This is a genomic window from Paenibacillus sp. FJAT-27812 (genome assembly GCF_001273905.1).
Classification (GTDB): domain Bacteria; phylum Bacillota; class Bacilli; order Paenibacillales; family Paenibacillaceae; genus Pristimantibacillus.
The window spans coordinates 33,553-91,223 of sequence record NZ_LIGH01000001.1 but is presented as its reverse complement, the minus strand read 5'-3'; the positions used below and the strand labels follow the sequence as shown (position 1 = coordinate 91,223).

At 49.4% G+C, this 57,671-nt stretch carries 45 protein-coding genes (1 of these 45 running past the window's edge); 36 read left to right on the top strand and 9 right to left on the bottom strand.

The annotated features are described in order from the left end of the window. Nucleotides 1-946 carry the 3' portion of a 6-phospho-beta-glucosidase gene (locus tag ADU23_RS00375; RefSeq protein WP_053371921.1) on the top strand. Its footprint begins 353 nt before the window's first position, so the window shows 946 of its 1,299 coding nt (coding positions 354-1,299); its start codon lies beyond the left edge, outside the window; the stop codon is at nucleotides 944-946. Between the two features lie 31 nt (nucleotides 947-977). Further along, nucleotides 978-2,192 carry a beta-glucanase gene (gene bglS / locus ADU23_RS31870; RefSeq protein ID WP_082310944.1) on the top strand — a complete coding sequence of 405 codons (1,215 nt, stop codon included), beginning with the start codon at nucleotides 978-980 and terminating at the stop codon, nucleotides 2,190-2,192. Nucleotides 2,193-2,789: 597 nt separating this feature from the next. On the opposite strand, the gene ADU23_RS00365 is transcribed toward bglS, so the two are convergent. Beyond that, the gene (locus ADU23_RS00365) at nucleotides 2,790-3,653 is read right to left on the bottom strand and encodes an AraC family transcriptional regulator (protein WP_053371920.1); all 864 of its coding nucleotides are present in this window, start codon (nucleotides 3,651-3,653) and stop codon (nucleotides 2,790-2,792) included. A gap of 255 nt (nucleotides 3,654-3,908) precedes the next feature. Between ADU23_RS00365 and ADU23_RS00360 the strand changes: the two genes are divergently transcribed. From ADU23_RS00360 to ADU23_RS00305, 12 genes are all read left to right on the top strand, one after another. Then, nucleotides 3,909-6,047: an alpha-L-fucosidase gene (locus tag ADU23_RS00360; RefSeq protein WP_053371919.1), complete on the top strand. Its 2,139-nt coding sequence runs from the start codon at nucleotides 3,909-3,911 to the stop codon at nucleotides 6,045-6,047. A 212-nt stretch (nucleotides 6,048-6,259) separates the two neighbouring features. After that, a complete protein-coding gene (locus ADU23_RS00355; RefSeq protein ID WP_053371918.1) occupies nucleotides 6,260-8,524 on the top strand; it encodes a helix-turn-helix domain-containing protein in 2,265 nt (754 codons plus the stop codon). A 221-nt stretch (nucleotides 8,525-8,745) separates the two neighbouring features. Then, nucleotides 8,746-10,374, top strand: coding sequence for an extracellular solute-binding protein (locus tag ADU23_RS00350; protein ID WP_053371917.1), 1,629 nt, complete (start codon nucleotides 8,746-8,748; stop codon nucleotides 10,372-10,374). A 90-nt stretch (nucleotides 10,375-10,464) separates the two neighbouring features. Next, complete coding sequence (locus tag ADU23_RS00345) at nucleotides 10,465-11,367, top strand: ABC transporter permease (RefSeq protein ID WP_053371916.1); 903 nt, start codon at nucleotides 10,465-10,467, stop codon at nucleotides 11,365-11,367. A gap of 57 nt (nucleotides 11,368-11,424) precedes the next feature. Further along, a complete protein-coding gene (locus ADU23_RS00340) occupies nucleotides 11,425-12,297 on the top strand; it encodes a carbohydrate ABC transporter permease (RefSeq protein WP_053371915.1) in 873 nt (290 codons plus the stop codon). A gap of 59 nt (nucleotides 12,298-12,356) precedes the next feature. After that, the gene (locus tag ADU23_RS00335) at nucleotides 12,357-14,123 is read left to right on the top strand and encodes a hypothetical protein (protein WP_053371914.1); all 1,767 of its coding nucleotides are present in this window, start codon (nucleotides 12,357-12,359) and stop codon (nucleotides 14,121-14,123) included. Between the two features lie 4 nt (nucleotides 14,124-14,127). Next, nucleotides 14,128-16,404, top strand: a complete 2,277-nt coding sequence (locus ADU23_RS00330) for a glycoside hydrolase family 88/105 protein (protein WP_053371913.1) — start codon at nucleotides 14,128-14,130, stop codon at nucleotides 16,402-16,404. A gap of 11 nt (nucleotides 16,405-16,415) precedes the next feature. After that, nucleotides 16,416-17,267, top strand: a complete 852-nt coding sequence (locus ADU23_RS00325; protein WP_053371912.1) for a glycoside hydrolase family 43 protein — start codon at nucleotides 16,416-16,418, stop codon at nucleotides 17,265-17,267. Between the two features lie 100 nt (nucleotides 17,268-17,367). Next, entirely contained in the window at nucleotides 17,368-18,381 is a 1,014-nt protein-coding gene (locus ADU23_RS00320) for a LacI family DNA-binding transcriptional regulator (protein ID WP_053371911.1), read from the top strand. A gap of 477 nt (nucleotides 18,382-18,858) precedes the next feature. Next, on the top strand, nucleotides 18,859-19,665 hold the full coding sequence (locus tag ADU23_RS00315; protein WP_053371910.1) for a phytanoyl-CoA dioxygenase family protein: 807 nt from the start codon (nucleotides 18,859-18,861) through the stop codon (nucleotides 19,663-19,665). Nucleotides 19,666-19,724: 59 nt separating this feature from the next. Next, on the top strand, nucleotides 19,725-20,723 hold the full coding sequence (locus ADU23_RS00310) for a Gfo/Idh/MocA family protein (RefSeq protein WP_053371909.1): 999 nt from the start codon (nucleotides 19,725-19,727) through the stop codon (nucleotides 20,721-20,723). A gap of 3 nt (nucleotides 20,724-20,726) precedes the next feature. Next, nucleotides 20,727-21,800 carry a Gfo/Idh/MocA family protein gene (locus tag ADU23_RS00305; RefSeq protein WP_053371908.1) on the top strand — a complete coding sequence of 358 codons (1,074 nt, stop codon included), beginning with the start codon at nucleotides 20,727-20,729 and terminating at the stop codon, nucleotides 21,798-21,800. 87 nt (nucleotides 21,801-21,887) lie between these two features. Here the strand turns inward: ADU23_RS00305 and ADU23_RS00300 are convergent, their stop codons facing one another. Both ADU23_RS00300 and ADU23_RS00295 read right to left on the bottom strand, forming a co-directional pair. Next, nucleotides 21,888-25,007 (bottom strand): hybrid sensor histidine kinase/response regulator, encoded by a 3,120-nt coding sequence (locus ADU23_RS00300; RefSeq protein WP_053371907.1) that lies wholly within the window; start codon nucleotides 25,005-25,007, stop codon nucleotides 21,888-21,890. A 51-nt stretch (nucleotides 25,008-25,058) separates the two neighbouring features. Beyond that, on the bottom strand, nucleotides 25,059-25,664 hold the full coding sequence (locus ADU23_RS00295) for a LysE/ArgO family amino acid transporter (RefSeq protein ID WP_053371906.1): 606 nt from the start codon (nucleotides 25,662-25,664) through the stop codon (nucleotides 25,059-25,061). A 108-nt stretch (nucleotides 25,665-25,772) separates the two neighbouring features. On the opposite strand from ADU23_RS00295, the gene ADU23_RS00290 reads away from it, so the two are divergent. The 8 genes from ADU23_RS00290 to ADU23_RS00255 all read left to right on the top strand — a co-directional run bounded on the left by ADU23_RS00290 (nucleotide 25,773) and on the right by ADU23_RS00255 (nucleotide 35,019). Beyond that, nucleotides 25,773-27,203 carry an aminotransferase-like domain-containing protein gene (locus tag ADU23_RS00290; RefSeq protein WP_053371905.1) on the top strand — a complete coding sequence of 477 codons (1,431 nt, stop codon included), beginning with the start codon at nucleotides 25,773-25,775 and terminating at the stop codon, nucleotides 27,201-27,203. A 109-nt stretch (nucleotides 27,204-27,312) separates the two neighbouring features. Then, the gene (locus ADU23_RS00285) at nucleotides 27,313-28,170 is read left to right on the top strand and encodes a sugar phosphate isomerase/epimerase family protein (RefSeq protein WP_053371904.1); all 858 of its coding nucleotides are present in this window, start codon (nucleotides 27,313-27,315) and stop codon (nucleotides 28,168-28,170) included. Nucleotides 28,171-28,235: 65 nt separating this feature from the next. Further along, nucleotides 28,236-29,177, top strand: a complete 942-nt coding sequence (locus tag ADU23_RS00280; protein ID WP_197286024.1) for an AraC family transcriptional regulator — start codon at nucleotides 28,236-28,238, stop codon at nucleotides 29,175-29,177. A 19-nt stretch (nucleotides 29,178-29,196) separates the two neighbouring features. Beyond that, nucleotides 29,197-30,204, top strand: a complete 1,008-nt coding sequence (locus ADU23_RS00275) for a zinc-dependent alcohol dehydrogenase (protein ID WP_053371902.1) — start codon at nucleotides 29,197-29,199, stop codon at nucleotides 30,202-30,204. A gap of 48 nt (nucleotides 30,205-30,252) precedes the next feature. After that, nucleotides 30,253-31,083: a sugar phosphate isomerase/epimerase family protein gene (locus tag ADU23_RS00270; RefSeq protein WP_053371901.1), complete on the top strand. Its 831-nt coding sequence runs from the start codon at nucleotides 30,253-30,255 to the stop codon at nucleotides 31,081-31,083. A gap of 203 nt (nucleotides 31,084-31,286) precedes the next feature. Then, a complete protein-coding gene (locus ADU23_RS00265; protein WP_053371900.1) occupies nucleotides 31,287-32,369 on the top strand; it encodes a GerAB/ArcD/ProY family transporter in 1,083 nt (360 codons plus the stop codon). Then, nucleotides 32,366-33,847: a spore germination protein gene (locus ADU23_RS00260; protein WP_231637279.1), complete on the top strand. Its 1,482-nt coding sequence runs from the start codon at nucleotides 32,366-32,368 to the stop codon at nucleotides 33,845-33,847. Before ADU23_RS00265 ends, ADU23_RS00260 begins: the two co-directional genes overlap by 4 nt. 5 nt (nucleotides 33,848-33,852) lie before the next feature. Beyond that, nucleotides 33,853-35,019, top strand: coding sequence for a Ger(x)C family spore germination protein (locus ADU23_RS00255; RefSeq protein WP_053371899.1), 1,167 nt, complete (start codon nucleotides 33,853-33,855; stop codon nucleotides 35,017-35,019). A gap of 357 nt (nucleotides 35,020-35,376) precedes the next feature. Here the strand turns inward: ADU23_RS00255 and ADU23_RS00250 are convergent, their stop codons facing one another. Further along, nucleotides 35,377-36,774 (bottom strand): glycosyltransferase family 4 protein, encoded by a 1,398-nt coding sequence (locus ADU23_RS00250; protein WP_053371898.1) that lies wholly within the window; start codon nucleotides 36,772-36,774, stop codon nucleotides 35,377-35,379. A gap of 289 nt (nucleotides 36,775-37,063) precedes the next feature. Between ADU23_RS00250 and ADU23_RS00245 the strand changes: the two genes are divergently transcribed. Genes ADU23_RS00245 through ADU23_RS00225 form a run of 5 tightly spaced genes read left to right on the top strand, consistent with a single transcriptional unit; the run spans nucleotide 37,064 to nucleotide 43,185 of the window. Further along, nucleotides 37,064-38,338 (top strand): nucleotide sugar dehydrogenase, encoded by a 1,275-nt coding sequence (locus tag ADU23_RS00245; RefSeq protein ID WP_053371897.1) that lies wholly within the window; start codon nucleotides 37,064-37,066, stop codon nucleotides 38,336-38,338. A 13-nt stretch (nucleotides 38,339-38,351) separates the two neighbouring features. Then, nucleotides 38,352-39,314 carry an NAD-dependent epimerase/dehydratase family protein gene (locus ADU23_RS00240; protein ID WP_053371896.1) on the top strand — a complete coding sequence of 321 codons (963 nt, stop codon included), beginning with the start codon at nucleotides 38,352-38,354 and terminating at the stop codon, nucleotides 39,312-39,314. 34 nt (nucleotides 39,315-39,348) lie between these two features. Next, entirely contained in the window at nucleotides 39,349-40,569 is a 1,221-nt protein-coding gene (locus ADU23_RS00235) for a glycosyltransferase family 4 protein (protein WP_053371895.1), read from the top strand. Beyond that, nucleotides 40,566-41,924 (top strand): glycosyltransferase family 4 protein, encoded by a 1,359-nt coding sequence (locus tag ADU23_RS00230; protein WP_053371894.1) that lies wholly within the window; start codon nucleotides 40,566-40,568, stop codon nucleotides 41,922-41,924. The genes ADU23_RS00235 and ADU23_RS00230 overlap by 4 nt, the downstream gene beginning before the upstream one ends. Nucleotides 41,925-41,949: 25 nt before the next feature. Continuing rightward, the gene (locus tag ADU23_RS00225) at nucleotides 41,950-43,185 is read left to right on the top strand and encodes a sialidase family protein (RefSeq protein ID WP_053371893.1); all 1,236 of its coding nucleotides are present in this window, start codon (nucleotides 41,950-41,952) and stop codon (nucleotides 43,183-43,185) included. Between the two features lie 53 nt (nucleotides 43,186-43,238). Here ADU23_RS00225 and ADU23_RS00220 read toward each other — a convergent pair whose 3' ends face one another. From ADU23_RS00220 to ADU23_RS00205, 4 genes are all read right to left on the bottom strand, one after another. Next, nucleotides 43,239-43,688, bottom strand: coding sequence for a hypothetical protein (locus tag ADU23_RS00220; RefSeq protein WP_157265531.1), 450 nt, complete (start codon nucleotides 43,686-43,688; stop codon nucleotides 43,239-43,241). 87 nt (nucleotides 43,689-43,775) lie between these two features. Then, a complete protein-coding gene (locus tag ADU23_RS00215; protein WP_053371891.1) occupies nucleotides 43,776-44,243 on the bottom strand; it encodes a hypothetical protein in 468 nt (155 codons plus the stop codon). Between the two features lie 35 nt (nucleotides 44,244-44,278). Beyond that, a complete protein-coding gene (locus ADU23_RS00210) occupies nucleotides 44,279-44,728 on the bottom strand; it encodes a hypothetical protein (protein ID WP_053371890.1) in 450 nt (149 codons plus the stop codon). A 25-nt stretch (nucleotides 44,729-44,753) separates the two neighbouring features. Continuing rightward, the gene (locus ADU23_RS00205) at nucleotides 44,754-45,212 is read right to left on the bottom strand and encodes a hypothetical protein (RefSeq protein WP_053371889.1); all 459 of its coding nucleotides are present in this window, start codon (nucleotides 45,210-45,212) and stop codon (nucleotides 44,754-44,756) included. Between the two features lie 157 nt (nucleotides 45,213-45,369). On the opposite strand from ADU23_RS00205, the gene ADU23_RS00200 reads away from it, so the two are divergent. Beyond that, complete coding sequence (locus tag ADU23_RS00200; protein ID WP_053371888.1) at nucleotides 45,370-46,008, top strand: class I SAM-dependent methyltransferase; 639 nt, start codon at nucleotides 45,370-45,372, stop codon at nucleotides 46,006-46,008. Between the two features lie 236 nt (nucleotides 46,009-46,244). On the opposite strand, the gene ADU23_RS00195 is transcribed toward ADU23_RS00200, so the two are convergent. Then, entirely contained in the window at nucleotides 46,245-47,159 is a 915-nt protein-coding gene (locus ADU23_RS00195; RefSeq protein WP_053371887.1) for an NAD-dependent epimerase/dehydratase family protein, read from the bottom strand. Nucleotides 47,160-47,462: 303 nt separating this feature from the next. Here ADU23_RS00195 and ADU23_RS00190 point away from each other — a divergent pair, with 303 nt between their 5' ends. From ADU23_RS00190 to ADU23_RS00155, 8 genes are all read left to right on the top strand, one after another. Next, entirely contained in the window at nucleotides 47,463-49,310 is a 1,848-nt protein-coding gene (locus ADU23_RS00190) for a cache domain-containing sensor histidine kinase (protein WP_053371886.1), read from the top strand. Beyond that, nucleotides 49,285-50,331, top strand: coding sequence for a response regulator transcription factor (locus ADU23_RS00185; protein WP_053371885.1), 1,047 nt, complete (start codon nucleotides 49,285-49,287; stop codon nucleotides 50,329-50,331). Before ADU23_RS00190 ends, ADU23_RS00185 begins: the two co-directional genes overlap by 26 nt. A 125-nt stretch (nucleotides 50,332-50,456) precedes the next feature. Then, nucleotides 50,457-52,139, top strand: a complete 1,683-nt coding sequence (locus tag ADU23_RS00180; protein ID WP_053371884.1) for an extracellular solute-binding protein — start codon at nucleotides 50,457-50,459, stop codon at nucleotides 52,137-52,139. A 27-nt stretch (nucleotides 52,140-52,166) separates the two neighbouring features. Further along, the gene (locus tag ADU23_RS00175; RefSeq protein ID WP_053371883.1) at nucleotides 52,167-53,069 is read left to right on the top strand and encodes an ABC transporter permease; all 903 of its coding nucleotides are present in this window, start codon (nucleotides 52,167-52,169) and stop codon (nucleotides 53,067-53,069) included. Between the two features lie 15 nt (nucleotides 53,070-53,084). Further along, the gene (locus tag ADU23_RS00170) at nucleotides 53,085-53,975 is read left to right on the top strand and encodes a carbohydrate ABC transporter permease (protein WP_053371882.1); all 891 of its coding nucleotides are present in this window, start codon (nucleotides 53,085-53,087) and stop codon (nucleotides 53,973-53,975) included. Between the two features lie 6 nt (nucleotides 53,976-53,981). Continuing rightward, the gene (locus ADU23_RS00165) at nucleotides 53,982-55,355 is read left to right on the top strand and encodes an MGH1-like glycoside hydrolase domain-containing protein (RefSeq protein WP_053371881.1); all 1,374 of its coding nucleotides are present in this window, start codon (nucleotides 53,982-53,984) and stop codon (nucleotides 55,353-55,355) included. A 262-nt stretch (nucleotides 55,356-55,617) separates the two neighbouring features. Further along, on the top strand, nucleotides 55,618-56,559 hold the full coding sequence (locus ADU23_RS00160; RefSeq protein ID WP_053371880.1) for an aldo/keto reductase family protein: 942 nt from the start codon (nucleotides 55,618-55,620) through the stop codon (nucleotides 56,557-56,559). Nucleotides 56,560-56,574: 15 nt separating this feature from the next. Next, nucleotides 56,575-57,432 carry an NAD-dependent epimerase/dehydratase family protein gene (locus ADU23_RS00155; RefSeq protein ID WP_053371879.1) on the top strand — a complete coding sequence of 286 codons (858 nt, stop codon included), beginning with the start codon at nucleotides 56,575-56,577 and terminating at the stop codon, nucleotides 57,430-57,432. The last annotated feature ends 239 nt before the right edge of the window (nucleotides 57,433-57,671 follow it).

Sequence of the window (57,671 nt, the reverse complement as noted above, 5' to 3'; positions counted from 1 at the left end):
CATGTTGAAGGGTCTTCGTACAATTCCTGTCCTTCTTGATATATGCCGAGATATGGAAGAGCTGTGCCCCGACGCTTGGCTGCTTAATTTCACCAATCCTGCCGGGATGGTGACGGAAGCCATTAATAAACATTCGAGCATCTGTTCGGTAGGTTTATGCAATTCGCCGATAGCAGCTTACAAATGGCTGTCTTCGTTGTATTCCGTCCCTGTTGATCGCATTCATTGTGATTTCGTCGGTCTTAATCATCTGCATTGGATCAATCATATTACAGTAAATGGCGAGCCTAAGCTATCCGAGCTGCTCGGCAACCGCGATGGCTATTCTGCTAAAAACGTCCCGCAATATGATTGGAATGCCACTCTGCTTCGCTCTCTCGGGGCTATTCCGTCTTATTATTTAAAATACTTCTATCTTCATCGCGAAATTCTCGCCGAGCAGCAGGCAGCCGCGCTTCGTGGCGAGACACGCGCCGAAACGGTGAAGCGGCTTGAGGATGAGTTGTTTGAAATTTATCTCAATCCGGAGCTCTCCGAGAAGCCGAAGCAGCTTGAGCAGCGCGGAGGCGCGTACTACTCGGAGGCGGCCGTGAAGCTAATGAATTCCCTTCATAATGATTCGGGGGATATTCAGACCTTGAATGTATCCAACCAAGGCATTCTTGATTTTCTGCCTGATGACGCCTGTATCGAAGTGAACTGCCGAGTAACGAAGCAAGGCCCCATTCCTCAGCCGGTATCCGCGGTACCTTCTTCTGTAAAGGGACTGATCCACGCGGTGAAAACATATGAACAGATGACGATCGAAGCGGCAATTACCGGCGACAGGGGGGTGGCCTTACTGGCACTTGCGCATCATCCGCTTGTTTCTTCCGCAAATGATGCGGAGCGGATGCTTGAGGAGATGCTGGAGAAAAACAAAACGTATTTACCACTGTTTTTTTAGTAATTCCACTCTGAGAAAGAGGTGTGTATTCATGAACATGGTAATTAGCGGCAAGAAACGAATGATAGCATTAATGGCGGCTTGTACGCTGCTTCTCACTATAATGCTGCCTAAACAAACTTTTGCAGCAGACGCAGCGTTTGATGAACCGCTAAATGCGCTGAATTCCAATTTATTCTACACTTCGGACGGCTGGGGCAACGGCGTGGATTTTGGCGTAGGCTGGCGGGCGGCTAACCAAGAATTTAATAATGGCATTATGGCTTTGCGATTGGATAATACAGGCTGCCCTGCGAGCTGTTCAGGCAAAAACTATGCTTCGGGCGAATATTCGACGAATGTAAGATACGGTTACGGGCGGGTTGAGGCGCGGATTAAAGCGGCTAAGGGCACGGGACTTGTTACTGGCCTCTTCACTTATTCGGGCCAAGCGGCAGGCACGTCAAACGATGAAATCGACATTGAAATATTGGGCAAAGACACAACGAAGCTTGAAGCCAACTACTTTACGAATGGTGTCGGCCAGCATAGCACGATTATCGATCTTGGATTCGACTCTTCCTTGGCTTTTCACAATTATGCTTTCGAATGGTCCCCAACTTACATCAAATGGTACGTAGACGGTAATTTGGTGCATACGGAGAACGGATCGCGGGGCGCGCTCCCTACAAGCCCCGGTTATATTATGGCGAACCTGTGGTCAGGTGCGGGACCGGCTGAAATATGGACTGGACCATTCGTATACTCGGGCACGCCAAGCCGGGCTTACTACGATTGGATCAAATTCACGCCAGCAAGCGACCTTCCTACAGGAGAAGTGGAAGGAACGGGGCTTACGGCGAACTACTACAACAACATGGATTTTACTTCGCTAAAAGCTACAAGGACCGATGCGACTGTAAACTTCGACTGGGGCCTTGGCGCTCCGATGCCATCTATGGATGCAGATACCTTCTCGGTAAGATGGACGGGCAAAGTGAAGCCTCAATATTCGGGGACGTACACCTTTTATACGAGCTCCGATGATGGCGTCAAGGTATGGGTGAATAATCAGCTCATCATCAATAAATGGGTGGATCAAGCCACGACGGAATGGTCCGGAACGATTCAACTGACAGCGGGGCAGAAGTACGATATTAAGGTTGAATATTACGATAATACGGAAGATGCAGTAGCTAAGCTATCTTGGTCTAGTGCGTCTCAAGCGAAACAAATCATTCCGCAAAATAGGCTTTATTTGAATTAACGATTGGATGATCCTCCGTAACAACAAGTGTTGCGGAGGATCATTTTTCGAAAATAACCCCTTAAATTCACATTTCAACATTTTTTAAGACGCTGGCCATCCTGGTTCTCCTTTTATGGAGCGCGGCTGTTCTTTATCCGCTTCTATGGACATTATTTGGCGCGCTTGAGGATAATCCGCAATTTCTAACGAACAAACCGTGGTCTCTGCCCGAAATGCCTCTGCACTGGAACCATTTTTCTTATGTGTGGAAAACCTACCATTTCGGCGATTATTTCTTGAATTCCGTGTACGTAACTTTAATTAGCTCCGTCATGTCCATTTTTTTATCCACAACAACCGCATATGTCATTGCCCGTTTTGACTTCCTTCCAAATACACGCTGCCAGTAGGGATTGCGATCATGCAAGGGGAGATGCAGTACAGGACCGAGTGGGGGCCTCTATTCGCCGGATTGTTAATTTCGATGGTGTCCGTTGTTCTCCTCTATCTGTTTTTTCAGCGATACATCGTGACAGGAATAACCGCGGGGGCGGTCAAATAATGGGGTCAAATGCACGGTTAGCTCATCGTTAAGCTGACCGTGCATTTTTTACTCTAATCCGCGTTGGTGCGTTTGCGCAGCTCGGACGGAGGGATACCGAAATACGACGAAAATTGCTTCGAGAAATAATGGATGCCCGAATAACCGAGCTGTTCGGCGATGGAGGTTATGGAGCTGTCGCTTTCATGGAGCATCGCGTAGGCCCTCTGCATTTTGATCCGCACAAAACATTCTTTTGGCGTGAGGCCGGTCATTTTTTTGAAAATGCTGTAAAACTGCGATTTTTTTAACTGGCATAAATCAAGCCATTGCTCATAGGGCGGGTTGGTACCGGGAAACTGTTCCATCAGGTCGATAATTTTTTGAATCCGGTAATCAGGGATGTTATCCGATATTTTCAGATTGAACAATTGGAGAATCCAGCTGTACAGCATACTGCTTACGATCTCTTCCTTAAAATGGATATCGAGCCGGCTCAGCCTAACCAGATGAATGAAAGTCTGAATCAGCTCCGGGTAGCGGGAAAGCTGGAGTGTGCCCGTTAATGGCTCGATGACCGCGCTATCTGGTATCACCGTCATCCATTCAGCGTTAAAATCCTCGGGAGGGTTAAAGCAAAGATGGATGCGGGTATCTTTTTTGGTATAAAAATCACAGTACAGATCATAGGAGGCTATAGGCTGTGATTCGGAAATATGAAAGGAATGGTTGGTTCCCGGCGGAATAAAGACGAGCGTCCCTTTCCTCAGAGGAAAAGTGCGGCCAGCCATAAGCACAGTGCCGATCCCTTTATCGATCAGGTGAAAGGCGCAGCAGTAGCCGCAGCGGTTTTTCTCCTTGAGCGTCCCGGAGTAGGCGTGATAATGGGCGGCTCTTATGGAAGGCTTAATGGAAACAATCGATGATTCTATACGCACAAGGCAACCACCTCACTCTTGATCATGGGAAGCTTCAATAGAAAGCGCTTTATTTAAGGGTAAACCTCCAATTAGAGGCTGTCAATGACCGTGATTCACGGCGGATGAACGACTTGCGCCTTCATTTTCATATTTTGCTGGAAATCTCTATAAAGCAGCGGAATTTCATCTAAATACTTTAGCAGCCCTAAGCCGGATAATGAGCAGCAGGATGAAAATACGGAGAACAGCCCGATCGAATTGGAGGTTATACAAATGAGCGATTATAACGAAGCATCTGCGGTCATTATTAGCAGTCAAGATATAAAGGCAGCGCTGTCGGTTGGCAACTATTCGCTATCCCGCTTGCAAGAGCTGGGCTTGAAAGAAGCTCCGCTAAGCTCAATTCAAGTGGCAAAAGGCTTTCAAGCTGTCATTTATGCCGAGGATCATTTCAAGGGTGACTCCCGGGTGCTGAACGGTGAGCCCGTTTTAGAAAACATAATGCTGAAGAAGGGCAATCCCCTTTTGAAAATAGCCTCTATGAGAGTACTGGCGCCTTCCGTGCTGGAGGCGGATGATCATGATAGTCAGGCGATTCAGCACGCGCTGGACGGATGGTGGCCGCAGTCGCTTGTAAATATGGAGAACCGGCTGGCTTGGTGGCGCGAGGCTCGGCTGGGCTGTTTCATTCATTGGGGAGTCTACTCGATTACGGGCGGGAGATGGAAAGGCGAGAAATCGCAAGGATATGCCGAGCATTTGATGCGGGCGAAAAAAATCGGCCATAAGGAATACAAGGAAGCCTTTATCGATAAGTTTAGCCCGGAGCATTTTGACGCGGAAGCGTGGGTTCGGCTGATTAAAGCCGCTGGCATGAAGTATGTGGTGATTACGGCTAAGCACCATGACGGATTCTCGATGTATCCATCGGATGCTTATCCGTTTGATATCCGCATGACGCCGTTTCAGCGCGATCCGTTGCTTGAGCTTAAAGAGGCTTGTGCCAGGCACGGCATGAAGTATGGCTTTTATTACTCCCACGCATTTGACTGGGAGCATCCCGATGCGCCGGGCAATGACTGGGAATATACGAATCCGGGCGGAGATCTTCGGCTATATGAAGGGGATGGGAAGCTGTGGCATTCGGAGCATCCGGAGCTTTTGCCGAGAACGGCTAATTATTATGTTGACCAAAAAGCCATTCCGCAGATTTTGGAGCTGATACGCGTCTATGAACCTGATATTTTATGGTTTGATACGCCGCATAAATTGCCGTTATCGGAAAATTTAAAGATTTTGGAGGCGATCAGGGAGGCTGATGACCGGGTTGTCGTGAATGGCCGCCTTGCGGCGGGCCGTGGATTTTATACGTTTGCGGATTATGTGAATACTGCGGATCGCGCGCTTGAAATTTTCCCATGCGAGGGTGATTGGGAGAGCATTCCGACGACTAATGAATCCTATGGTTATTCGATAGATGACCACAGCCATAAGCCGGCTTCGGCATTTATCGAGCTCTTAGCGAAATCCGCAGCGCGCGGCGGCAATATGCTGATGAATTTGGGGCCGAAGGGCAATGGGGAGATCGACGAACGGGATACGCCTATTTTGCAGGAAATTGGGGCGTGGCTCGCTGTTAACGGGGACAGTATTTACGGGACATCGAGAACGCCGCTGGAAGTGCAGCAATGGGGCGAATCGACGAAAAAAGCGAATAAGCTGTACCTTCACGTTTTTCAGTGGCCGAAGGACGGAGAGTTGGTGCTGGGTGGCCTGATGAATGTTATTCGCAAAGCATGGCTGCTATCCGATCAGGAGCAAAAGCCTCTGGAAACCAAAAGGCTGAATTACTACGATTGGCTCATTCATGTCCCTTTGATGGCTCCGGATTCCACCAACAGTGTTATAGCCGTGGAAGTAGATGGCGAGATCAGGACTCATGCGGGCCGCCTCCTTAGCGAAAAAGGGATTAATGTCTTAAGAAGCTTTGACGCGGAAGTCAGTCAGGGAATGAAATACGGAGACGGGAAGAAAGGAAATGATTATATTTGCAACTGGACGAGCTTGAATCAGCGGGTGATTTGGAAGGTTCGGTTAAATCATTCTATGAAAACAAGGCTATCGTTAACATACAGCACAGCAGAAGCGGTGGATGCGGGAGTTGTCCGGATTGCCTTGGGGGATGAGACTATGGAGAAACGCGTCAAACGAACGGAAAGTCCAAAGGAAACCGCAACGCTGGCATGCGAATTTGTGATTTCCGCCGGTGAGCATGACCTATCTATCACGCCTGTGCAAATGGAAGGGAAGGAGCTGATGAGGCTTTATTCGGTGACGCTTGCTCCGCTTGACTTGTATGATAATCTTGGAAAAAGCTTTGCGGAATGTGATGCAACGGATGTGGGAGACTGAGGAATAAGATACACGCAGCAATAAGCCCATAGATTTCGCCAACCCGGCGATGTCTATGGGCTTTTATTTTGGCTATTTACCAATAAACCGTTTAAATCGAACAAATGGCTGGGCTTGTCATTGAATACTCGTGTATAATCTCTTAAAATAAGCAAGGTAAGCGCTTTCTCTGAAGAATAGGCATTCGTGCTTTTATACAAGGAGTGATAGAGATGAAGAGGAACTGGTACCGCCGCATGCTGCTTTCCTATTTCCCGATTTTTTTGTTTACGGTGACGATTTTGATCTTTTTGTCCTTTATTGTTGTCAATGATATTTCGCACAAGGAAACGGTCAAGGCGGACCGGATAACGACCAGCTATATGGTGGACAGGCTGTCCCGTTCCCTCAAGGATATCGAGATGGACGTGCTTGAAGAGATAGGGAAAAACCACCGTTACCGCGATTTTCTGAATATTAGACTAACGGACGATAACAGCCAGGTGATCTTCGATGTCGTCGATAGCATGCGCACGCTCATCGCAAGCGACAGCTTGCTGGATTCGATTTATGTGTATCGCACGGAGGATAAGCAGGTGCTGACGCGCAGCGGGCAAGTGGGCTGGGAGTCGTTCGCAGACAAGGCGTTCATTGAGCAGGCGCTGGCGAACCCGGACAGCCATGGTTGGTCGATCGTGCGCCCCTACCATGAATTCAGCACGGAGAAGGATAAACGCGTAATTTCCATTTACAAAAGAGAGCCGCTGCCATTCGGAACCGAGGGTCTCGTCGTCATTAACGTCGATATGTATGCGGTCGAGCAAATGATCAGGTCGATGAATAACGGAGGCGTCTCCTTCGTAGATGTGCTTGACGCGGCCGGGACGCCGTTGTTTTCCACAAGGGGGGCAGGTCAATCCGGCAATGCGGAGGGCGGCAAAGTGCTGAACCGCTTATCCGTGGAGCTGACAGGCTGGTCATTCGAGAGCGGCATTGCCGCAGGACAGCTGTTCATGTGGGTGTCGGTCATCTCGTATGTGTGGGTTGTAATCGGCCTGCTCACCGTTGTATTTGCTATTTTTTACATCATTTATATAACAAGAAAAAACTATAAGCCGATCCGGGTCATGATGAACAGAATCGAATCGATACAGCTGCGGGAGGATGCGTTTGGACTGAAGATGGACGAATTGTCCATGATCGACCATACGCTGGAGAGCCTCATACAGCAAACGGCTGATTTCGAGAAGGAGCAGCGCGAAAATCTGCTCGTGAGCCGGCGGCAGCTGTTCCACGATATGATGCAGGGCAGCGGCCCAGAAAAGGTTACTGAACGTTTAGCGAAGCTGGGATTGCTTCCGGCAGGCGAGAAGCCGCAGCAATTGGCGTTCGTGGTCGTTGAGATCGGGCGCTATCGCGATTTTAGCAGCGATTTTTCAACGCGGGACCAGCATACGTTGAAGTTTGCTTTAACCAACGTGCTTCAGGAGCTGGCGCAAGCGGACGGCATGTACGGCTGGGCGGAGTGGATTGCGGAGAACCGGATGGGGATGATCGTCGGTTTAAGCGGCGGAAGTGTCCCCGCAAGAGAGAAAATTCGTGAATTCGCCGATAAAGGCAGGATTTGGGTGGCTGAGCATTTGCGGCTGTCGCTGCTTTTTGGCGTCGGACATGTGGAACGGGAATGGGAGAAGGTCGGGCTCTCTTATAAGGCGGCAATTGACGTGCTGCTGCATAAGATGTCCCTCGGCAAACAATCGGTCGTGATGAGCGAGGATCTGCCGGATGAAGCAGGCCGGAAATGGTATGCCTATCTGCAGCATGGCTCCGGGCTTGTCAAGGAATTCAGGCTTTTAACGGGCGAATGGCGTGCGCATTTGGAGAGATTGTTCGAGCATTTGGAGAAAGACTGCCTGAAGGATGAGGACATTAGGATGGTTTTGCTGACGATGATGGATATGCTCGGGAGCGAGCTGTCGGATATGTCCGACGAGCTGCACAGCCATTTCAAAGGTCCAGAGGCGAAGGCCAAGCAGGGTGAAGCCGACGATACCGCGACGCTAGACGAATTAAAAGCTTATTACTTTGAGCGGCTGACGGATATATACCGCACTTATGTCGCGCACAGCGAAACGAAAAACCATCGCGCAATGATAAACGAATTGAAGGCATATATCGAGGAGAATTTCGAGAACCCGGATTTATCGTTAAAGCACTTGAGCGACCGGTTCCATATATCGGGCAAATACGCCAGCTATTTATTCAAAGAAGAATTTAATATGAAGTTTGTTGATTTTATCGTTCAGCTTCGTATGGAGCGGGCGGAGGAGCTGCTCGCGACTACCGAGGAGTCGGTGCAAAATATTGCCCTTCAGGTGGGATATGCGAATTCGATTACGTTCGGCCGCGTGTTCAAGCGAATCGCCGGTGTAACGCCGGGAGACTATAGAAAGCTGAAGATTAAGCCCGGAAAAGCCCGTCATACCGAGGATATTTGAAAATTGTTTATTGCACGACTACGGTCATTGTATACAGATAATGGGAAAAGAAGCAGGAGTTTATCGATTGGAAACTAGTTTATTGCTGCCTCTTCGGATGCCATGCCATACTGTGGTCATTCCGAATCGGGCTGCAGCAGCATTTCTGAAAGCGTTATCCTGAAATGTCGAGCGGCCTGCCCGGTACAATGTTACATCATTCATAGAGGGGGCTTGGAACGATGATTGGAAGCAAAAAAGGAAGAGGAATGTTGGGTAAGAAGAAAGCGGTTTTGGCGATTGGCTTAGCTTGTTCCTTATTATTTACGGCATGCTCGGCAAACTCGGCAAACTCGAAAGAGGAAGCATCAGGCAATAAGAATGGGGGAACGTCAAAGGAGCGGGTAACGCTTAAGGTTGAGGTGTTCGATAGAGGCAACTCGCCGGCCGGCTCCACGATTACGGACAACTACATGACGAAATTTATTCAAAAGAATTTCGGAGATCCGAACAACATTAATATGGAGTTTGTACCGGTTCCGCGTTCGGAGGAGGTCGAGAAGCTGAATGTGCTGATGGCCAGCGGCAGCAACGTGCCGGACATCGTCTTTACTTATGATCCGAATACATTTAACCGTTACGCCAAACAGGGCGGCTTGACCGATATCGGACCGCTTCTTGAGCAGGCGCCGAATTTGAAAGCATTTCTGGGCGATGAAGTTCTCGGCTACGGCCAGTTCCAAGGCACACAGTTCGCGATTCCTGCAAAGCGGTCGAATGTAGGCAAATACGCGTCCTTCATCCGTCAAGACTGGCTGGATAAGCTGAATATGCCGGTTCCGCAAACGACAGAAGAGCTGTATGAAACGTTGAAAGCGTTTAAGGAGAAAGATCCGGGCGCAACGGGCGGACAGGTTATTCCACTCGGCATGACGATCGCGTCCGCTCAATACGAGCCGCTGGTTTGGTCTTTCATTAAGCCGGTGTCGGAGGAACAAAAATATACGCTGACGCAGCAGCTTGGTTCGAACGATTATCCGACGCTTCTGCCGGGCTTTAAAGATGCGCTGCAATTTATGAACAAGCTGTACAACGAAGGTTTGATGAGCAAGGATTTTGGCCTCGACAAGGATAAGAAAAAACTGGGTGAAGGCGTGTCCACGGGGAAGATCGGCTTCTTTAGCGAGGACGATATCAATCCATTTTACGAGAACGGCTCTAACGATACGCTGCTGAGCAACGTTCCTGACGCGAAGCTCGTTTCCGTTGACGTATTCACCAATGAAGAAGGCAAACATGCCAAGCCGATGTACGCGCCGAACGGTCTTTACATCATGATTCCAAAATCGAGCGAGCGTGCGGCCGAGGCCGTCAAATATTTGGAATGGATGACGAGCGGCGATAATTTGTTCAATTTGCAAAACGGCATTGAGGGCGAAAATTATACGATGGTCGACGAAATTCCGGTCGTTGTTGAAAATCCGACCGAGGAAGCGTTGAACCGTATGTACAATGTAGGCGACATGGTTATTATCTCAAACGGAAAGCAGCTGGGCAGCATGGAGAAAAACTTGAAGGCGAGAGCGCTTCAAATGCCGACGAAATTCCAGGAGCAGGTGGAAGCTGCGCAAAAGATAGCGAATTCCGATGTGATTCCGCCCGTGCTAATGGACAGACCGATCGAGGCGCAAACGAAATATGGCACCACTTTGCTCGACAAATTTAATGAGATGATCGTTAAGACAACGATGGCGAAGACGGAGCAGTTCGACAGCGTTTATGAAACGATGATGAAGGACTACATGGCAAGCGGAGGCCAGGCGATTCTGGACGAGAGAACGTCTGTTTACAAAGAGATGCAGGCGAAATAATGCGCTGAGCAAAATGGGCCGCGGCGACGGAACGAGGAAAAGCAACTTCCTCGTTCCTGCGCCAAACCGATGCATAAGGAGGAGACCGCTATGAGCAATACCGCCTATTTCCGCAGATACTGGCAGCTGTACGCACTGCTGGTTTTGCCGCTGTCTTATTTCATTATTTTCAAATACGGACCGATGTACGGAATCCAAATCGCATTTAAAGACTTTAACTTCTTTCAGGGCATAACGGGAAGTGAATGGATCGGCTTCGAGGCGTTCAAGGAAGTTTTCGGCATGCGCGATTTTTATTTGACGCTGCGCAATACGCTGATGCTTAATTTTCTGGATTTGCTCATGTCGTTCCCAGCGCCGCTTATTTTGGCCATCATGTTATACGAGATGAAAACGTTGTGGTTCAAGAAGCTGTCGCAAACGATACTCTACATTCCGCATTTTATTTCATGGGTCATTATCGGAGGAATCGTCTATCAGGTGTTCGGCACGGAATCAGGCATGATCAATAATTTGATTACGTCGATTGGTTTTGACGCTATACCGTTTCTAACAGACAAAAACGATTGGCTCATTACCTATTTGCTTGTCGGCGTGTGGCAAAGCGCCGGCTGGGGGACGATTATTTACTTGGCTGCCCTTACCGGCATCAACAAGGAGCTGTTCGAGGCTGCCGGCATTGACGGAGCAGGCAGGCTGAAGCGCATTTGGCATATTACGCTTCCAGGCCTTAAGCCGACGATCGTTGTGCTGCTCATCATTAATTTGGGCCATATGATTTCTATCGGCTTCGAACGCCCGTATGTCATCGGCAATTTGGCCGTACGCGAATATTCTGACGTGCTCAGTACGTTCGTGTACCGAATCGGACTCCAATCAGGCCAGTACACGCTGGCAACGGTTGTCGGTTTATTCCAAGCGGTCGTAGGTCTTGTCTTCGTGCTCGGAGCTAACTATACGTCGAAGAAGCTTACCGATGAAGGCATCATGTAGAAGCGATCGCAGCAAACGATCCATCCTGAATTCGATCATTTGAAAGGAGCGGACGCTATGAAAGAGCAAACCGCTAACCGCGTATTCGATACCGCCAACTTTATCATTCTACTCGTTTGCACGTTGATATGTCTGGCTCCATTTCTTCATATAGCAGCTATTTCACTGAGCTCGGCTGGTCCGATTCTCTCCGGTAAGGTGAGCCTCATTCCGGTTGATTTAAATCTTGAAGCTTATGTCAAAGTGTTTTCTGACGCGTCGATGATTCGCTCGCTTGGGTTTACGTTGCTATTGACCGGCTTGTTCACCGTGCTCAGCATGATTATGACGATTGCGATCGGTTATCCGCTGTCCAAAAAAAAGCTGAAGGGCCGCAAAGTATTTATGATCGTCGTCGTCGTTACGATGTTTTTCAGCGGCGGCATCATCCCCGAATATATTCTGATCCGGAATCTGCATCTGCTGGATACCATATGGGCGCTCGTGCTGCCCGGTTTGATCAACCCTTTTTATTTAATCATCTTGATTACGTTCTTTAATAACATTCCGGAAAGCTTGGAGGAGTCTGCGGAAATTGACGGCAGCAGCCACTTTCGGACCTTGCTGAGCATCATGCTGCCCTTGTCGCTTCCGGTCATTACGACGCTCAGCCTGTTTTATGCGGTGGGACGCTGGAACGGTTTTACGGACACGCTCATGTACATCAACAGTCCGGAGCTTTATCCGCTGCAGTTGAAGCTTTATCAGCTCATTCAAAACAACATGATTACCGATCTTCTGCAAATGGAAGGCGCGCAAATGGCGACCGTCGTCCCGGAAAGCTTGAAAGCGGCCAGCGTTATATTCGCGACCGTGCCGATTCTAATCGTTTACCCGTGGCTGCAGCGTTACTTCGTAAGCGGCGTAATGCTTGGCGCGGTGAAGGGTTAAGTGCTTCAGATATAGCTTGAAGGCGAAAAACGACTGACGAGGAAAGAGTGGGAGAACGAATGGACATTTACGACAAGCTGGTTTCTATCAATGACGGTTGTGTGCAAGACGGAATGGATCATCAGGTGCTCGATTGCGATAGCCGGTTTTACGGCGGGGTCATTGATCCCGCAAACGGCATCGCATGGCCGAGCCATGGCGGAACCCCGATGGTTATGGCTTTTTGGGCTTCCGCAATTACCAACGAGGATTCAAGGTTTTATCATGATCAAGAGCTGTTGCACCGGTTGGAGCTGAGCGCTCAGTACATGCTGCGGTTCCAGCATGCCGACGGCACGATATCACCGCCATGGACGAATATGCACTCGCCGCCGGATACCGCATTCGTCGTTAGCGGCCTTGCGCAAGTCCATGAGCTGCTTGCAGGCCATGCATGGGAGCCTTTGCGCCAAGCGGCGGAGGGAGTCCGGACATTTCTTGTGCGAACGATTCCTGCCTTGCTGACGGGAGGCTGCCACACCCCGAATCACCGCTGGGTCATTACGGCGGCGCTCGGGTTTATGTATCAAATGACTGGTCAGCCGGAGCTGAAGGCGAGAGCGGAGCAGTGGCTCGCGGAAGGAATCGACTGCACGGAGGACGGGGAGTGGACGGAGCGGAGCAACGGCATATACAATGCCGTGAGCGATATCGTCCTTATTTACGCGGCGGAGCTATTTGACCGGCCCGATCTGCTTGCGCCTGTGCGCCGTAATTTGCGGATGATGGCGTATATGATTCATCCGGACGGCGAAGTGGTGACGGATTATTCCGGCCGCCAAGATTTTGGCAGCACCTACAACATGGGCACTTATTTTCTTTCGGCCAAGCTGATGGCAAGCCTCGACAATGAGCCGCTGTTTGAAGCTATCGCCGCGCTTGCGGGCGAAGCGCTGACGCATCCGGGCGGCTTGCCCAATAACGCGCTGCTCGGCTTGTTGCGTTATCCGGAGCTTCGAGGCAGTTCGGTCGAGCGGGCAGAGCTGCCGGACAACTACCGGGTCGTCATCAACGGCAGCTTTCCGCGCGAGCGTTATTTGAGCGGGATGGAGGCGGCCGGACACGGAGGCAAAATCTATCACAGCCGGCTACATCCGGACTTTGGCGCTCCCGTAGCACGGCACAGAAGCGGGGCGACCAGCGCGACCGTCATAACCGAGACGAATTCTTTTTTTGCGCTGCGGCACGGCGCGGCGCGGCTGCTTGCGGTACAAATCGCCACATCCTTTGAGCCTGGCTTCGTCAAGCTGAAGCAGCTGGAAGAGCTGGAATCCGGTTACCGTTTAACGGCGACGGAGCGGAAGGGATACTACGGTCCCGTGGCGCAGAGCCAATTGCCGGAAACCGCCAGCGGGCCGGTCAGCCCTTGGTATTTGCTGCCGCATCATTTGAGGGAAGTCACGCACGAGCAGCAGCATGAGGTCGAGGTTGAGCTAACGGAGAGCGAGCATGGCTGGCGCATTCGCATCCGCTGCGAGCAGCCGGAAATTTTGATGACGCAAATCTCATTCGTATGCCATATGGAAGGTTCGCTATCGGGTGAGGGAATAGCGCCTGCAGCCGCTGGAACGTTGTTCTGGAAAGAGGGGACAGCCCGCTTAACTGCGGGTAAAGACTGGATTGAGCTGGACGGGGGCTCGCACGAGCACAGGGCCAAGGCTATTAACAATGCAAGCTATCCCGCGAATTGCCAAACACTGCTTGTAAATGTAATGACGCCATATGATAAGACGTTCGAAATCAGGCTGTCCGGCAAGGACATCAATGAGGGCAAACGGGAGGAGTGAGAACATGACCGCATATATGGAAGCGCGGGAAAGCGCGCGATACGGATACGGCGACGACGAGCGCCGCATACTGGAGGTGCTCGCAGGCCGGTACGCCGGCGCCAATCCTCCCGTCCCCTTCGCGCTGCGCGCTTTTGCCAAATCGGGTGTGCTGCAAACGCGGGAAGGACTGTACGAGATGGATTTCTCGCTCAAGCTCCCGGGAGCAGCTATCGGCGACTATGCTTACGCATTCGGGCTTGTATGGAGCGATGACGAGCGCTCGCTCGACGGCATCATGGAGCCGCTTGGCCCTGCTCGGCTGTACGTCAATGAAGAGGAGCTGTACCGATCGAATGCGGTAGAGGAGCTTAAGCCTGGCGCACGCGCCATCGTTCCGCTCTTACTGCGCAAAGGCTGGAACGCTTTCCTAGTAGAGGCGCGAAAGACGGCTGCCGGCTTCGGCTGCCGTTTTGGAGCGGACGAGGGTAAGGTTCGCATTATGCAGGTGCTTGCTCCCTTTGCAGGCAGGACGGGGAATGCGGGCTGGGTGTTCGCAGGAGCAGCGAAAAACCGGATATTCGGGACGGAAAATGGTTTTCCCGATTTCAAGCGGGCAGAAGAAGAAACCGGGCTTTGCTGGCAGCCTCGGCTGAAGTGGACGGAGGAGGAAGCAGCGCGGCCAAACGGCGAGCGATTGTTCGGCTTACCCGTTCAACCTGCGGCGGCTTACGGCTGGAGCAGGCTGCAGGTACCGGCTGAGGCGGAGTCCGTCGTGCTGGAAGGCCATGCTCTAGGGCCGACCTCCATATGGGTGGACGGAAGGAAAGCGGCGGAGCTTGCGTCTGCGGGCTCTTACCGCATCGAAGTATTCGTTGCCCCGGGGCTTCGCGAGCTGCTGGTGCACAATGTAAGCAGCCATGCTGGTTGGGGGTTTGCATGCAGCGCTTATGCCGGCGGGAAGCAGCTCCAATTGGAGCTGCCTGCTGCTATCCACGGAGGCGAAGGCGCATGGCTGTACGCCGGGCCGCTGGATCCGGCAGCCCAGCCTGACCCGCAGGCGGTATGCACAACGTCTGCGCTTTATGCTGCCGTCGATTCCGAAGGAGCGGCTGCCGGTTATACGTATTGGCTGCTCGATGCCCCGCAAACAAGGGTGCGGCCTTACTATGAGAACGCGATGCTGAGCAATAAATGGACGACGGGCAGCGCCACCAATTACGGGCGCTGGGATTACCCGCTCGGCGTTACGATGTATGGGCTGCTGCGGACCGCCCGTGAGCTTAATCGGAATGATTTGTCCGATTACGCGCTCAGCCATATCCGCAGCTGCACGGACATGTATGAGTATTCGTTATGGGATAGGGACGAATACGGTTTTCCTTCGGTGAACCACCAGCTCGTTTTGATTCGGATGCTGGACAATTGCGGCTCGTTCGGGTCGGCTATGCTTGAAGCATATTTGCAGACAGGGGACGAAAGCTTTGTGCGCATAGCGGATGTCATCGCGGAGTTCATGCTGGAGAAGCTGGAGCGGAGGCCTGACGGAGCGTTCTACCGGCTGTGCCCGGGCGAATATTCGGCCGATACGATGTGGGCGGACGATCTGTACATGAGCGCCCCATTCCTAATCCGTTACGCGGAGGCAACCGGCAAGCAGGAAGCGCTGGATGAAGCGGCGAAGCAGTTTTTGCTGTACAAGCGCTACTTGTTCATGGAGCCGGAAGGCATCATGTCGCATGTGTTCGATTTTAAATATGGCATGGCTACCCGTATGCCGTGGGGACGCGGCAACGGCTGGTGCCTGTTCTCCTTGTCCGAGCTGCTGGAAAAGCTGCCCGGCAACCACCCGGACCGGGAGGCGCTGCTCGTTATGTTCCGGGAGCTGTGCGCGGGAGTAGCGGCGCTGCAAGCGGAATCGGGCTTATGGCGACAGGTGCTTAACCAGCCTGAAGCCTACGAGGAGGCTTCCTGTACCGCGATGTTCGCTTATGCTTTTGCCAGGGGCGTACGGTTCGGCTGGCTGGAGGATAGGGACGGCTACGCCGCCGCTGCGCATAAAGCATGGCAGGGTCTAACCGGCGGGGCGATCGACAGGCAGGGCAATGTGCACGGCGTATGCAGCGGGTCGCGGTATGCTTTTTCCCCGGACTATTACATGTACGAGCTGCGCACGGTCGTTAATGATAACCATGGCATCGGCATTATGATGCTGGCGGGGGTGGAGATCAGCAGGCTGAATCAGATGGATGCGAGGCAAGTCCTCTCTAACGCTCAAGTCCCGCAGCAGCGGAATTCGTAGGGGGAGAGACGATGTATTTGTTCTCGTATTTCAAAACGGATGACGAATCGTTTTATCTCGCTGTCAGCGAAGACGGCTATGCGTGGAAGGAATGGAACGGCGGCAGCCCCGTGCTTCAAAGCATGGATACCGGCGGGAAAATAATACGCGATCCTTTTGTAATGGAGGATAAGGCCGGACGGTTTCATGCGGTTTGGACGGACGGCTGGGAAGGGAGCTCGATCGGATATGCGTGGTCGGACGACCTGCTTCGCTGGGAAGGCTACAAATCGCTGCCGGTAATGGCGAGCGTAGCCGGAACACGGAATTGCTGGGCGCCTGAAATGATGTTCGACGAGGCGGAGGGCGCTTATCGGATTTTTTGGTCCTCTACCGTTGCGGAGCCGGGGATCGGAAAGGTCCGCGATCATCGAATCTGGTCGGTGCTGACGGATGATTTCGAGCGGTTTACGGCGCCGCAGCTTTATTTTGACCCGGGATACAATGTCATAGACGCGACGGTAGCGGATTTGGGCGAGCAGTATTTGATGTTATTCAAGGATGAGCGCGGCGGCAATGATCCGGACACGGATTACAAGGCGATTCGCTCGTGCTCCTTCGGCAAACATGCAGCAGGCCGGCCTGAGCCGACTTGCGTTTCCGGGCTCATTACGCCCCCTCTTTCCGAAGGACCTACGCTGTATGAGGTTATGAACGGCAGCGGCGAGCGGGAGTGGATCATGCTTTACGATTTGTTCCACTTTCGGGAGTACGGGGCTATGCGTTCCAAAGACTTGGTTCACTGGGAAAACGTTACGCATCTTATGACTTTTCTGCCGGACAGGCGGCATGGGAGCGTCATTAAGGTAAAGCATCATCTCTGACATCGCGGACATGGATAGCCATGCGTGATTGTCATTGCCAATTGTACCCTCCTCCAAGCATAATAGGTATTAGGACGACTTGAGTGAGCGAGGAATGCACATGAAAGCGACAATTTACGATGTTGCCCGCGAAGCTGGCGTATCTATAGCGACCGTATCCAAGGTGATCAACGCGAAGGGGAAAATAAGCCAGGAGAGGCGGCGTGAAATACATGCCATCATGGAGCGGCTTCATTATCAGCCAAGCGTTATCGCTTCGGCTTTGACTGGCAAGCACACCTTTACGCTTGGCTTGCTTATCCCGGACATTGCGAATCCTTTTTACGGCGAAGTGGCGAGAGCGGTCGAGGACCGGGGGCATCAGCTCGGATACAGCGTTATTATTTGCAGTACGGATAATCAGGATGAACGGATTGAACAATATATTTCGGTGCTCAAGCAAAAGCGGATCGACGGCATTATGATCGGCACGGGAATGGGGAACGCGGATACTTTGCGCGAGCTCAGCGAGACCATGCCGGTCGTGGCCATCGGCCGCGAGCTGCCGGCCTACCCGGTTCATACGGTGGTGGCGGACGATTGGCAGGGTGGACGGTCAGCGGCCGAGCATTTGCTTCAGCTCGGACATCGCCGCATGGCTGTGCTGTCCGAGAGCATGACGCTCAGCAGCAGCCGGGACCGGCTTTTAGGCTTTAGGGAGCGGCTGCATGAAGACGGCATCAAGCTGCCGGAGCGTCTTGCACGGCACTGCAAGCACAAGATGGAGGACGGAAAACGCGAGGCTGCGGTCATGCTGGAAGGCAGCGATCGGCCGACCGCGATTTTTTGCTGCAACGATCTGCTTGCCGCAGGCGCTCTTCAGGCGGCCAAGGAGGCGGGAATCCGTGTTCCCTCCGAGCTGTCGGTCGTCAGCTTTGACAATACGATTCTCGCCTCGGTCACCGATCCCCCGCTCACCTCGATTGCCCAGCCGATGGAGCAGTTGGGCGCTGCCGCCGTCGATTTGCTGCTGGAGCAATTCGGCAAAGAGGCCTCGGCTGCGAAGAGCCGCGTCGCACTGCGGACGGAACTGGTAGTGCGGGCATCTACGGACCGTGCTCTGCTGGTTGAATGAAGATGGATCGCAGCTACAAACGTTTCTATGCGCACTTATATTAATCATCCCCTTATGGCAGACAGTGAAAAAACGTTCATGATCAGATGAGCGAACACGGCTGGCCGGCGGGGCTTTTTCTATTTTTAATGAATAACACGGCTTCTTGTCCCTTTGGATGAGGGGCTATTTGTTTTTCCTTGAGACGGCTCGGCAGCTCTGCTTAATAAACAGGATTGTTTAATATATATTTAATATATATGATTCTGAGAAGTGTACGGGCAGTACAAGCTTAATAATCTCGGAATCACTTTTTCAAAGGAATTCATCCTAAAAAAATGTCGCTCGGTCACTGTTTTTTTAACTTAACTTAAAAATTAACAGGAATAATTCTGTTTTTTTAGCATGTATTCAAGATGCTGTTCATATTTTACATATATGATATGCGGCTTGTATTAGGATGCTTTGCACCCACTTATTTAAACAGGAGGTTATCGCATGACTGCTGAGCTAAGCCAAGGGCTTAATGCAATATCCAGCCCCGGTGAATTCACGGAGCTTGACCGTTTTATGTTTGATTCATGGGGATATCTTATTATTCCGAACGTATTATCGGCTGAACAAGCGAAGGAATGTCTGGAGGCTTCTATCCGCCTCCACGAGAAAGCGGGGACGACGGGCTGGGCACAGGTTGGGCGAGGTTTTGAGACGGAGCAGGCGCTCGACAATTTGATTGACCATCCGGCTGTGCTTCCAAAGGTAAGGGGCCTTTATGGCGACCGTTTCATTCTTCAATCCGCTTGGTGTACGAAGCAGCCGGCATTTGGGGATGCGGGCGGGTGGCATCAAGACGGCTCAGGAGCCTATGATTTTAAGCATCTAGCTTATCCGATACCTCTTTTGCAGCTGCGCGCCTCCTATCTGCTCACCGATCAATCGCTGCCGAGGATGGGCAACATGGAAATGATACCGGGCAGCCACAGATCGCAGGTGCCGCTTCCGGAAAATATTCGCCGCGACAAATCCGATCTGCCGATCGGACATGTTATTTGTGCTCCGGCTGGCTCCGTGCTGCTGTTCCACAATGCCGTCTGGCATCGTACATACATGCATGACGGAGACTATGATCGTTATACCGCGCATTATATTTACAGTCCGCCTTGGGTGCGATTCTCGGACCGTTTTGCGAACGATAAGAACTATTTGGAGCATACCACGCCCGTACGCCGTTACTTGGCGGGAGAGTACGAACGGCCAGACGCTCCGTTCGGAGCCGGATACCCGGACACGGCCTTCAAGGATTAACAAGCTGACTCTTCACGCAATCAGGTTTGATTCGAATAATGATTTGGAGGGATACTCGAATGCTGAATGTCGCAATGATCAGTAAGTGGCATGTTCATGCCGAAGGATACGCTAGTCATTTGCAATCGCTTGGAAACGTAAACATTACGGCCGTATGGGATGAAGTCACAGACAGGGGGCGCGCTTGGGCGGCGCAGCTTGGAGCTGATTTCGAAGCTGATCTGGATGCGCTGCTGAAGCGGGAGGACGTGGATGCCGTCGTCATCGATGCGCCAACCAGCATGCACGCCGAAGTGATGATTGCGGCGGCAAATGCGGGCAAGCATATTTTCACGGAGAAATCGATGGCACTTACCGTGGCGGAATGCGATCAGATTACGGAGGCCGTCCAGAGAGCGGGCGTCAAGTTTTGTATTTCTTTTCCCGCCCGTACTAGGCCGCATCATTTGTTCGCGAAGCAGCTGCTGGATGATGGGCTGCTCGGCGCGGTAACATTGCTCCGCATTCGGAACGGCCATGACGGGGCATTAAATAATTGGCTGCCTGAATACTGGTACGACGAGAAACAGGCAGGCGGGGGAGCCATGATGGATCTCGGATGCCACCCCATGTATCTGGCAAGCTGGCTGCTCGGTCAACCGAAGCGGATTACATCCATGTTTGGTTATTTTACGGGCAGGGCCGTCGAAGATCATGCGCAATGCTCGATTGAGTTCGAAGGTAACGCAATCGCACTGCTGGAAACAAGCCTAGTCACCTACCTTACGCCGCCGGCATTCGAGCTGTACGGCACGGAAGGGACATTGATCATCTCTGGGGATGCCGTTAAACTCGCTTCCAAACATTTGGATTCGCGGTTGCAGGGCTGGATTGCTCCCCGCCAGCTGCCAAAGGAGCAGCCGCTTCCGTTGACAGCATGGGTGGATGGCATCTTGAACGACCGTCCGATGCCGTTCGGGCTGGAGGATGGAACGAAGCTGACGGAGCTGCTTGAAACGGCGTATATCGCCCACCGCGAGAGAAGAACGGTCGATTTCAAGCAGCCGGGAGGGAATTGATCGATGCGGACAGTCAAAGTAGCTATAATCGGATGCGGAATGATTGCTAACGGAAAGCATATGCCAAGCTTAGCTAAAATAGAAAATGTGGAAATGGTCGCCTTCTGCGATCTGATCGAGGAAAGGGCGCGCGAAGGCGCCGAGAAATATGGCGTGCCCGGCGCGAAAGTATTTACCGATTACAAACAGTTGCTCGCCATGGAAGATATTGAAGTGGTCCATGTGTTGACGCCTAATATTTCACACGCCGTCATTTCCATCGATGCGATGGAAGCCGGAAAGCACGTGATGTGCGAGAAACCGATGGCCAAGACGGGAGCCGAAGCGAAAGCGATGTACGAGGCTCATGTGAAGACCGGGAAAAAGCTGACGGTCGGCTACCAGAACCGCAGCAAAGCGCAGTCGCTGCTGCTAAAGAAGATGATCGAAAACGATGAGCTCGGCGAGATCTATTATGCCAAAGCGGTCGCAACCAGGCGCAGAGGCGTTCCCACATGGGGCGTGTTTTTGGACAAGGAAAAACAAGGCGGCGGTCCGATGATCGACATCGGCACCCATTCCCTCGATCTCATCCTCTGGCTGATGAACAATTATGAGCCGCAGAGCGTCGTGGGCAGCGTGTTTCATAAATTGAAGGATACGGAAAATGCGGCAAACGAATGGGGTTCATGGGACCCCAAGCAGTTTGAAGTGGAGGATTCCGCCTTCGGTTATGTGAAATTCAAAAATGGCGCCGTCGTTTCGATTGAAACCAGCTGGGCGCTTAATGTCGCCAAGACGGACGGCTCGCTTCTCTGTGGAACGAAGGGCGGTGCTGATTTTAACGACGGTCTGCGGATTAACGGCGAAAGAGACGGCAGCCTATTTATTAATACGATCGACGTAAATCCGAACGCCAGAGAGCAGTTCAGGGGAGAGAATCTAACGGATTTCGAGTATGAAGCGAAGCAGTGGATCGATAGTATCGTAAATAATACCGAGCCGCTCGTTAAACCCGAAGAAGCGATGGTTGTATCCGCTATTCTGGAAGCTGTATATATATCGGCAGAAACCGGAAAACCGGTCTACTTCGATTAATAGCAGGCATAGAGCGCTGGGATAGGGGCAGCCGAGCTGAGCAGGCAAAAAGGCAACGCGGATTCATGCAAATCCACGCTGCCTTTTTTATTTGTTCGGAATAGCAAAGGATACGGTTGTGCCTTCATTTGGCTTACTGGCAATCGTTAAGCCTTGGCCGTTCAATTGCGTCAAACGGCGATGCGTATTGGCAAGTCCGATACCGCTTTTCCCTCTCATGAGCGGGCTAAGCAATTGAATGATCTTTTCCTCGGCCATTCCGATTCCATTATCTTTCACTTCGATAAGCGTAACGTTTTCACTCCGAGCAATCCGAATATGAACGGTTCCGCCTTCGAACCGGCTAAGCAGGCCATGTCTAACTGCATTCTCGACCAGAGGCTGTATGGAGAGCGGAGGCAGCAGCAAGCTGATGCCGGGCTCAACTTCCCATATGATCGACAATCTGTCCTCGAACCTCTCTCTCTCAATGAACAAATAGGCTTCGACAAGCTCCAGTTCGTGGGCGAGCTCGACAAGTTCCTCCATGTTGAGAAAGTCAAAGCTTATCCTCAAAAAGGACGCAAAGGCATCGCCCATCTTTCGCATCTTATCCGAGTCGATCTCGCTTAGCGCCATAATCGAGTTAAGCGTATTGAATAAAAAGTGTGGATGAATCTGCGCCTGTAGATAGGCAGCTTCCATGCGCAGACGCTCATTTATGGATAGCTTCAGCGTAGTTAACGCCCTTATTCGATATTGGAGCTCTAATGCATCCACAGGTTTGGTTACATAATCGTTGGCGCCTGCCAAAAAACCGGTATAGATGTCAGCGGGCTGGCTGCGCGCGGTCAGCAGCAAAATCGGAAGCTCCGATACGGAATAATGCTCCCTGACTCTCTGCGTCAATTCATAACCTGACATATTCGGCATCATGACATCGGCAATCAATAAGTCCCATCGTCCTGTGGCGAGCAATTCCAACGCTGCGCGGGCTGAATGAGCGGTCGTAATGGCATACGAATCCGTTGATAGGATGCCAACGAGCACATTAAGGTTGACTGGGTCGTCGTCGACCGCAAGAATATTGATTTTCCTGTCTTGCAGGAGCGGATCATAAAGCTTGGCGGCTGCCAACTCGCGGCTCCCGTCATCTTGAAAAACGAGCCCAGCATGCAAATGTTTTATGTTGTCGGCCGTATCTTCAGCATTTATCTGCTTTAGAGCTTGTGGCAGACTTGACGAGTTGGCGAGCGGCAGATCAAAGCTGAATACAGAGCCCTTGCTCTCTGCGGATCGAACGGTTAATGTCCCGCCGTGCAGCTCTATTAATTGTTTGCATATGCTCAAACCAAGCCCGATTCCTCTGCCATCGCTTATTCCGGAAGCCCCTTGTTCATAGGGAAGAAAGATTCTAGCCAGCATGTCCTCGCTCATGCCGATGCCCGTGTCCGAAACATGGATGACCGCATGGCCATCTCTCGCCTCGGCGGATACGGTAATCGACCCTTTTTCAGTGAATTTCAAGGCGTTATGCACCAAGTTGTAAATGATTTGCACGAGTCTTTTCTCATCGGCCATTACCGGAAGCATGGATTCCGGGATATCGATTTGCAGCTTTATAGGCTTGCCATCGATCATAAATCTTAACATGCCGAATACGCCGGGAACGATCGCTTGCATGATTACCGGCTCTTTCTGCAATACGATACGATGCTCCTGGAGCCGAGCGACATCAAGAAGATCACCGAGCATATGCGACATACGGCGGCTTATGGTGATCAGCAGCTCCATGTCTTTCAAGCTGCCCGGATCCATGGTTTCCTTTTCTTTGGCTGCAACAGATTGAGCAATATTGATAATACCGTGAAGCGGCGTCCGCAGCTCATGCGACGTATTGGCGAGAAATTGGTCTTTCTGCTTATCGGCATTTTTTAGCTGCTCGTTCAGCTTGTTGTTTTCTTTAGTATGACGGAAATATTTTTTGAACCAGTACGCAGAAAAACCGATAATGGCTGCGATGATATCAAGCGGGTAATAGACGACAGTAACCTCTCTATATGAATTCCATAGACTCCAGAGAAAGTTAGACATGATGCCGGCTGCGGATAAGAGCAGGAAAACAACATCGATGTCGGCTTGTTTCTTGAAAACCATCTTTCCTATGACATATACAAACCAAGCAAAAGGTATAACATAAAAAGCGGAAAAAACGTTAAATTCGACGGACCCATTTATGAATGGAGCATTCGCAACGAGCAGAAATGCCGAATAAGAAATAAGCGCCATGGTGTATAACCGCAGCCATTCGTTCCTTGGTGGGGACGAAGAGAAGCGCGTGAAGATATGAAGAATGAAAAAAGGCTGCCAAACGAGAGCGAGCAGTTTGATTTTTAGCGCCCATGTATAATTGATCGGCAGCCAGAGCAATAGCAGGTTATCATGACCGGCGACTATCGAAATCCCGACAGCCAGCGTCAGCAGTCCTGCAAAGAACAAAGCCCTTTCTCTAGGGCTGAATAAATAAAGAATGCAAGCATATACACCATGAATCAGCAGCGTAATCAGCATGACCAATTGAAACCCGATCGAGTACCAGCGAACATAATCGATTGCTGCTTGAGAGCCAAAACGAATGGAGCGCAAAATGCCGCCATTGTACGGATCCTCGAAATTAGATATTCGAATGAGCAATTCAATCTCATCGACATCAAGCGCAGCGTAGGAAGCGGTGTAAGAAAAATTTTTGGGTATATGCGCCTTAGCGTTATCAGCAGTTTTTCCGAAATCATTTTCAACTTGCCCGTTTATTTCCACAGTAGAAGCGGATTGCAATCCTCGCAGCCAGAAGGCGACTGGAACCTCCAGCGGGTCGACTAGAATACGTAACCGGTAAGTTCCGTAGCCAAAAGAAGAGCCTGTTCCTCTTGCCAGCACGCGTCCCCAGTCGCCCGGAACTTGGATATTTTGAGATTGGTTTTCCTCTAGCGCCGCATCCCGATGGGAAACGAATTTTTCAGGGTAGAACTTCCACTCGCCGTCCAAGGGGATTGTTGGCGTATTCGATAAGTCCCGTCCGCGCAGATCAAGTATTCCATCGACAGCATGGGAATGCTCTGTTGCCGAAAAAATTTCAGACCAAGTCCAGCGCAGGCCAAGGAGTATGCTAAGGAATAATAGGATGGTAGCTATATATTTAAGGGTGGTTGTACTCGTTATTCGCATCATACAACGATATTCGACATTAGATTTGTTTATCCCTTTATTAAATGCCCGCAGCTATGCAAACAAGCTTTTTAATAGCAGCATCGCCGTAAGCCATATAAAAATAGCGGAAAATTTGTTGAATATATGCAATATCGGGCCCGAGCCATCTAATTTTTTGATAGAAGCGCCTGCGATTGTCAGGCCGAAAAACCAGCACCACGATACTGCTATGCAAGTTGCTGTAAATAAAATCTGCTCCAGTCCTGCGTATCGCAAAGCGCTTGTCCCAATCACGCCGACAGTATCCAAGATCGCATGCGGATTCAAAAGCGAGACAGACAGCGCAAATACAATCTGCTTCTGCGGCGGCAAGCTTTTCCCTGATTCCCGCTTGGCAGGCCTCGAGTTCCATACGGAATATCCCATATACAATAGGAAAATAATACCGATAATCATTAAGCCAAGCCGCAGCCACGCAAATTGCAGCACGATGACGGACAAGCCGAACACCGCGAATAAAATAAGCAGCGTATCGCAAAGCGCGGCTGTAAGCGTTGCCGGCAACGCCTTGAAAAAGTTTGGCTGCGTTGCCCCTTGCGTAAAAATAAAGATGTTTTGCACGCCTAAAGGCAAAATAAGGCCAAATGCTAATAAAATCCCATGAAGTGTGGCTTCCATCTCAAATGAACTCCTTTCCTTCTTCACTTTACCTATGTTACAAATGAAAGAGAACAACCAATTGGATGGTTTTTGGACCCAACCAGTTTTGAAGGGAGACTGATTATTTTGCAATGGAAACCGGATCGTGCCTTTCCCCTATCGCTTCATGAACAGATCTATAATTGGATCAGCGCCCGCATCCGGCAGGGTGAATGGACGATCGGCACAAAGCTTCCTTCGCAAAGAAAGCTTTCCGAAATGTTGGAGGTAAACCGCAGCACCATCATTCAAGTGCTTGAAGAATTAAAGGCAAATGGGATATTAGAGACCCAAAGAGGCGGAGGCACATACGTATCCAATAGCAGCTGGAATAAGCTGCTAAGCCATGAGCAGCCCAATTGGCATAAGCATATCGATGCGAGCATTCATGAGCCGAATTATCATACCATTCAACTCATTAATGAGCACGAGCAAAATGCTTCGATGATTCGGCTGGGCACTGGCGAGCTTTCACCCGATTTACTGCCAACGGCGTTGCTTGAGCAATCGCTGCAAAATATATCCTTGTTTGCTAGAGATATCGGCTATTCAGAGCCAAAGGGCAATAAAAAGCTGCGTATCGCATTGAGCGGGCATTTGCAAAAACGAGGTATTAATACGTCACCGGAGAGTATCCTGATCGTTTCTGGCGCGCTTCAAGCGCTGCAGCTTATTTCATTGGGCATTCTTGAGCAGCGTTCAAATGTGTTCCAGGAGCCGCCTTCTTATTTGAATTCGATTCATCCTTTTCAATCGGCAGGCATGCGTGTAATCTCGGTAAGTAGAGAACAACAGCTGAAAAAAACGTTAAAAGCATTAAAGGGCAAAAAACAATCGTTATTTTATACGGTGCCTACCCTCAATAACCCGTCTGGGCGGATTCTAACGATGGAAGATAGACAAGCTTTATTAGACATCTGCACGTCCCTGCAAATTCCGATCATTGAAGACGACGTATATCACGAATTAACTTTCGAGGATGCTCCTCCATCGATGAAATCAATGGATCATTCCGGACAAGTCCTTTATATAGGCAGCGTTTCAAAGACGTTGAGCCCCGGTTTAAGAATTGGCTGGGTCGTGGCGCCTGAACCTGTCATCAATCGATTGGCTGATATTAAAATGCAAACGGATTACGGCTCAAGCGCCTTTTCGCAGCAGATTGTAACGCACTGGCTTACATCCGGCTTGTACGATTCCCACGTTGGGAAGTTGCGCCGCCAATTGCAAAGTCGGGCAGCGTTTGTGGAAGAGATTTTGACCAAAGACTTTGGACAACTCGCATCATGGGAAAAGCCAAAAGGCGGCTTTTATATTTGGCTGCGATTTAACGAGCCTATTGTGAATAAAGCGTTGTTTCAACAGCTCATCAAACAAAAGGTATTGATTAATCCCGGATATATTTATGATCCAAAGGATTTTCATCACATTCGCTTATCCTACGCCTATGCAACTTTGGAAGAGCTAAAGCAAGGGCTGCACATCTTGTTAAATGTAGTGGCACAAAAAACCAGCTAACGGTGTTTTAGATAAAAATTAATGGTTTAAGCTAAAGATTATGTCCGGATACAACCCCTATAATCGGGTTATATCCGGATTTTTTTTATTTCTAGGGAGGTGAGAACGTTTGAAATCATATAAAGGAAAAATAGCTGTGCACGCGATTACCTGGGGGGATAACCATCTGCAGGCGCTTGATGAAGCTTCAAAGCTCGGCTATCGGGCGATTGAGCCATGGCCTTCCTTTGCGCTTCAATATGAACAAAACATCTCGTTGTTCAAAGAACTGCTGGCACAGCACAGCTTGGAATTGTCGGGGCTTTACGGAGGCGTTACTGGAGATCCGTCCTGCAAATTTGCCGATCCGTCCAAACGGCAGCATATCGTAGATTACAATGTGCGGCTGGCGCGAATCGTTTCGTTATGCGGGGCGGGTCATTTGCTGCTTGGTCCCGGCGGTCCCCGGCTGAAGCCAGCCAGCTTGGAGGAGCTGAAGATAGCGGCTTCAACGATTACCGAAATTGCGAAACGAACCCTCGAGCTAGGCGTCAAAGCCTGTCTTCATCCGCATTTATGGACCGAGCTTCAGGATGAGAATGAGCTGGATGCGATTATGGACTTATGCGATTCCGAGGCCGTTTATTTTGCCCCGGATACTGCCCAATTGACTGGAGCCGGAATGGATCCTGCGGAGCTGATTCGCCGGTATAAAGATAGAGTCGCCTACGTGCATCTAAAGGATGTTACGAAAGACGGCGCCGTGGCAGAAGATTTTCCGATGCTTGAAGGGAACGAGGTTCCGATATTTTGCGAGCTGGGTCTGGGTAAGATCGATTTTGACCCGATTATAGAAGCGTTAAACGATATTGCGTATGAGGGCTGGATGACGCTTGAGATCGACCGCTCAACCAGCACGCCTTATCGCAGCTTGGAGATTTGCAGAGACTTCGTGGAGCAGCGGCTTCACATTCCGGTTAGAGGATAAAAGATAGGGGGCTGTAATCGTTGCCGGCAATGGATTATATTTAGAGCATAATCCAATGGATAAACATGAAGCGATTAACGCTCGTGCCGGATAACGATAAAGGAAGTTTGGAGGAACGAATGATGGAAGCATGGATGAATACCATTTCTCCCTTTGTGAGAGTCGTTAAAATCGCAAAATCTTCTTCGCTCTCCGGCGAGTGGATTGATTTTGACCATGTCTTTACCTATATCGAGCAAGGAGAAGCGGATTTTATATTAAACGGGATCAAGTATCTAGCGAAAGAGGGAGATCTTTTTCTGATGCCCCCCATGCTTCCGCATATCATTCGAACGACATCGGACATTCCCTTGATTCAATATATTGTGCATTTTGATCTTCATTATGACGAAACCCGGAGCGGCTGGAGGGAAACGGGGCTTATCAATGAGCAGACCAGAGAGGTTCCCTTACGGGAGAAAGCTTTGGGAGACATCGTGCCGATCTCCCATCTGCGCACTTCAGACCGCATCGACTTAAAGAGAAGATTTCTGCTGCTGCAAAAAATTTTTCTGGACGAGAAGTCCAACCGCGATTTGCTTACCAAGGCTATAGGCATCGAGCTGCTTTATTTTTTCCTAAAGGGACAGGTAGGCAGCAAGGAGCAGGAAGGCAAGCTGACGAAAGGATGGGGTGTGCTTGAGAAATCCATTCACTTCATCCATGAGCGCTATGCTGATGCAGGGCTTGATAATGTCACGATCAGCAGGCATGCCGGCGTCTCCACCAATCATTTATCTTTTTTGTTCAAGGAGCAATTGAATATAACGATTCATAAATATTTAACCCATGTGCGGATCGAGCAAGCCAAAGTGAAAATTATCGAAGGACAAAAAACGGTTACGGCGATTGCGGAGGAGGTAGGCTTCTCCGGCATTCATTTGTTCAGCCGTACCTTCAAGGCGACGGTTGGCATAACGCCCAGCCAGTTTTTTGCCGCCCATACCACGATCCGCAAAGACGGATAAGAGAAGGAGCATCACTAGGATGGAAAATAAACAGATCGTATTTGCAGCGCCGTGGCAGGTTGAGGTGCATGATGCGCCGTTATCTATTTCCCATATAGGAGACCATGAGGCGTTAGTAAAAAAGAAATATACGTTGATCAGCCCGGGTACGGAGCTTGCATGCTTATCCGGCAATGAAGGATGGTTTGGCATGCCCGGGATTCCTGGCTACGCATCGGTGAGCGAGATTATAGAAATAGGCAAGGGCGTCGAGGGATTCTGGCCCGGAGATGTTGTTTTTCATTACGGCGATCATTCCGCTTATCAAATCGTTCCGACGACCGGCGTATTTTTGAGGGCTCCCCAGCACGTTCCGTTAACTTGGGTTCCTTTTACGCGGATGGCAACGGTGGCATTCACCTCGACACGGGTATCGCAAATTGAACTAGGCGACAACGTGGCCGTTACAGGGCTTGGGCTCATTGGCAATATGGCATCGCAATTGGCTAAGCTTGCGGGAGCAAATGTGTTTGGGATCGATCTGTCGGAGCAACGTTTGAAGATGGCGGAAACGACCGGGATTGACGCAGCCTTGCATGCAGGACGCGGGGATATTCGTGAAGAGATCATGAGGCTTACGAGAGGAGAAGGCGTATCTACATTAATTGAGGCAACTGGCGTGCCGAAGGCAGCGGTCGATAATCTGCCTTTGATTGCGAAGTCCGGAGAGCTGATCCTTCTTGGCAGCCCGCGCGGAGAATACCAAACGAACGTAACGGAAGTGCTGAATTACGTTCATTTGATCAATTACGGCTGCATTACATTTAAGGGCGCGCATGAATGGCGTTATCCGGTGGAGAAGGACCCGTTCGTGAAGCATTCCTTGGTGCGTAATTCGCAAATCGTATTTGACTTGATGGCGCAAAACAAGCTGAGCATCGAGCCGCTGATCAGCCATATTGTTAAACCGGAGGAAGCGGCATCTGCTTATATCGGGTTAAGAGATGACAAAGAGCATTACTATGGCGTTTTATTCGATTGGGCATAAAATCAGGCGCAGCATACGATTCTATTTTTTCTGATGGAGCTGAACGATATGTTAAGAGGCTTGACCCGGGCGGGACTCGGTGAAGTCAGTGACGATAAACGGTTCATTGAACTGGCGGCGGAAAAAGGTTTTCAAGCCGTTGAGATTGATGCATTAGGATGGATAGAAACTTACGGGCTTGAAGGAGCTAGGGAGCTGCTGAATTCGAACGGAATGGCGATGGGCGCCTTCGATTTAGGGGTAGATTGGCGGAGCAGCGAGGAAGATTTTCTTGGGAGCATAGGCTTGTTGGAGGCTCGTGCCAAAGCGGCGGCGTTACTTGGAGGCGATGCCTGCTGCACGTATATATTGCCCTCGACTGACCATTCACCTGCAGTGCTGGCCATACATGCCGCTTGCCGGCTTAGAACATGCGCGGATATCATAGGCGCATACGGAATTAGGCTTAGCCTGGAATTTGTTGGTCCGCATCACTGGCGAACGGCGTTTCAGCATCCTTTTATCCATACGCTGGAGGATACGTTAGCGTTCATCGCCGCGATTGACAGGCCCAATGTCGGCTTGCTGCTGGATTCCTATCACTGGCATACGAATGGATTAACGACCTTGGATATTGAGCGATTGTCCGCAAGCCAAATCGTGTATGTCCATATTAACGATGCCAAGCCAATGGCGGTTGAGCAATTATTGGACAATGACCGGTTATATCCGGGTGAGGGCGTTATCGATTTGAGCGGTTTTTTGCGCAGTTTACGAAAAATCGGCTATACAGGCGTTGTAGCGCAAGAGGTGTTGATGCAAAACGGAGAAGGGGTTCAGCCAACGCTGGAAGCGTCGCTGCATCGCTCGAAGACAGGCTTTGACAAGGTGTTTTTATAGCTTGATGCCGTGTAATTAGAACGGCAAGTCTAACATGATGAATGAGGAGAAACCCGGCCCTTTGAGGCCGGGTTTTTAATGGTGTCTAGCGGTGAGAAGCAGCAGAGGGCAGCCAAGAACAACCATCCCATGCATAATCGATCGATGGAAGGGAAAGTATACCAGATGTAGAAAATGTTAAAAGCTTGAGGAGGGGAGCGGCGATGGAGGGATCCTTTTCTAGACTTCAGATCGTATTTTTATTGCTATTATCACTTGGGATCTCTAACCACGTACTGATTATCCCTCATCTTCTCCAAGCGGCGGAACGCGATGCATGGTTCAGTATTGCCATCGCTTATTTGGCATTGATTGGATGGAGCCTGATTTTATATCTGGTTTTAAAATCGATGCGTTCATTATCCTTTTCCGATTGGCTTGAATTACGGACGGGCAAGCTCGGCTTGTGGCTGGTGAGCGGGGGGCTCGTTCTATATTTATTGGCGGCAGGAAACATGATCGTGTTTGATACGGCAAAGACCGTCAAAATTTACTTTCTTCCCAATACAAGCGATATCGTCGTTACGCTAAGCTTTATCTTTTTGTGTTACTGCGCCTCAAAAGCGGGAATGAAGACGCTTGTCTATATGTCTGCCATGTTATTGCCTGTCGTGATGCTGCTAGGCTTCGGGGTATCCATCATGACTATGGATAGCAAAGACTATGGCATGCTTCAGCCCTTCCTTAAGGAAGGGCTCGATACGCAGCTATCCGGAGGAATAGTCGTATTTGGCGGCAGCATGGATTTGCTTATTTTGCTTTTGATCCAGCATAAAATGAGCAAGCCCATGAACTACGGAACCATTTTTCTGCTTTTGTTCATGCTGGTAGGTCTAATTATGGGGCCTACAATCGGTTCCATAGCTTCGTTTGGCCCTTTTCAAGCTGAAAATTTACGATTCCCGGCTTTCGAACAATGGAGGCTCGTTATGATCGGCAGCAATATCTCGCATGTTGATTTTTTAGCCGCCTTTCAATTAATGGCAGGCAGCATTGTGAGAACAGCTCTAATTATCTATCTCTTATGTGAACTAACCGGAGCGAAATCCCCCAAAAAACGCCAAATGGTTATGCTCATTTGCGCAACCATCATTTCGCTGCCCTCCCTTCTAAATGTCAGCGACATTCAGATGCAGCAAATTATTCATCAATACTTTTATGACGGTTCCCTCTGGTTCGGCGTTACGTTAACCGCGCTTCTATTTACGATAACCTTTATACCGCAGCGGAAAGGAGCACGAAAATGAATAAGTCGCAAGAAGAGTCAATGTTATTCGCAGAGCATGACACCCGGCTGCGCAGCGGCAGTTTGTTAGCAGGCGAACTGAAAGAAGCATTCTCGCATTATTCGGATGTCCAGTTTCCGCTTCTTCCGCAATTGGAGTTCTCAGACCAATTAACGGCCTTTTATTGTGAGGGCATGATCGAGAAGACGGAGCTGAATGCATACTTTACTAGGGCATGTCATTATATTAACCGTTTGCATGTCGATCCGGATGAAACAGTATCGGAATATACGGACGAAATGCCTATTTTAGAGATCAATCGGTCATTCGGGGAAATGATCACTAGTTTGTTTACCGGCAAATTGATCATATACCGGGAAAGCGACAGTTACTTTTGGACAGTCGATATTTCCAAAGTGCCCCAGCGTTCCTTACAGGAGTCCAATACGGAAATTTCGATCAAGGGGCCAAAGGATGCATTCACAGAAGACCTATTTACAAATATTTCGCTGATTCGGAAACGGATGCAAACCGGATTATTGTTCAGCGAGCAGTTCTTAATCGGCAGCTTAAGCAAGACGCAAATATGCTTGCTTTATCTGAGCCATAAAGCGGACCCGAAGATGATTTCCAACGTGCGCAGACGTTTGGAAACCTTTCAAGCGGAAAGCATCGTGAGCAGCGGGCAGCTCGAGCAATGGTTGTCGGATCGAACCTTTTCGTTGTTTCCCTTGATTGATTACATCGGTCGGCCAGACTTTGTCATTGAAACGCTGCTGCGGGGAAGATTCACGATCGTCGTAGACGGATCGCCGATGGTGCTTATCGGGCCATCTAACTTCCTTGAATTGCTAAAAACGCCAGAAGACGTCCATTTTCCGTTTCACTTTGTCATCTTTCAACGGATTCTAAGGATCCTCGGTTTGTTAATCGGCATTTTTTTGCCGGGCTTTTGGATTGCCCTTGCATCGGTGAATTTAGACCAGATCCCCTTTTTCCTGCTGTCTACAGTGGTCATTTCACGAGAAGGGGTTCCGCTGCCTTCTTTTCTAGAGGCATTTCTTTTGCTGTTTCAATTTGAATTGCTGCGGGAAGCCGGCATTCGGCTGCCGAAAGCCGTCGGCCAAACGATTGGAATCGTTGGAGGCTTGATCATTGGAGACTCCCTTATCCGCGCAGGGCTAGCATCGCCGACTTTGCTCGTCATTGTAGCTCTTTCGACCGTATCCACGTTTTGTTTGGTGAATCAGTCTTTGTCCGGCACGGTAAGCCTGATCCGAATTTTTATTTTGCTCATATCCTCGTTCCTGGGGATCTATGGCTTTTTTCTGAGCATGTTTTTGATTTTAATTTATCTCTGCCGCCTTGAATCCTTCGGGCTCTCTTATCTGGAACCGATCTCTTCCTTGCGCTTCAAGGATTGGCTGGGAGCCTTCGTTGTTGATCCATTCCGAAGATCACGTTTCTCGTCAGCCATGATCAATAAGCGAAAGAGGTGAGAGGGGTGAAGCGTAACCTGCTGTGCATCCTCATAATGACGGTTGGATTGTTATTCACACCAGGTTGTTCTACAGACGTTAAGGATATCGAAAAGCTGAGTTATGCTTCCGCATTAGGCGTAGATTTTAAGGATGGAAAATATCATGGCTACATCCAATTCATAGATTTTCAATCGGTTGCGAAATCGAGCGACGGTCAGAAGTCTCCTTCGAGAGTTTGGGTAGGCGAGGGAGTTGGAGATACCTTTGAAGAGTCGTTTTTCAATCTCTATCAGACGGCGCAAGAAAGAATTTATTGGGGGCATTTGACGGCGATCGTCATTAGTGAATCGGTATTCAAACAAGGGATAAAAGAAGTTTACGATAGTTTTATCCGGTATTATGAATTTCGTCTAACGCCCTGGGTGTTTGGCACGAGGGAATCCATCAAGGATATCCTCTCAGCAGGAGGATTTTTTGGACAATCTCCGCTTAGCACCATTTTGCATGAACCAAAAGGGACTTACTCGCAGTCTTCTATCATTAAACCGATCAAGCTTCACCGGTTAATCGGGCAAATTAACGAGCCCGGTTTTACTACTGCCATACCGACGCTTACTTTAAATAAAAAACAGTGGAGCGAAAAAGATAAGCCCGAGCCTAAGCTAATGATGAATGGGGCGATATTTCTTAAAAATGACGTGTTTAAAAGCTACATTCCAATAAAAGATTTAAACGGACTCCGCTGGGTTCAACAGGGGACGGTTCGTGCCGGCATTCCCGTTCCAAATAAGAAAAAGCCTGCCGTCCAAATCGTTGTGGATAATCCTAAATCTAAGCTGTCACTAGATAAGACCAGCGATGATATCGGCTACAACATTGATTTGAAGGCGACGGCCTATATCGTAAACCGCACGAAGGATAGCTTCCTGGGGCTGCAGCAATTAACGGAAAAGACAACAGAGGTTATCGAACAAGAAATCCGGAGCACATTAAAAACAGGGATAGAGAAAAAGACCGATATTTACAATATAGAACATGAGCTTTACCGCCATCACTATGAGAAGTGGAAGCCTATCTCTCCAGATGATATGATACTGCTGAAAAAGAATCTGATTCAAGATATCCGTATTCACTTAAATATTGAGCACTCGAGCTCGGAAAAAAATTCGACTATCCATCGAAACCAGTAAACGTCTATCTTTTGGAAAGACTCCAAGAAGTAAAAACCCGACCTCTTTATGAGGTTGGGTTTTTACAATTTGTATGGTCACAGCTTCATGTATGTCAACTTGCAAACTTGCGGGCATCCAGCAGCGGCTGAATAATGCTCATATCCGGAATTGTATATGCATGAGGGAGTGATGAAAGTATCCGATTCCAGATTTTTTTCTGCTGGGCATCCCGTGATGATGCGAAGAAGGCAGCGAGCGTTTTGGGCAAGTTATCACTAGAGAGAAGCAATGGATTTCTGGATAGGCGTTGTTTTTTTCTTAATATACGGCGTACGCGCCGCAGCTTTCGACGACGTATTCGTTTACGTACAGGCTTTACGATCGTTGCTTTGCGTGCCTTCTTTTTTTGATCCGCTGCCTTTTTTGAGTTATTTTTGCGTGATGTCTTTTTCTTCGGAGGGTGCCCCATTTTCTTCTTCCCTTCTGTGTCGTGATTCGAATTTGCGGTTTAGGCGGTAAAACCGCTTCGTCCACAGCTCCCAGATGTTTGCTTCGTGCAAGCTCATACAGCTCAAGCGTACGAGAAGCCATTGCAGGCAGCGCCCAATGGTTCTCACCCCATTGCTTTGCATGAATTGCCATTCCGCTTAATGCCGTTGAATCCGCCTCCATGGCGGACCGCAAGCAGAAATGCAGCTGATCGATGTCTCCGGCATGAAAGACGAGCCCAGTCACTGAAGGGGTTACCATTTCCGGTATGCCGCCGGCATCGGAAGTGATAACCAGCTTGCCTGCTATTTGTGCTTCGATAATGGCAAACGGCTGATTATCCTGCATGCTTGGAAGGACGATGAAGTCAGCCTGACGTATCAATGCCGGAACATCATCGCGGTTGCCGGTAAAGATGACGTGATCAGCGAGACCTAATTGATTAGCCGTTTGCATTAAATCTTGACGGAGATAGCCTTCTCCAACCAACCAGCAAACCCAATCCGATCGCTCTTCTTTCAGTTTGGCTAGTGCATGAATGAGATGGATATGTCCTTTTACTACATCAAAGCGTGCAGGGCACATAAACACTTTTTTCGCATCCGGCTTCGCAATCGCCGATACCGAATCGCGCATCATGTGCTGTTGGAATTCGTCAATGTCAAAGCCGTAATGGCTTACTACAATATGGTGTTCAGGAACCGAAAATTCGTTTACCAATACGTTTTTTAACCACTGTGAGGGAGAGATCGTAACATCGCTGACAATTGCGCCCAAATTTTCTCGAATGGTGGAATAGTGCCAAAGAGGGGAGTTTGTATCTTGGTCCGTTAATCCCATTTGCTTTATTTTTACGAACCATTCCTTAGCGAGACAGCCGTGAATGGTCGTTACCAAAGGCGTATGGGCAGGCTTTACACGTGACAATGCATGGGCGCTCACGATGTCCTGCGCGTGTATAATGTCATATTCGCTCAAGCCAAAATACATGGCAGCTGCCTCGATACAGTACCGTTCGATTTCAGACTGCTTGATCCATGGATCGATGCCGGGCAAATGGTGATTCATATAGCGGTTTGTCTGATTGGCAATAAATGCCCTTAGTTTGCTTTTATCTATAAACAAGTCTCTGCTTGGGATATAAAATCCAAGTCCATCTGGCGTCGAGGAGAAAATATCAACGTGATGCCCTGCGAGCTGCAATCCTTTTGCCAACTGATTGACATACGTGTTTACGCCACCTGCATGAGGCAGCGACCAGCTGCAGGCGATTAATATTCGCATTTGTTCCCCTCCCGGTCAAGTCTGTCATCCCCATATCATATGAGTGCTATACAGCATTGTTAACGTACATGAACCTATTTTCCCTTGCATCATTTCAACTAGCAGTCGCATCAGATGTGCTTTTTGTCTATCAAATCCCTTATTTCTCCGTGGAAATAAATAATAGGCATAAATTTCCTTCAACACCGTGATACTCTACTATTTTATTGAAATTTAGACGTATAACTAATGCGACTTTGATTAATTTTCGTATGATGCTAGAAGATTAATTAAAGGAGTTGAAAGAGCTTTGGAGCACTCGCTTAAATATAAAATAGGCATTATCGGACTAGGGTACGTCGGATTGTCGCTGGCGCAGTTGTTTCTGGAAAAAGGAAGTACGGTGTATGGCATTGATGTAGAGGAACGAAAGATTAATATGCTGCAGAAACGCCAATCCTATTTGTCTGATTTTAGCAAAAACGATATTCGAAAGCTTTTTAGCAACAATAGTTTTCACATTGGCTGCACATTCGATGTCATAGAGAAAGTAGATGTCATTATTATTTGCGTTCCTACGCCGCTCGATGAGCTTGATCAACCTGATTTGAGATATGTGGTAAGTGCGGCAGAAAGCTCAATCCCGTACTTGAGAAGAGGCCAACTTGTCGTTTTGGAAAGCTCCACGTTCCCAGGGACGTGCGAAGAGCTGCTTAAACCGATTCTGGAATCAACCGGCCTCCTTATAGGCAGGGACATTTCACTCGCATATTCACCTGAGCGAATTGACCCCGGTTCAACATGGGAACTCGGTAAAATACCCAAAGTTGTTGGGGGCGTAACGCCATCATGCACAGCTTATGCCAAACAAGTATATGGATCGGCGTTCGAGCAAACGGTCGTCGTATCATCGCCGCGCGTTGCCGAAATGACAAAACTCCTCGAAAACTGCCAACGTTTCTTGAATATCTCATTTATGAACAGCCTGCTTAAGATTTGTGAAGAGCTAAATGTAAGCCTATGGGAAGTGATCGAGGCGGCAGATACAAAGCCGTATGGGTTTACGAAATATTACCCAGGTCCGGGCATTGGCGGGCATTGCATTCCGGTGGACCCTCTGTATTTGTTGTGGAAATCGAGGAAGCTTAATTTGGATTTGCCCTTCATCGAGCTTTCCCATCAGGTAAACGAGGATATGCCAGGATATATTGTGGAACGGGTTGCAAAGAGCTTGCGGCCAAAAGAGCTTAAAGAAAGCAGTGTGCTTGTTATCGGGGTTACGTATAAGAAGGACGTTAATGATATCCGAGAATCTATCGCACTGCCCATTATAGAGCAATTGCTGGAATCCGGCGTTCATGTTGGTTATTTTGACCCTTATGTGAATGAGCTGAAGATTGGGGAAACGATGCTGCATGCAATGCCGCTTACGGCACGGAATGTGAAGAAATACGATTGCACGTTGATTTTAACGGATCATTCGAATATTCCTTACGAGCTTCTAGTGATGCACACGCCTGTCGTTATCGACACACGGAACGCCACCGCCAAAATGGCAAATCGCAAAAACGTCATCTTACTCTAAGGGGGTCATGTCATTGAAAATATTAGTAACGGGCGGCGCCGGATTTATCGGCTCTCATTTAGTGGAACGGCTGCTTGCGGAAGGCCACACCGTTTGGACGCTAGATGATTTCTCGAACGGACGACCGGAGTTTTTATCCCATCTCCAACCCAATAAGCGCCATACTCTCATCGAAGGCTCGGTCATGGATCGCGGCACGCTGAAGAAACTGATCGGCAAAGTCGATGTCGTCTTCCACCTTGCAGCCGTACTGGGCGTTAAAAATACGGTCGACGATCCGATTAAGGTTATTGAAGGCAACATTGACGGGACGCGTAATGTGCTTGAATTAGCCTATCCGCGCCATGTAAAGGTCATATTTACATCAACATCGGAAATATACGGGAAAAATGAAGAGCTGCCCTTTCACGAGCTGTCCGGAAGCATCTACGGGGCGCCCTCTGTCCATCGTTGGTGCTATGCGACGGCAAAGTCGCTTGATGAGCATATGTGCTTCGCTTATGCCAAGAAGGGACTTCCGGTCACAGTGCTCCGGTATTTCAACGCATACGGACCAAGGCAAACAAACTCACAATACGGCGGTGTCGTCGCGCAATTCATTAAGGCAGCCTTAAAGGGCGAGCAGCTCGAGGTTTATGGAGACGGGATGCAGAAGCGTTGCTTCACCTATGTGGACGATACAGTTGCGGGTAGTTTGGCCGCACTTAAACCGGAAGCGAACGGGCTTGCATTCAATATCGGTACGGATCGCTCCATAACGATAGGGGAGCTGGCACAACTGATTGTTAAGCTTAGCAGCTCAAAATCTCCTATTGTAAGCAAATCGTATTTTGAAGCTTATGGGCCAGGCTATGAGGATATACCGGCTCGCGAGCCGGATTTGACAAGGTCGGAAACATTGCTCGGCTATAGACCTAAGGTCATGCTGGAAGCGGGTCTTAATAAAACGATCGATTGGTATCGAAATCGGATGTGACAGCTATCAATCGTGTTGGAAAAGGAAGTGACAGATGAAAATTGCACTTGTTTCCTATTGGAGCATTCCTTACACAGGCGGTGTATCCACTTACGTTTTAGCGCTCCGCCAAGGTCTCGAAGCAAGAGGATATGAGGTCGATATCCTCTCCCATAACGAAACCGGAATGAACTATCACATTGTAGATAAAGGCAAATCGATTGATAAGCAAGCGATATCGGTTCCGATCATGCAGCAAATCGGGACTCGGTTCAATGAAAAATCATTAAATTACGATTCATGGCTGGCAGCTATGGAAGGGGAGCGTATCGCATTCCGCCAAGCATTGTCCGAGTTTTCATTAAAGAAATACGACCTCATTCATGCGCAAGATGTCATCTCCGCGATCGGTGCATCGGAAGTGAAATCGAGAACTGCGCCGCTTATTGTAACGCTGCACGGGAAGCTTGCAGCCGAATGGAAGCTTCAAGGCGCGATTTTCGACCATACGCGGTCATGGCAATGGGCGAATGGGCTTGATTATTATGGAAGCATGGTTGGGGACTCGATCATTTTTCCCTCGCAATGGCTCAGGCAACAATATGAGTCAACCGGGCTAATGAAGGATATTCAAATGGACGTCATTCCATATGGGATCGATACGTTATCTTTTATCCGCAAATCGGCAAGCATAAACTCGCCTTCAAGACAGGAGGGAGTGAAGCTTTTGGTTTGCCCGGCGCGCCTGGATCCGGTGAAAGGGCATGAGGTTTTATTGGAAGCTCTTGCTCTGCTACTAAAGCAGCGATCGGATTGGATTTGTTGGTTGATCGGGGATGGGCCTTCGCACGAGCGGCTTGAACAAATCACGAAACAGTATAATCTGCAGCAGCATGTCAGGTTTCTCGGGCATCGCAGCGATATGGCTTCCCTTCTGAAGGAAGCGGATATCGTCGTGCATCCAAGCATTCATGATAATTTGCCTTTTGCGATTATGGAGGCGCAAATAACGGGGAAACCAATAATTGCTTCGGAGGTAGGGGGAATTCCGGAGATGATCATTAATGGAGAGAATGGTTTATTGGTTCCTTCGGGCAGAGCAGACCTGTTAGTTGACCAAATAATTGGATTATTCAATGACGATGCGCTAAGAAAAAAAATGGCCAATAAAGCCCGGTATGATGGGCTTAGGAACTGGTCTTTGGATAAAATGATCGATCGCATCGTACGCCTGTACGATGAAGCGATCCGAGCTAAAGGCGGCGGTGGGCGATGAAAATACTCATTGCCACTTACTGGATACTGCCTCATGTTGGCGGTGTATGGGTCTATATTCAAGATTTAAAAGCAAGTTTGGAACGACTGGGCCATGAGGTGGATGTGCTCGCTACTCATCCGGATGAGCAAAGCTATTATTTGGTCAATACCGGCCAGCGGGTAAGGAAGGAGCAATTCATGCCGCTCGTTGGAGGAGAGATACGAGCCACGTATGCGCCTCATCACTCTCTAATCAGTCCATGGATCGTTGATCAGGAAATCGAGTTTTGCACCTACGCCATTGCCGCAGCCTATTTCGGACTCGAAAAATATGATCTCATTCATACGCAGGATGTCATCTCCTCCCGGGCAATATGGCAGATTAAGCCGGAAGGGATACCTTTAATCAACACCATCCATGGTTGCCTAGCCACCGATTACTGGACTTCACTCGAAGGGAAGGCGCCGCCCGAATCGATTTGGAAGTATGCTTGTGCCCGGGAGTATTATGGGGCAACTTCGAGCGATTATTCCATCGTACCGACAAAATGGCTGCATGACACGCTCGCCGGCTATTTGGTGCCACCCAATCACATGAAGGTTATCCCCTATGGGATGAACGTTAAACATTATTTGCAACGCATGAATGAGCCCTCCGACTTGAAGTTGCCGGATGCTGCGAATGTCATCGTATGCCCTGCTAGGTTTGATAAAGTGAAAGGACACAGCTGCTTGCTGGATGCCCTTTATAAATTGAAACAAAGGAGAACGGATTGGATTTGCCTGTTCGTTGGCGACGGGAATCTCCGGGAAGAGCTGGAGTTGAAGGCTAACCGATTGGGCCTGGCCCATCACGTTATTTTCACGGGCAGCAGGAACGATGTTCCGGCATTACTAAAGCAATCTGATATCGTCGTACTCGCAAGCTTGAATGACAACCATCCGTTTACGGTCATGGAATCGCAAATTTCACAAAAGCCAATCGTTGTTTCCGATGCGGGTGGCATTCCGGAGATGGTGGAGCACAATCAAACCGGGTTAATAGCTAGAGCGGGGAACAGTGACGAATTAGCGCACTGCTTGGGAACTTTGCTTGAAGACCCTGCACTCCGTAAACGGTTGGCTGCCAACGGTTATAAGTGGGGAATAAAACGCTGGTCATTAACAGTGATGGAAAAGTTAACAGTGCCTCTCTATGAAAATCTTGTGAATAAGCAGCTTGTACGAAAAGTCGTTCATCCGCCAAAACACCCAGCAAGACATGGTTCGTGGATATCCGCCCAACTACGTGACAGGTACAATATGCACATTCCAAGCTCCTTTTCTATCGTAGATGATCATATTATGGGTTCGGTTTTGTTTAATGCTAAATAACAATAATCGATAAAGGGAGATCTCAATGGCAAATATTCAAGTAACCCCGTCAGGCCCCCAGCAGGAACCATCCATCGCTCTTAATTCACTGGATCAATCAACGGTCATCGTGACAACAAATGATCTGCGCTCGGGGAACAATATGACGACGGTTTATCGATCAATCAATGGCGGAGCGTCGTACACGCAGATGCTGCTGTCTCCTCCAGTCGGGTTCGCAGCTTCCGGTGACGGTGTGGCTGATTATGGCTATCCTAACGTGTTTCTTGTTTCGGCAACTGCGCTGAATGTAAACCCGGTACGAGATTCATCCATAATCGTGTACCGGTCGACGGACAACGGCGCCTCTTTTTCAAGTCCAATCATTGTCAATCAAGGGTACGGAACCGCTGTGTATAACGACAAGCCTTCGATACGGATCGATACGGCCAACGGCAGTCCTTATCTTGGTCAGGCGTATATCGCTTTTACGCGTTATTTTAACGGTTTTACAAGTTCTGAAACGATGATTCAGCGATCACTGGATCAGGGGGTGACATGGTCTGCTCCCGTACTATTGACAAATCAAGTTCAAAGCGTTTCTAATTTTGGAGCGAGTGTCGCTATTGGGCCGGCAGGCGAGGTTTATGCCGGGTGGATGCAATACGGGCCAGGGACGCCGCAATTTCTCATACGCAGATCGGACGATGGAGGTGTGACTTATGGACCGATTGTCTCCATATCGAATGTTTCATTGGTAGTGACCCCGCTTCCTGTGCCGAACTTTGGGTTTCGCGTCTTGACGATTGCCTATTTGGCGGTGGATATCTCGCCGTTCAACGGTGAAGGCATCGTGTATGCGGTCTGGCAAGATAATCGAACGGGTTCTGCGCACATTTTCATGTCACGCTCCACCAATAAAGGCGTTTCATGGTCAACGCCAATCCAAGTAGACGATAGCCCTGCCGGCACCCAAAACTTTCTTCCGAATTTAACGGTATCGCGTGATAATGGAGGGGTGAAGGTGATGTACTACACGAATCGCGTCAGCAGCTCGTTATTGGATGTGTTTTTAGCTGAGTCGAACGACGCGGGCTCTTCATTTTTGCCTAACCGTCGTGTGACAAGCGTTTCTTTTGATCCGAACGCCGACCCATCGCTAGGCACCCCAACGCCGTCAATTGGTGATTATAACGACTTGGTCGTCAATGCCGCTGGCGTACCGATTATTGTGTGGATGGACACCCGAACAGGATCGCAAAACATCTTTGAAGATCTCTAAAATGAAAACGGGTGACCGAACGTCCATGTTCATGGAAATCCGATCACCCGATGTTACCCTACAACCATCCCTGTCAAATTAATCGGACCGGTGATTGTGGCGTTTCCAAACCCTGTGTGTTGAACGGTCAAGAAGTATTGTTGGAATGTCCCTATTATCGAAGGGTCCGCCGATTCTGTATGCACAAAGGTGCTTGTGTAATCAAGCGGAATCAGCGGACCTTGCTCCGGCGGCAATCCTACAAAAGCGGAGTCTGTCGTTTGATAAATGATTGGCCCGCCTGTGCTGGAGAGGCGAAGTCGAAATACAAGCTTCGGCAATTCAGCGACAATGAGCAGCTGAGCCTCCCAACCGACCGTTCCCCGCAATTCGATTTTGTTATTGTTTGCCGTAGCCTGCAGGAAAATAGATGTTAATAATATTTCTTGGCCTTGCGTAAGAGCAATCGGAAGCAACCCCGATCCGACCGGTACTTCTTGAAAGGCATAGTCGATGATTTCCAATAGATTCGCATCTCCTTTTTCAAGCATTTTTTCTCTATATAGGAGATGCGGCTTGATGCAGGTACGATAGTGGCATTTGCCTATTGCTTACAGATAGACAATCCCATCCATATGCACGGGGCCAGTAATGGTGGCGACATTTTGTCCAATATGCTCTACTGTGAGGGCATATTGCTGGAAAGTGCCGACCATAGCCGGAGTAGCCGTTTCGGTATGCTGGAACGAGGTTGTGAAATCCAGCGCTACCCATGGCCCCTCGCTGGCGGTACCCAAGAAAGCAGAATCTGTCGTTTGAAATACGATTGGCGCAGGGGCTCCAGTACCGCCGCGCCGCAAGCGAAATAGAAGTTTTGGAACGATATTCACGATTAGCAATTGCGCTTCCCAGCCGATAGTAGCTTTCAACTCGATCCGATTGCTGGCACTGGTGACTTGAAGAAAGATGGAGGTCAGCAGCACCTCAGATCCCGGAGCAATGATAAAAGGCAGAGACCCTGATCCTGCAGGTACTTCTTGGTACTGATAATCAATTATGGTGACAGTTATATCAATCATCTCCTCGCAATATTGCCTGAAATAAAGGCGGATTTTTAGAAGCCAATCGTGGAGCCGATAAGAGTAACGGGACCAACAACCGTGATCGAGCCAAGTCCATTTGATTGCACGGTTAAAAAATATTGCTGGAATGTACCAACGGTGCTTGGGTCTGGCGATTCCACGTGGTTAAGCGTTGTCGTTATGATGTTCGATAACAGCGATCCCGTTCCGAGAAATTCCGAATCGGTTGTTTGATAGACCTCCGGAAATGCGGGTGTGGAACCACCGCGACGGATCCGGAATGTGAGCTTGGGAACGATGGGCAACAATAGCAGCTCAGTCTGCCAACCCACTGTAGCTTGCAGAACCAATTTGTTGCTTGTGCTGGTCACGTTTAAAAATATGGAAGTCAATAACGTTTCGGTACCGGCAGCCAGCAATAACGGCAATGACTGCGTATTTTGTTGAACTTCCTGCGATGCGAAATCTACCAATACGGGCATGGTCTCAGCTCCTTTTTAATATGAATCAACCGATAATTTGACCAATTAGCGTAACCGGACCTGATATGGTCGCCCCGCCTGTCCCTGAGAGCTCGGCAGTTAGAAAATATTGTTGATAGGTCCCTGCGATTGCAGGCGTATCAGGAGATGCGGCACGAGAGAAGGACATCGTTAGATCTGATGTTAGTACTGGAATCAGGTTGCCTGCACCGAGAAAAATCGAGTCCGTTGTTTGAAAAATGAGCGTGCTCGCAGGGGTGAACCCGCCGCGTCTAATGCGGAAAATAACTTCTGGCACAAGCGGGAGCAGCGAGAGCTGGGCCTCCCAACCAACCGAGGAAAACAGTTCGACCTTAACATTCGGGTTTGCGATATTGAGAAAGATGGAGGTAAGCAGCACTTCAGAGCCGGATGCCAAGTTAAGAGGAAGCGACATTTGGCCGATAAGAACTTCCTGTGAAGCAAAATCAATCAATTGATTCATTCACGTATCTCCTTTCTTGTCCAATTGAATACTTCTGTATAGTAGATTCATAGTTTTAGAGTTATGACACGTATAAATGAATCAGGCTAAAGGTTTAATTTTCATAGAAATGATACGTTTGACCGATTCGATTCTTTTAGGTAATGGGGGAAGGATTATGGATGATGAGCTTACGAGGATGGAACGGATGTACGCTACGTCTTTTTACGATGTCATGATGGATCATCATTATCGCTATCATTTTGTATTGAGCTTCATTCGCCAAGGGGATATTGTACTGGATGCAGCCTGCGGCTCGGGGTATGGCACGCATTACATCGCCAAAAACTCAGCTTGCGCATTAGCAGTCGGAGTAGATCGGTCAGACCATGCATTAAATTGGGCGATGGACCATTTCTATTGCGATAATACCGTTTATGTGAAATGCGATTTGGCAGGATCGTTTCGGGATGAGCTTCCTATCCAGCGGTATGATGTCGTCACTTGCTTCGAAACCGTGGAGCATATGGCGGATGACCGGTCATTTGTCCAGAAGCTTTATGATTCGCTTAACGATAACGGCATTCTTCTCATCTCGGCGCCGAATGAAAAAGTTATTCCGCATTTGAAGAACCCTTACTTTCTTGGCGGAGTGAACCCTCACCATTTCCGCCATTACCGGCCTAACGAGCTGTGCAGCTTGTTAACGGATTGCGGTTTTCGCATTCAGCAAATATGTACGCAGGATAATGAGACGTATGAGCTTATTACGGACCGCGACGACGGATTTACAACTGTGCTTGTTGCGGTTAAATAAATAGAATAACAAGTGGAACTTTCCTCTTGGTTGAACGTGAAAAAAAAGAGTTCATAATAGAATGGACTTCACGCGTTTAACCGGAGGTTTTTTGTGTGCAAGGATAGGGATGCAGCAAATTAGGCGACCTCCTCCCGGTTGAATACCGAGAAGCGATCGCCTTAATGGGACTATTTTATAGTCTGCTTGATAGAGCTGTGAGCAGCATATTGTGACATAGGTTCCTTTATTAGAGCCTATACATCAATGTTATACTGGTAGGTTTGTTTTAACCCTTCGAACAGACTGCCTTTCGGCCGCCATCCAAGTATATGCTCAGCTTTCGCATTATCAAGGCAGCTGTCCATTATATCGCCGGGCCGCTCTGGGCCATGCACGACTTCAAAGCTTGGCTCATGAATCATATTTAATAAATGAACAAGGTTATTAATAGAAGTGCGCTGCCCTGTGCTTATATTAATCGTTTCCCTATCTCCTTGATTTATGGCTGCTATATTTGCCCTGACGACATCCTGAACATAAATAAAATCGCGGTTCTGATTGCCGCTGCCGTGCACGAATAACGGGTGTCCCTTTTTTAGGTTATTCATAAATATCGCGACTACGCCGCCTTCGCCCTTAGAGGTCTGACGAGGGCCATACACGTTGCTGTAGCGCAATATTGTAAAGTTTATGCCATCCATTGCATGAAACAGTCGGAAATAGCTTTCACAAGTAGATTTGGATAGCCCATAATAGGAAATTGGCGCAGGAGGTGTATCTTCCGTATTGCGTCCGTTTTTGGAGACACCGTATACGGCTGATGTTGAAGAAAATATGATTTTACCGACGCCGGCTTTCTTGCAAGCATTAATGAGCTGGACGGTTCCAACGATATTGACTTTAGAGTCGTATGCGGGGTCGGTTATCGATCGTTGAACATCTACCTGCGCTGCCATATGAAACACAACGTCAGGCCGTTCGGTTTCAATGATTTTACTAGCCATATCATGGTTTATATCAACTACATGCAATTTTGCGGCAGGGTTCACATGATTTTTTGATCCGGTTGAAAGATTGTCAATAATGTGTACTTCAGCACCGCTTTCGATAAGCATATCCGTAAGATGGGAGCCTATAAAACCTGCGCCTCCCGTAACCAAAGCTTTCATAATTCAACTCCTCGCTATGACGATATGATTCATAGTATGCATAACAGAGGAATTGGTAATATGTATTCATCTCCTAGGTTATAGCCATTTTATTCATCTCAAAAAGGTTCACAGCTAATCATAAGATAGGAGCCCAAGCCCAGTTCGTTCGCCTTCCCGCAGACTCATGTCATATTCATCGGCAATATGTCACAATCGTTATAAATCGCATATTGCACGCTTAATTTTGTCTCGTCCTCAAAATTATCCACTATAATGGGTAGCATAACTTCATTGTTATTTTTGCAAAAAGGGGCAGACGAAATGGGATTTTTTGTGAATGCTACGCTTCAAAAGAAAATTATTTTTTTAATGCTGCTGCTCTACATCCCCCTTCCGCTGCTTGGCCAGTTTTGGTATCAGAAATCGTACAAAGCGATCAAAGAGAATGCCATAGGCTCGAGCTATCAACTGGTCAATCAGGTTAATGACCATCTGGACACTTATTTTAAGGAAATACAACGTTTGATGTACCCGCTCTTGGTGAATGACCTGACCTCAGAGTTTTTGAACGGGTCGATGACGGATTCCTTTGAACGCTTCCGGCTATCCGAGCAAGTGGAGCGCAAGCTGCTTAACCCCCTTATGACCAATAGAGAGGATATACACGGCATTTCGCTGGTCACAGGCAAAGGCATCGCCGTATCCTCATCCAGCTTCATGTCGGCTGAACGAAGGTTTGGCATCTATGATGACCGGATCAAAGACAACGGCAAATTTGTCATTATGGGGCTGGAGCGGGAAGAGGAGGGCCCGACCTTCCTCACGATGGCGATCAAATTCAGCAGCTTGAATTACGGCGATGAAGACAGGGGCATGCTGATTGTCGATTTAAAGCTCGATGAAGTGATCAATATTACCCAAAACGTCAGAATCGGCAAAACAGGCTTTATTTGGATTGCCGATCCCGAGCAGAAAACGGCCTATCATCCAAGCGGTTATGGAGCAGAAACGAGTATACCGGAGCAGTATATGAAGGAAATGGGCGATCAGCGGCGCGGGACGTTTACCGTGCCAACCGACGAGGGAAATAAGCTGGTCGTGTTTTTTCGCTCAAGCAGTACCGGGCTTACCTTGTTCTCGGAGGTTTTGCTTGCCGAGCTTAATGCCTCGCTTCTGAAGGTTAGCCGAATATCGACCTTGGTTTCGCTCTTGCTGTTTTTTCTGGTGATGGTCGTTGCAAGCGCAGTCATGTACTCGCTGAGCAATTCGCTGCTCACGCTGCTGCGCTTGATGAAGCGGGCGGAGCTTGGCGAGCTTACCGTCCGTGCGCCGGAGAACAAGAACGCCGAGGTGGGCAGCCTTTACCGCGGCTTCAATAAGATGGTGGGGGAAATCAAGCGGCTGCTTGAGATCGCCCACGTATCCGAGCTAAGGGAGAAGGAGCTGGAGGTGAAGCAGAAGGAAGCGCTGCTGCATGCGATGCAAGCGCAGATCAATCCTCACTTCTTATACAATACGTTGGAGTTCATTAACTCCAGCGCCATCGTCGAGGGCAATGACAAAATCAGCCGCATGATCGTATCCCTAGGAGATATGTTCCGATATAATGTGCTGAATCCAAATGATATCGTCACCTTATGGGATGAAAAGCAGCATATTGAAGCGTATCTGTCTATCCAAGCCGAGCGTTACGAATCTTTGGCCTATTCGATTGAAATCAATAAAGCGCTGGGCAACCGGGTGTTATCCGTTCGGTCGACGCTTCAGCCCATCGTGGAAAACTGCTTTAAGCATGGCTTCCAAAAGCATAAAATATCGCCGAATTATGTCCGCATATCGGTAATGGAGACGGCTGCCGGCTGCCTGATCTCGGTGGAAGACGGCGGGAAAGGCATGTCGGAAGACGTATTAAGCTCTTACAACCGATTGTTTGATCTGCCTATTGAGGAGCTTATGGAGCATAAGCCTTCGCCCAATAATAAAATGTCTATCGGACTTCTAAATGTGCATACTAGAATACGATTGCTGTTCGGAGATCCGTACGGGCTGTTCATCGCCGCTTCAGGCGAAGACGGAACTTGCATGGATATTCTATTGCCCCTGAAGATTGAAGACCATCATGAAGGAAGCAAAGGAGAGGGCTATGACATACCGAATTCTTCTCGTTGACGATGAAGCGATGACAAAGAGAAGCCTATATAAAATTTTGACTGGCGCTAATGCAAGCTACAGGATCGTTGGGGAAGCATCCGATGGAGCGGAAGCGCTGCAGATTGCCCGGCGAGAGCAGCCGCATTTGATAATAACGGATATCAGCATGCCGGTCATGGATGGCATTGAGCTGATTCAGCGGCTGCGCGAAGACGGGTTGGATATGGATATCATCATTTTGTCGGGCTACGGCGAGTTTGAATATGCGCAGGAAGCGCTGCGGCACGGCGTTGTTGATTATATTTTGAAGCCGATGAAGCAGGAGCAGGTTACCCTGCTGGTAGAGAAGAGATTCGACCATTTCATGAAGTCCAGGCAAACCGCGATTATAAAAAGCCAACTCATCGCCCCGATCAGCTCGGCGGCGGAGCGAATCGGCCATGAGCTGTGGATCGCCAATGAGCCGGGCATGCGCAAGGAGATGCGCAGCCTCTCTGGGCTGCTGGACGATACCGAATTTATGCAGGAAGAGCGGATTTCACTGCTTCGTGATGCGGCATCCCTTATAAGCAACCGGCTGCAGCCGCAATTCCCGCATCAAGCGTGGGAGCTTCCTTACGAGGGGCAAAGCTACGGGCAAGCCTCCGAATCTTTTGCGGCGTGGCTGGACAAGCTGCTGAATGAAATCAGGGACAAGCGCAACTGGGGCAAGCGGGGCGTTATTCAGCAGGCTATCGATTACATTAAAACCAATTTTGCGGACTCCGAGCTCAATTTGGAGAAGGTGCTCGCCCCGCTTGGCATTTCCTCGACCCATTTTTACCATATGCTCATGGAAGAGACGGGGATGTCCTATATTGCTTACCTCACGCAAATCCGAATGGACCATGCCAAGGAGCTTTTGGAGCATAGCGACTTGAAAACGTATGAGGTGGGCCAGCGCTGCGGTTATCCGGATTATCCGCATTTTACGAAGCGCTTCAAAAGGCAGGTTGGCCTGTCGCCTTCTGAGTATCGGAAAAACATGCAGCAGGCATAAGAGTTATGAAACCGCTAACATCGATAATGAAAACGACATATACGGAACGAAAATGCCATTTTATTCGAATTCCCGGTTTACTACAATGAATGGGCAAGACAACATCTCACAAGGGGGATTCACCTATGAAACGGCAAGCGGCTACATGGATGGCCATTTTATTAAGCACGGTATTGCTCTTATCGGCATGCAGCGGCAAAACCTCAAACAACGGCGGCAACGCTCCTCAAGCGGGAGAAGGAACGCCAGGGGAATCGGCTGCGGCAGGAACGGTGAATGAATTCGGCTGGACTCTTCCGGCTAAAACGACGAAAATTCACTTCTATCAGGCCGATCAGGACAATCCCGACAAAATAAATAAAAAGCAGGCCGCGTTCCATAATTACCTGCTGGACAAGTTTAATGTCGACATCACGAGAACCTCTTTGGATGTTGATCCGAAAGAAAAGCTGAACCTTATGCTCGTATCCGGCGACTATCCGGAGGTAATTGCGGCGATGGATGATTCCGCGATTTCGCAGTGGAAGGCTCAAGGCAAAATTATGGATCTGGCGCCACTCGTCGATAAATACGGACCGAATATTAAAAAAGAGCTTGGCGCGCGTTACGAATCCTATCTCGATGAAGACGGCAAGCTGTGGGGCATCCCGCGCGGGTGGGGTTATCTGCCGATTCCTGATTTCACTGCCCATATCCGCTGGGACTGGTATCAAGAGCTTGGCGCTCCGGCTATCGAGACGCCTGAGGATTACTACAATGTGCTTAAGCAGATGGTAGAGAAGCATCCGACCAATGCCAATGGCGAGAAAACGTACGCGTTATCGTGGAACTCCGATGTGAAAATCAACAACGCGCTTGGCTTTTGGGGAATCAAGGACGGTTACACAGAGGATGCAGACCACAATTTGACCCACTGGCTGAACACGGAGGAAGGCAAGCAAGCGGTCCTTTATTACAATAAGATTTTCCTTGACGGCTTGATGGACCCGGATGCGTTCGTCAACAAATTCGAGGATTGGAGAATCAAATTTTCCAATGAAAGAATTGCCGGACATATCGGTCCTTGGTGGCAGTCATGGAATGCTGGCCATGAAGTATGGCTCAAAACAGATGCCGATTATAAAGAGGACAAGCGTTACGTGCAGATTGCCTTTAAGGCAGAAGGCGCGGAGAAAGCCTATTTGTCGCCAAAGGATACGCACGGCTGGAACTATACGGTACTGACGGACAAAGCGGAATCGCCGGAAGAAATTATTAAATTTCTTGATTTCATGATGACTCCGATCGGAACGCGTTTGCTCGGCTGGGGCATTCCGAATATCGAGGATTCCTACTGGAACTATGAAGAGGGCGGCAAATGGTCGTTTAACGAAACGACGAAGAAAGCTCTTCTTGACGGCAAGCTGGATTTCGAGAAGACGGAAGCCGCGAACGGCAGCAATTCATTCTGGCTTGCGTATCCGCAGGGTCTGCTTAGCGACGATCAGAAGAGTACGGCTTGGTATGACCAGAACTTCATTCAGGATGACAAATGGAAAAAGCTCATGCACGAAAATGTAAGCGATACGATCTACGACAGCACGGAGCGCCGGGTGAGCTTTACGAACGACAATCCGCTAACGATTAAGAACCAGCAGATTGAAGAGCTGATCAAAACCGGCTTTGCGAAGGCCGTTATGTCCAAATCCGAGGCGGAAGCGATCAAAAACTTCGACGAGCTTCGGGAAAAAGCGATCAAGATCGGACTTTCGGACATCGAGAAATACCGCACGGAACAATATAAAAAGAATATCGCTTTGTTGAAATAAACCGGAGGGCTGGAGGGAAGCCGAATCATGAACTATCTTAGACGCTTTTCCAGAGAGAGACAAATTTGGCTGATTAGCTTGCCGATCATACTGTGGGTGCTGCTCTTTGCTTATTTTCCCATGTACGGCTTAATCATAGCATTTCAAAATTACGTTCCCGGCCAAACCTTGTTTGGCAATTGGGTCGGCTTCGACAATTTTATCCGCTTCTTCCAAGAGCCTGATTTCTGGATGATTATGCGCAATACGATCGTGATCAGCATGCTGAACCTTTGCATAGGCTTTCCGGCGCCGATCATTCTTGCCTTGTTATTGAATGAGGTCAAAAACCGCGCGTTTAAGAAAACGATTCAATCGCTTTCCTATATTCCTTATTTCATCTCTTGGGTCGTTGTGGCCAGCATTCTGTTCACGCTGCTCGGAAGCGACGGCATCGTGAACGATCTGCTGCAGCGGTTTGGCCTCATCCAGGAGCCGATCCTCTTTCTCGGGGAAGGAAAATATTTTTGGGCGATTATCACCTCAGGCAACCTTTGGAAGGAAATCGGTTTTAGCTCCATTATCTATTTATCCGCGATAGCGGGTATCGACCGTGAGCAATATGAAGCGGGAAGGGTAGATGGGCTGGGACGGTTCGGGCTCGTATGGCATATTACATTGCCAGGGATCCGGGCGACGATCGTATTGCTGTTCATACTCGCTCTCGGCGGCATTCTGAATGCTGGCTTCGAGCAGCAATTGCTTCTGGGAAGTCCAACGACCCGGGATTATCATGAGGTCATCGATACGTATGTCTACCGTTTTGGCGTGCAGCTCGGCAATTACTCCTACGGTACGGCAGTCGGGTTAATGAAGAGCCTGATCGGCCTTACGCTGGTGGTGCTCGCGAACCGGCTTTCGAAACGATTGATGCAAACCTCGATATTCTAGAAAGGAGCATAAAGAATGAATACGCGATCTGTACCGGTATCTCAACGGGTTTTTGATATGATGAACATTATTGTCCTGCTCTTATTTGGCGCCATGGTCGCCTATCCCTTCTTGAATTTGCTTGCGCTGTCCCTGAATGACGGGGCGGATGCCGCGCGAGGCGGGATCTACATTTTCCCAAGAAAGTTTTCGCTGGACGCTTACGTCCTGCTGTCGCAAAACCATAAGCTGCTCGAAGGGTTTGGCTGGTCGGTGCTGCGCGTCATTGTCGGAACGTCGACCTGTTTATTCGTAACGGGACTGCTCGCTTATATTGTGAGTATCCGGCATTTCTCCGGACGGAAATTTATGCGCATCCTTTTTCTGGTCACGATGTATTTTAACGGAGGGCTTATTCCGGTCTACTTGTTGATGGTACGGCTTGGCCTGACAGACTCCTTCAACGTCTACTGGATTCCAACGCTGATCAGCGCGTATTTCATGCTGCTCATGGCCTCTTACATTTCGGAGCTGCCGGAAGCGCTGTTCGAATCCGCAAGACTGGACGGGGCGACCGAAATAACGATCTATATCAAACTCGTTATTCCGATGTCGCTCCCCGTGTTCGCCGCCGTGTTCATCTATGCCGCGGTAGGGCATTGGAATTCATGGTTCGATGTTGTCCTGTACAATTCCAGCGGGCATTTCGATACGCTGCAGGTGTACTTGCGCAGGCTGCTGCTGGAGGTAGAAGCCTCTCAGCAAATTATGGATCAGCAATTGATTTACCAGAAGTTCAACAGCTTATCTCCTTTGACGCTGCGCGCAGCGACGACGATTTTGGTTACTGTGCCAATCCTGCTCGTATACCCGTTTTTGCAAAAATATTTCATTGGGGGCCTGACGATAGGCTCCGTGAAAGGATAAACAGTGATGGACACAGTCTTAAATACATTAACATTCCGCTCGGAAGACGAGGCGCTGAACCGCGGATTTGAATGGGCGAAATTGCAGGCGCTGGCTTATGCGCATGACGGAAGCGACCCGGTCGGATTTTGGTACGAGGCGGCTTTGCCGGGAAGAAATGCCTTTTGCATGCGGGATGTATCCCATCAGAGCATGGGCGCTTCCGTGCTCGGCCTGCAAGCGCATACCCGCAATATGATGCAGCGGTTCGCCGAAAATATTAGCAAGGGAAAAGATTACTGCACGTACTGGGAAATGACAGGGGACAATGTTCCCGCGCCGGTAGACTACGAGAATGACGATGACTTCTGGTACAATCTCCCGGCCAACTTTGACGTCGTTGAAGCATGCTACCGGCAATACCTGTGGACGGGTGACCGCTCTTATCTGGAAGACCCGGTTCTGCAAAACTTTTACCGCTTATCCGTGACCGAATACGTGAAGACATGGGATAAGGACGGAGACGGCATTCCGGAGTACGATCCCGCTTACGGAAGACGTGGGCTGTCGAGCTACAACGAAGCCGGCGAATATCCCAAAATAGGAGCCGATTTGATCGCGCTGATGATCGCAGGTTATCAGGCTTATGCCGAAATCGAAAAATCGTTGGGAAACAACGAGCTCTACGCAGAATACTCGGACAAGGCGTTACAGCTTCGGAAGCTGCTGGAGCGGCAGTGGTGGGATGAGGCAAGCGGCTGCTTCTTCGTCGCCTTGGGACAAAACGGCTCCTTCCTCGGGGCAGAGTCCGGCGAGGGACAGTTTTTGCCGCTCTATTACGAAGCGATTGCGGACAAAGAGAAACGGGAGGGCGCGCTGCGCTCCATGCATGCGCAAGGCGTCACCAACGTCGAGGGCATGTCCTATTTGCCGGAGACTTACTATAGATGCGGCGAAGACGGCGAGGGCTTGCGCAGCCTAAAAGAGCTGATGGACCCCGCGCTTGAGAGACGCGAATATCCCGAGGTATCTTTTGCCGCCATCGGCGCAGTCGTCTCGGAGCTTATGGGCATATCGGCGGATGGCATCTCAACCGTAACTACGGTGTCGAGGCTAACGGAGGAGCTTGCCTTTGCGGAAATCGCTCAGGTTTCCGTGCTTGGAAGAGCGGTTAGCGTGAAGCATGAGGGCAGAACGTCTACGGAATTCACCAGCCATTCCGGCGAAGCGCTCATATGGCGTGCGAAATTTTATAATGACGCTAAATCCCCGGCTGTATTGCATCACAATGGAGAAGTTATCCGCGGGGCGAGCGGATTTGACAAGCTTGGACGCCGTTATGCATACGCGGAGATTGCGGTCGCTCCGGGCGAGAAGCATGTCATCTCGGTTGTATCTTGAGCAGGATAAAGCAGACGGAATAATAAAATAAAAACATGAAGTGAAAGCATGCAGTGCAGCCATTATACGGCGGCTGCATGCTTTTTTTTTGTTAAAATAGACGGATAGAGTAGTTACCAAATGTATAGTATATATAGGTCATATAATATAGTGATCTTTTTTTCACTACTTACATATTGAAACGAACTTCTCTAGAATAGAGGTGCAAGCGATAGAGAGTCATTCCATTGTTCGTACACCATTCTTGAGGAGATGAGTAGAGATGCAATTTCGTCATTTAGGAAAGAGCGGATTGAAGGTTAGCGAAATCAGTCTTGGAAGCTGGTTGACATACGGAGGATACGTAGAACGCGAAAATGCGGTGAAAGCGATACAAACGGCTTATGGGCTGGGCATTAACTTTTATGATACGGCAAACGTGTACGAGCGTGGGGAAGCGGAGAAGCTGATGGGTGAGGCGCTCCGTGCCTTCCCGCGTGAATCCTATGTTCTTGCGACTAAAGTGTTCGGCCAGATGGGCGACGGTCCCAATGACCGCGGCTTGTCCCGCAAGCATATTATGGAGCAGTGCCATGCCAGCCTGAAGCGGCTTGGCTCAGATTATGTGGATCTGTACTACTGTCACCGCCATGACCCGAGCACGCCGATGGAAGAAACGCTGCGGGCGCTCGATGATCTGGTGCGTCAAGGCAAGGTGCTGTACGTAGGCGTCAGCGAATGGACAACCGCCCAGATGGTGGAGGCGCATGCAATCGCGGATCGTTATTTATTAGACCGCATCGTAGTAAACCAACCGATTTATAATATGTTTAACCGGTATATCGAGAAGGAAGTCATTCCTTACGGAGAGCGCGGCGGCATCGGACAAGTCGTGTTCTCGCCGCTTGCGCAAGGGCTGCTGACGGGCAAGTACAGCTCGGTGAACGAGGTTCCCGCAGACAGCCGCGCCGCGAAGCTCGACGGCATGCGGAAAAATGTGACCGAGGAGAAAATCAATAAAGTGCGCGAGCTGGGCAAAGTGGCAGCCGAGCTGGAGCTAACGGTCGGACAATTGGCGCTTTCCTGGATTTTGCGGCAGCCGAATGTGTCGAGCGCGCTGGTTGGCGCGAGTCGCCCCGAGCAGGTAGAAGAGAATGCGAAGGCATCCGGTATCGTGCTAAGCGCGGATGTCATCGAGCGGATCGAACAAATTTTGGAATCGTAAGAAGGAGGAATTGAAATGCCCAAAGTAGTCGTTACAGGCGGGAGCGGAATGCTTGGCAAATGGGTGGTCAAGCATTTTGTTGAGCAGGGATATGAGGTCGTCAATGCGGATGTTAAACATCCAGCGGAGCCGCTTTGCCGTACCGTCATCGTTGATTTGAACCAGCTGGGCGAAGTTTATGGCGTACTCGCTGGAGCGGATGCCGTCGTGCATTTGGCTGCGATACCGGTCGCTTACTCGCATCCGAATGAGGTGACGTTCCATAATAATGTGATGTCTACCTACAATGTGCTGGAGGCGGCGGCGGGGCTCGGCATCCGCAAGGCGGTCATTGCCTCAAGCGAATCCTCTTACGGAATCGTGTTTGCAGCTCAACGTTTTGGACCGCAATATGTGCCCGTTGATGAGGAGCATCCGCAGCTTCCGCAGGACAGCTACGGATTGTCCAAGATCGTGAATGAGCAAACGGCCGATATGATGAACCGGAGAACGGGCATGCAGGTCGTGTCTTTCCGTTTAGGGAATGTCATACCGCCTGAGGCGTACGAGCGGTTCCCGTCCTTTATACATGATCCCGAGCAGCGCGAGCGGATTTTATGGAGCTATATCGATACGCGTGATGCAGCGGAGGCTTGCAGGCTGGCAGTGGAAGCCGAGGGGCTAGGGAGCGTGGCGATCAATTTAGCGGCGGATGATTCCAGCATGGCCGTTGCAAGCCGTGAGCTGATGGCTGCGCGTTTTCCGGAGGTCAACGACTTCCGCAAGCCGCTTGCGGGTCATGAATCGCTGCTCAGCAATGAGAAGGCCAAGCGGCTGCTGAACTGGCTGCCGAAGCATGCTTGGCGCGATCATGTCAAAGATTGGGACAAGTAACACTCGTGCGGTTTTACTTAAGGAAGGAGGCCAACCGGAGCTTTGATATGCTCCCCCTACAGTAGACAGGTGAAATAATAAAACCTGATTACTGTAAGGGGAGCTTTTTCATGGCTAAAGGAAAATATAATGCACTAGAGAAACTTACGATTCTCGAAGAAGTGTCAAATGGGGAAATTGGTTTTTTAGCTGCGACTAAGAAGTATGAGATCAACAAAACAACGTTGATGAAATGGCAG

What these genes read in the sequence shown, in the direction of transcription:
- bglS (WP_082310944.1), top strand. Translation starts at nt 978, where the DNA reads ATGAACATGGTAATTAGCGGCAAGAAACGAATGATAGCATTAATGGCG.
- ADU23_RS00360 (WP_053371919.1), top strand. Translation starts at nt 3,909, where the DNA reads ATGAGCGATTATAACGAAGCATCTGCGGTCATTATTAGCAGTCAAGAT.
- ADU23_RS00355 (WP_053371918.1), top strand. Translation starts at nt 6,260, where the DNA reads ATGAAGAGGAACTGGTACCGCCGCATGCTGCTTTCCTATTTCCCGATT.
- ADU23_RS00350 (WP_053371917.1), top strand. Translation starts at nt 8,746, where the DNA reads ATGATTGGAAGCAAAAAAGGAAGAGGAATGTTGGGTAAGAAGAAAGCG.
- ADU23_RS00345 (WP_053371916.1), top strand. Translation starts at nt 10,465, where the DNA reads ATGAGCAATACCGCCTATTTCCGCAGATACTGGCAGCTGTACGCACTG.
- ADU23_RS00340 (WP_053371915.1), top strand. Translation starts at nt 11,425, where the DNA reads ATGAAAGAGCAAACCGCTAACCGCGTATTCGATACCGCCAACTTTATC.
- ADU23_RS00335 (WP_053371914.1), top strand. Translation starts at nt 12,357, where the DNA reads ATGGACATTTACGACAAGCTGGTTTCTATCAATGACGGTTGTGTGCAA.
- ADU23_RS00330 (WP_053371913.1), top strand. Translation starts at nt 14,128, where the DNA reads ATGACCGCATATATGGAAGCGCGGGAAAGCGCGCGATACGGATACGGC.
- ADU23_RS00325 (WP_053371912.1), top strand. Translation starts at nt 16,416, where the DNA reads ATGTATTTGTTCTCGTATTTCAAAACGGATGACGAATCGTTTTATCTC.
- ADU23_RS00320 (WP_053371911.1), top strand. Translation starts at nt 17,368, where the DNA reads ATGAAAGCGACAATTTACGATGTTGCCCGCGAAGCTGGCGTATCTATA.
- ADU23_RS00315 (WP_053371910.1), top strand. Translation starts at nt 18,859, where the DNA reads ATGACTGCTGAGCTAAGCCAAGGGCTTAATGCAATATCCAGCCCCGGT.
- ADU23_RS00310 (WP_053371909.1), top strand. Translation starts at nt 19,725, where the DNA reads ATGCTGAATGTCGCAATGATCAGTAAGTGGCATGTTCATGCCGAAGGA.
- ADU23_RS00305 (WP_053371908.1), top strand. Translation starts at nt 20,727, where the DNA reads ATGCGGACAGTCAAAGTAGCTATAATCGGATGCGGAATGATTGCTAAC.
- ADU23_RS00300 (WP_053371907.1), bottom strand. Translation starts at nt 25,007, where the DNA reads ATGATGCGAATAACGAGTACAACCACCCTTAAATATATAGCTACCATC.
- ADU23_RS00295 (WP_053371906.1), bottom strand. Translation starts at nt 25,664, where the DNA reads ATGGAAGCCACACTTCATGGGATTTTATTAGCATTTGGCCTTATTTTG.
- ADU23_RS00280 (WP_197286024.1), top strand. Translation starts at nt 28,236, where the DNA reads ATGAAGCGATTAACGCTCGTGCCGGATAACGATAAAGGAAGTTTGGAG.
- ADU23_RS00275 (WP_053371902.1), top strand. Translation starts at nt 29,197, where the DNA reads ATGGAAAATAAACAGATCGTATTTGCAGCGCCGTGGCAGGTTGAGGTG.
- ADU23_RS00270 (WP_053371901.1), top strand. Translation starts at nt 30,253, where the DNA reads ATGTTAAGAGGCTTGACCCGGGCGGGACTCGGTGAAGTCAGTGACGAT.
- ADU23_RS00265 (WP_053371900.1), top strand. Translation starts at nt 31,287, where the DNA reads ATGGAGGGATCCTTTTCTAGACTTCAGATCGTATTTTTATTGCTATTA.
- ADU23_RS00260 (WP_231637279.1), top strand. Translation starts at nt 32,366, where the DNA reads ATGAATAAGTCGCAAGAAGAGTCAATGTTATTCGCAGAGCATGACACC.
- ADU23_RS00250 (WP_053371898.1), bottom strand. Translation starts at nt 36,774, where the DNA reads ATGCGAATATTAATCGCCTGCAGCTGGTCGCTGCCTCATGCAGGTGGC.
- ADU23_RS00235 (WP_053371895.1), top strand. Translation starts at nt 39,349, where the DNA reads ATGAAAATTGCACTTGTTTCCTATTGGAGCATTCCTTACACAGGCGGT.
- ADU23_RS00230 (WP_053371894.1), top strand. Translation starts at nt 40,566, where the DNA reads ATGAAAATACTCATTGCCACTTACTGGATACTGCCTCATGTTGGCGGT.
- ADU23_RS00225 (WP_053371893.1), top strand. Translation starts at nt 41,950, where the DNA reads ATGGCAAATATTCAAGTAACCCCGTCAGGCCCCCAGCAGGAACCATCC.
- ADU23_RS00215 (WP_053371891.1), bottom strand. Translation starts at nt 44,243, where the DNA reads ATGATTGATATAACTGTCACCATAATTGATTATCAGTACCAAGAAGTA.
- ADU23_RS00210 (WP_053371890.1), bottom strand. Translation starts at nt 44,728, where the DNA reads ATGCCCGTATTGGTAGATTTCGCATCGCAGGAAGTTCAACAAAATACG.
- ADU23_RS00205 (WP_053371889.1), bottom strand. Translation starts at nt 45,212, where the DNA reads ATGAATCAATTGATTGATTTTGCTTCACAGGAAGTTCTTATCGGCCAA.
- ADU23_RS00200 (WP_053371888.1), top strand. Translation starts at nt 45,370, where the DNA reads ATGGATGATGAGCTTACGAGGATGGAACGGATGTACGCTACGTCTTTT.
- ADU23_RS00195 (WP_053371887.1), bottom strand. Translation starts at nt 47,159, where the DNA reads ATGAAAGCTTTGGTTACGGGAGGCGCAGGTTTTATAGGCTCCCATCTT.
- ADU23_RS00190 (WP_053371886.1), top strand. Translation starts at nt 47,463, where the DNA reads ATGGGATTTTTTGTGAATGCTACGCTTCAAAAGAAAATTATTTTTTTA.
- ADU23_RS00185 (WP_053371885.1), top strand. Translation starts at nt 49,285, where the DNA reads ATGACATACCGAATTCTTCTCGTTGACGATGAAGCGATGACAAAGAGA.
- ADU23_RS00180 (WP_053371884.1), top strand. Translation starts at nt 50,457, where the DNA reads ATGAAACGGCAAGCGGCTACATGGATGGCCATTTTATTAAGCACGGTA.
- ADU23_RS00175 (WP_053371883.1), top strand. Translation starts at nt 52,167, where the DNA reads ATGAACTATCTTAGACGCTTTTCCAGAGAGAGACAAATTTGGCTGATT.
- ADU23_RS00170 (WP_053371882.1), top strand. Translation starts at nt 53,085, where the DNA reads ATGAATACGCGATCTGTACCGGTATCTCAACGGGTTTTTGATATGATG.
- ADU23_RS00165 (WP_053371881.1), top strand. Translation starts at nt 53,982, where the DNA reads ATGGACACAGTCTTAAATACATTAACATTCCGCTCGGAAGACGAGGCG.
- ADU23_RS00160 (WP_053371880.1), top strand. Translation starts at nt 55,618, where the DNA reads ATGCAATTTCGTCATTTAGGAAAGAGCGGATTGAAGGTTAGCGAAATC.
- ADU23_RS00155 (WP_053371879.1), top strand. Translation starts at nt 56,575, where the DNA reads ATGCCCAAAGTAGTCGTTACAGGCGGGAGCGGAATGCTTGGCAAATGG.